The sequence below is a fragment of the Micromonospora sp. DT47 genome (assembly GCF_049844475.1).
GTDB lineage: Bacteria > Actinomycetota > Actinomycetes > Mycobacteriales > Micromonosporaceae > Micromonospora.
Genome location: NZ_JBNCLC010000012.1, coordinates 112,951 through 167,705, shown reverse-complemented (window position 1 = coordinate 167,705; position 54,755 = coordinate 112,951). Strand labels below are relative to the sequence as shown.

Below are 54,755 nucleotides of genomic sequence, written 5' to 3'. Positions count from 1 at the left end.
GGCTGGACCTGATCGACGAGTACAAGCTGCTCGTCCATCCCAGGATCGCCGGCCACGGCCCGACGCTGTACCAGGGCGGGCTGCCCGGCACGCGCCAGCTCGAGCTGCTCTCGGCGAAGCCGCTCCGCAACGGCGCGGTGGCCATGCACTACCGCCGCGCGCGCTGAATCACAGGAGTCCATCGCCGCCAGCTCACCGGCAGCGCGGCGTCGTCATTGATCGGTGGATTAAGACCCTGTTTCGTATGGCGGCTGGTGTCGTCGCGGCTCGCGGCGTGGCGGTGATAGGTAGCTGAAGAGGTTTCCGGTATGTGGTTCAGCGACCAAGCAGAACTTTATAACCGGAGACCTCGTGCCGAGCGTAGCGGCAGCGAGGCGCCACGACCTGACTGACTCGCAGTGGGCGGTACTGCAGCCGTTGCTGCCTGCGCAGGCAGGTCACGGGCGGCCGCGCAGATGGGCCAACAGACAGATCATCGACGGGATCAGGTGGCGGGTACGCACCGGGTCACCATGGCGAGACGTGCCTGAGGTGTATCCGCCCTGGCCGACGTTGTATCGGTGGTTCCGCCGGTGGCAACGCGACGGTGTCTGGGCTCAGATCCTCGCCTCGTTGCAGGCCCGCGCGGACGCCTGCGGGTTGATCGGCTGGACGGTCAGCGTCGACTCCACCATTAGCCGGGCCCATCAACACGCCGCCGGTGCCCGACGCGACGGCGACATGCAGAAGGAACCGCCGGGCGGGATCACGCGGGAACCGGACGATCACGGGCTCGGCCGCTCCCGGGGCGGCTGGACCACCAAGACGCACCTGGCCTGTGAACAAGGCCGCAAGCTGCTGGCCGGGGTGGTGACCGCTGGGCAGCGCGGTGACAGCCCGCAGTTCATCGCGGTCCTACGCAAGATCAGGGTGGCCAGACCCGGCAGCGGTCGGCCGCGGACCCGCCCTGAGATCGTGCTCGCGGACAAGGCCTACACGTCCAAGGCCAACCGCGGCCATCTACGCGCGCGCGGCATCCGGGCCTGCATCCCGAGCAAGGTCGACCAGGACGCCCACCGCAAAGCGAAGGGATCCCAAGGCGGGCGCCCACCCGCATTTGATCCCGGCATCTACCGGCAGCGGCACGCTGTCGAGTGCGGCATCAACCAGCTCAAACAGCACCGCGCCATGGCCACCAGGTACGACAAACTCGCCGTCCGCTACGAAGCCACCCTCACCATCGCCGCCATCAACCAATGGCTGCGCGCCTTACGAAACACGGCCTAGCCGGCCCTCCCACGCGGGCCCTCACCCCCGCCCTGAACGGCGAAGCCCTGGCCCGCATCCCGGTAGCCGTGCGGTGTGGCCGCCCGGGTGACCTGGAGGTTGATCACGCCGGGCTCGACCACGGCTCGCTCGTCCTGCGGGGCGACCTCGCGGATCGCGCGCAGCTGCGAGGTGACGATGAGCACCCCGTCGGCGTGCGGCAGCGCCCCGCCGGACAGGCCAGTGCCGGAGCCACGGGCGACGAACGGCACCCCGGCGTCCGCGCAGGCCCGGACCGTCGCCGCGCACTCGGCGGCGGCCCGTGGCAGCGCGACCAGGGCGGGTACCACCTTGTACTGGGCGAGCCCGTCGCACTCGTAGGTGCGCAGCTCCTGGCGGTCGCTGATCACCTGCCCGTCGCCGAGCACCGCCCGCAGCGTCGCGGCGAGGGTGTTGATGTCCGTCGTGGTCATCGCCGACCTCCCGTCGCGGTCTCGGGGTCAGGGCATCCGCTCGTACGCGGGCAGGGTCAGGAAGTCCACGAAGTCGTCGGCCACGGCGACCGCCATGAACAGCGCGCGGGCCTCGGCGTAGTCGGCCGGGTCGCCCGGAAGTTTCGCCAGTTCCTCGTCGGCGAGCCGCTCGACGAGGTCCCGGTCGACCTTTTCGCCGGTGTCGTCGAGGGTGACGTCGTTGTGCAGCCACTGCCATACCTGCGAGCGGGAGATCTCGGCCGTCGCCGCGTCCTCCATCAGGTTGAAGATGGCCACCGCCCCGGTGCCGCGCAGCCAGCTGGCGAGGTACTGGATGCCGACGCTGATGCCATCTCGCAGCCCCGCCTCGCTGCGCTGTCCCGGGGTGCCGCGCACGTCGAGCAGCTGCGCCGCGGTGACGCGTACGTCGTCGCGGGTGCGGTCGAGCTGGTGGGGCCGGTCGCCGAGCACGCCGTCGAACACCTCGCGGCAGACCGGTACGAGGTCGGGGTGGGCCACCCAGGACCCGTCGAACCCGTCACCCGCCTCGCGGGTCTTGTCGTCGCGGACCTTCGCCAGGGCCGTCTCGTTCACCTGCGGGTCGCGGCGGCTGGGGATGAAGGCGGCCATGCCGCCGATCGCGTGCGCCCCGCGCTTGTGGCAGGTGCGCACCAGCAGTTCGGTGTACGCGCGCATGAACGGCGCGGTCATCGTCACCGCGTTCCGGTCGGGCAGCAGGAAGTCCCGCCCGCGGGTGCGGAAATTCTTGATCACGCTGAACATGAAGTCCCACCGGCCCGCGTTGAGGCCGGCGGAGTGCTCGCGCAGTTCGTAAAGGAACTCCTCCATCTCGAACGCCGCCGGGTAGGTCTCGATGAGCACGGTCGCGCGGATGGTGCCGCGGGGGATGCCGAGCCGTTCCTGGGCGAGCAGGAACACGTCGTTCCAGAGCCGTGCCTCCAGATGGCTCTCCATCTTGGGCAGGTAGAAGTACGGTCCGGACCCGCGTTCGAGCTGCCGGGCGGCGCAGTGGAAGAAGTACAGGCCGAAGTCGACCAGGCTTCCTGAGGTGCGTTCGCCGTCGACCAGGATGTGCTTCTCGGTCAGGTGCCACCCGCGTGGTCGGAACACGATGGTCGCCAGCTCGCCGTCGTGGAGTGCGTACCGCCGGCCATCCGGGGAGGTGAAGGAGAGCTTCCGGTCGATCGCGTCGCGCACGTTGAGCTGGCCGCCGATCACGTTCTCCCACAGTGGCGTGTTGGCGTCCTCGTGGTCGGCGAGCCAGACCTTCGCGCCCGAGTTCAGGGCGTTGATCGTCATCTTTGCGTCGGTCGGTCCGGTGATCTCCACCCGGCGGTCGACGAGCCCAGGTGCGGGCGGGGCCACCCGCCACTCGCCGTCGCGGACGTGCCGGGTCTCGGGCAGGAAGTCCAGCAGGTCGCCGGCGGCCAGCGCCGCCTCGCGTTCGGCGCGCCGGGCGAGCAGCTCACGCCGTCGGGCGTCGAAGGCGCGGTGCAGGTCGGCCAGGAAGCCGAGCGCCTCCGGGGTGAGGATCTCCTGGTAACGGTCGTGCCGGGGTCCGGCTATCTCGACGCCGTCGGGCATACCCAAGACGCGCTCCTCACCGTAGAGGGAAGATGCAGTCGGATCGATCCACGGGATGCTGGCGTCGACTCTAGTTGCACGATCGATGCACCGCGAGAGGTGAAGCCGAGGTCCGCGGATTCGATCTCAGACGGTCGCCCCGGCCGACCTTCTCGGACGGGTCAACGCGGTCATGCGGCTCGCCAGCTACGCCGCGGTCCCGCTCGGCTCGGTCGCCGCCGGCGTGGCCGCCACCGCCCTGGGGGTGCGCGGCGCCCTCTTCGTCGGGGTGGCGGGTCTGCTGCTGCCGACCCTGATCCTGCTGTTCTCGCCCGTTCCGAAGCTGCGGGAGCACTTCGACGCCGGCCAGGAACAGGGGTGACTTCGTCGTACCTGGAGAGTAGGACTGACTGAGACCGATGAGTTTCGGCGCAGCGGACGGTCTTACCTGAGTGCATCGTCGAACAGAACGGAAGGATGAGGGTATGAGCGGCGTACGGGTGCTGGTAGGCACGCGCAAGGGCGCGTTCACGTTGACGTCGGACGGCAGGCGCGGCGACTGGACGGTCGACGGACCTCATTTCGGCGGCTGGGAGATCTTCCACTTCACCGGGTCGCCGGCCGATCCGAGCCGGCTCTACATGTCCCAGTCCGGCGGCTGGTTCGGCCAGCTGATCCAGCGCTCCGACGACGGCGGCAAGAGCTGGACCACGGTCGGCAACGACTTCGCCTACTCCGGCGAGGTCGGCGAGCACCTGTGGTACGACGGCACCCCGCGCCCGTGGGAGTTCAAGCGCATCTGGCACCTTGAGCCGTCCCGCGACGACCCCGACACGGTGTACGCGGGTGCGGAGGACGCCGCCCTCTACGTGTCCACCGATGGCGGCCTGAAGTGGAAAGAGCTCACCGCCCTTCGTACGCACCCGACCGGGCCGACGTGGCAGCCCGGTGCCGGCGGGATGTGCCTGCACACGATCATCCTGGACCCGGTGAACAAGGACCGGATCTACGTCGCCATCTCCGCGGCGGGCGCGTTCCGTAGCGACGACGCCGGCACCAGCTGGCTGCCGATCAACAAGGGCCTGCGCTCGGGAGAGATCCCCGACCAGGACTCCGAGGTCGGCCATTGCGTGCACCACATCACCCAGCACCCGTCCCGGCCGGACACCCTGTTCATGCAGAAGCACTGGGACGTGATGCGCACCGACGACGCGGGTGCGAACTGGCGCGAGATCAGCGGCGACCTGCCGTCGGACTTCGGGTTCCCGATCGCGGTGCACGCGCACGAACCGGAGACCATCTACGTCGTGCCGATCAAGAGCGACTCCGAACACTTCCCGCCGGAGGGCAAGCTGCGCGTCTACCGCAGCCGCACCGGTGGCGACGACTGGGAGCCGTTGACCAAGGGCCTGCCTCAGTCCGACTGCTATGTCAACGTCTTGCGCGATGCGATGGCGGTCGACGCGCTCGACCCGTGCGGGGTCTACTTCGGCACCACCGGTGGCCAGGTCTACCACTCGGCCGACGGAGGCGACAGCTGGGCGCCGATCGTACGGGACCTGCCGGCCGTGCTCTCCGTGGAAGCCCAGGTGCTGCCGTGATCCGGGTCGTCCTCCCGGCCCACCTGAAGAACCTGGCTCACGTCACCGGCGAGGTACGTCTCGAGGTGCCCGGTCCGGGTGCCGGGCCGGTCACCCAGCGCCTGGTACTGGACACCCTCGAGGCGCAGTACCCGATGTTGCTCGGCACGATCCGCGACCGCCGCAGCGCCAAGCGCCGGGCGTTCGTCCGCTTCTACGCGTGTGAGGAGGACCTGTCCAACGAGTCGCCCGACGCGCCACTGCCCGAGCGGGTCATCGCCGGCGAGGAACCGTTCATCATCCTCGGAGCGATGGCCGGGGGATAGGGCGCCGCAGCGTCAGAGACCGGAAACGGTGGCGGGAGTTCCTCCGCGCCTAAACACCTTGCGCCGCTGCTGACGCCGCATCACCTGCGCGAAGAGGGATTCATCGCGCGGCGCACCCGCCGAGCCGTCCAGAGGGCGGCCTGGTGGACCACGACACCGACGCCGGCGTTCAGCAGCGCCAGCCCGGACGCGGCGAACAAGCCCGGCTCGACGTTCATCGACCCCGTGGCGACGAGCAGGATGGGCCAACCAACGGCTGAGATCAGCAGCGGCAGCCACCACCAGCGCCCGAGGAAAAGGCCAAGGAGAATCAGGCTCGGGATAATATCTGGGCCTCCTCCTACGGCGAGATTCGGACCTCTATTGAGCTGATGAACCACCGGAAGTCGGACGTGCTGTGAATGGACACGTCGTTTGTGCCGCTCTTGTCGAACGAACGCGTCCCGGCGCACACGACCACGGACTGACCTGCCGGCACCGGTCCCGCGCTGAACAACTGCGCGAAGTAGTGGGCACCACGAGTCAATTTCTCCTGCAGGAAACTCTCGTCGTCGTCGGTCTGCTCGTCGAATACCGACATCTCGGCATATGACGGCTCGGACACGTTGGGATGCAGGACGTCGAGCATCAGGAAGTTACTCTGGCCTGTGCGGGAGTTCGACCATCCCCATTCGTCCTCTGTTTCCAAGCGGTGCGTTGCCTCGACGCATTGCGCGTCGATGAGGACCTCGACCAGACCTGTCGTTGGCGGTACGAAAGCGAATGCGATTGCGCTGAATGCGTCGCCGGACGCATAGTCGAAGTCGCCTGCGTCGCTGTTGTCCATCGTGATGGAGATGCCCACGTCTCCGACCGACGGGTTCAGGGTGTGAATCCGATCAACGACAAAGTTGTCATTGTGCACCGGGACGAAGCCGAAGTTGAACCCGAAGAACGGCGGCCGGAAGACCTCCCATCGGTGCGGGCCCTGGCTGTCGTCGGGTTCGAAGACTCCCCAGGGCAGCGCATGATCGTGGAACGGAGACAGGCTCAACCATTTGTCGAGGTTGTTCGAGAGGTGGAACCCGGGGCTGATCTTGTCGTCGGCCGTGAAGACGCCGGCTAGCGCCTCGTGGTAGTCCTTCGCTATCTCAACGATCGCGTCACGCCTGATGTCTCGACTCCGCAGGAATGCGTCGGCCTTCTGTTTCCGGGCTTTGTCGAGTTTGCCGTAGCTCGACGTCAACCCTTGAGGTGGCTGAAGCAGGTCACGAAAAGTCAACCGTTCCTGCTGCATCAGTTTCCTCAAGTCCGCCCAGTTGTCGTCTCCTAGCAGACGCCGCAGCCGGTGGTCCGCATTAGCCGACAGTTTCGCGGCTTTGCTGCTGCGTTTTTTGATGATCGTGCGGAGGTGCTGCTCACGCTCCTCTGCTGCGGCATCCGCCGATCGCTGGGCTTCCACTGGGAACTGGCGAAAATTCCGAATAGTTTTACAGGTACTGACCACGTGAACCACCCCATTAAGGCCCTGCCTACATGCTGCTTCACGTCTCTCCGGGTGGCCATACGGGTTGTGCCATGTTTGCAACGCCACATCTAGTGTCAAACGGTACTAATCAGGCTCTCTCTGTCGCCGCACTGGGCGAGCCGGTCGGCACAGGCCTGACCGGGCCTCTTCAGGAGCGTTCGTAGACGACGGTGCCGTTGGCGATCGTGTGGGTGACGCGCGCGTCGGCGGGTAGTCCCGCGCCGGTGGCGAACAGGTTGCGGTCGAGCACGGCCAGGTCCGCCCGCCTGCCGACTGCGATCGTGCCGCCGCCGGCGTCATGGTTGACGTACGCCGAGCCTGCGGTGAACGCGGCGAGCGCGACAGGTAGCGGCAGCGCCAGAACGTACGCCATCGGGTCTTCTGCGACCTGCTGATGCCCGGCGGCCGGCGCTGCCTGCTCCGCGCCGACCACGACGGCGCCTGCTCCCGCCGCCTGCGCCGCTGACCCTCCTCGCGACGCGGCCCAGCAATCTGCGGCCGCCTCACGGTCGACCAGCTCAGCCTCCCGGTCGTCGGAATCTCGAGGAGGTCGCCGTCGGGGGGCATTGCCGGTTCGCCCGATCGGGATGAGGCACGGTCACCTCTTTCGGGGAAGGCTGTCGAGCGAGGCAGGAGTTCGCCCCGGCCCTTGAGGTGAGGTGCCATTGACGGTACGCGTGGGCAAGGTGCCCCGAACCCGACCGGGGCGCATCGAGGTCAGGGGTTCGTAACTCCCGCCCCGGTGTTGGCGCTCGGATGCTCGCTCCAATCCATCCCGGGCATCCGCCCACTCGGCCTCGGCCGCGGAGCGATGGGACACGTCGGCAACGGTTGGACGGCGATCCGGCCGGAGAGGAGAATCAGGTGGAATACCAGGATTTCATCAACGCAGTGGCCACGCGGGCAAAGGTGTCGACCGATCAGGCGGCGACACTCACCCGCGCGACGTTGGAGACATTGGCAGGTCGGATCAGCGCCGGCCAGGCTGAGGACCTTGCCTATCAGCTTCCGGAAGGGCTTGACGACTGCCTGCGCGAACCGCTTAGACGGGAACATGCCACGTCGTCGTTCGGGCTCGAAGAGTTCGTGCAGCGGGTGGGGGACCGCCCGGGCGTCGACCGTGCGCTCGCCGGTGCCGGGGTCCGCGCGGCGCTCACCACGCTACGTGAGGCTGTTTCCCGTGACGAGTTCGACGACGCGGTGGCCCAGCTTCCGACGGAGTTCTGGCAGGTGATCGAACCGGTGGGTGCCGGTGGCGGGCGGCGCCCCGGCTCGTAGCCCGCACAGTTGCGGCAGGAGCAGGTGTGCCCGCGTTGCACGCGGGTACGCCGCTGCCGACTGGGACCGGGGGAGGCGTGGATGGCGAGCGAGGCGCCGGACTACTTCCAGCCCGAGGGTGGGCTGGTGCTCACGCACCTGCTGATCGTGCGGGACGTGGACCGTTCACGGGAGTTCTACCGCCGGGTGCTGGGTGCGACGGTGGTGCGGGAACGCCAGCCGGCGATCCTGCGGTTCCAGAACAGCTACATCGTGATCAACAATGAGGGTGGTCCGACCGACGACAAACCGGGCGTGCAAGCCCAGGCGCCGCCGGATCCGAACACGCTCAGCTCCGCGATGAACGTCCGGGTCACTGACGTCCGAGAGGTCTATGAGCAGTGGCGGTCACGGGGTGGGGAGTTCCTGACCGAGCCGAAGGATCATGGCGTCGAGATCCGGTGCTACCTGCGGGACCCGGACGGCTACCTGATCGAGCTTGGTCAGGGCACCGGGATCCTCGCCGAGATGGGTCGGGCAGCCTCCGCCTGAGCCTGACGATCGGCGCTGCCGGCAGCCCTGGTCATGGCCAGACCAGCCATTCGTGATCGGGCCCATGGTGATCAGGCGGCGGGTACCGTGAACGTCGTGGAGGATCTCGGCACGAAGGTCTCGTACCTCGCGCTCGCCGTCGGCACCCGGGTCTACGACGTCGACTCGGCACCCGTCGGCGTGGTCGAGCATGTGCTCGCCGACGAACGGCTGGACATCTTCCACGGCGTCATCGTGGCACCGCCGGGGCCGGACCGGTCCCACCGCTTCGCCCACCGGGAGCAGATCGCCGACCTGTACGAGCGGGGCGTCGTGCTGTCGGTACCCGGTGCCGAGATGCACGATCCGGGCGACGACCCGCCGGCCGGAGTCGTCGAGAACGCGGATCACAACCCGGTGCAGGTGAACCGGCGCCGCGCCTGGGAGCGGCTGAGTCGACGCCGCTGAACCGTGCATCCGGAGTTCAACCGCCACCTGACGGGCCTGTCGCACGGCCGGGTTTCAGGCTGATCGGGCAGTGTCGGTGATGTGCGCGATTACGGCCGAGTAGTCCCGGTCGCCGAGGCCGGCTTCCTGGGCTGCCACGACCCACTGCCGGGCGGCCGCCGCGACCGGCAGTTCGACACTTGCCGACTCGGCGGCCGACACGACCAGATCGACGTCCTTACGGGCGAGTGACAGCGCGAACCGCAGCGGGAACTGACCGGACTCGATCGCTGGCCGCCGCCGATCCGCTTGCGAGCCGATGGGAGTCCCGGACAGGACCTCGAACGCGATGTCCCGCGGCAGCCCAAGCCCGTCCGCGAGAGCGAGCGCCTCACCGAGAACAGCGAGCACCCCGAACAGGGTCGAATTGGCGACCAGTTTGGCGGCCGCGCCGGCACCGAGCGGCCCGACATGCAGCGGCGAGCCCAGCGCGCCCAACACCGGCATCCACCGTTGGACAAGCGGCTCCGGCCCTCCGACGAATATCCGCAGCGAACCCGACTCGGCCTCCGAGACGCTGCCGAGCACCGGCGCATCGAGCAGGCCAACGCCATCCGGCAGCATCCCTGCCAACCGTCGCACGGCAGCCGGCCCGACCGTGGACATCTCCACGAGGGTCGTCGAGGCGGTGGCACCGGCGAGGATGCCCTGCGGGCCCTCGGCCACATCTTGGAGCGCCGCCGGGTCGGACAGCATGGTGATGACCATGTCGGCGCGGCGGGCAGCGTCTGCCGGACTGTCGGCAGCGACCGCGCCACGCGCCACAAGATCGCTGGCCCGCTGCGGCGTGCGGTTCCAGACGACGAGGTCATGGCCGGCATCGAGCAACCGGCCGGCCATCCGGCTACCCATCCCACCCAGACCGATCACAGCGACCGTGGCCATGGCCCCATCCTGCCAATTTGCCCGCGCAGTCTGTGCATGAACCCAACCATCGTCTCCACGAACCACGCGGGAGCGTCTAGCCAGGGAAAGGCCCGCCGCCCGGCTGCACGGCCAACTCGGCCTGACCGACTATCTGCGGCACCGCTTCCGCCAGGAGAAGATCTACCTCACGGCCCGCCACCGTACCGGAGCGTCTACCGCTACGAGCCGACATGATGTACGCGCCCCAGGCGTACGACTACGACCACACGCCCAGCGCGCGGGGCGCGACGGGCTTGACGGGTACATCCATTGCTCTTCGGGCGGCGACGGCGTGAGCAATGGTCATTTCGCCTACGCTGGGCGGGTGGCGATCAGCACCGGCATGCTGCGGTTTGGCCCGGACAACGGGCGCATGCTGCTGCGCACGGGCCGCAAGGGTGTGGGCTCGACCGTCGGCCACGACTTGACCATCGAGGTGACCGACTGGTCAGTGGAGATCAACGTTCCCGAGACCGGGCCGGTGGATGCCACCGCGACGGCCCGCGTGGAGTTGGGGTCCTTGGCCGTGCGGGAGGGCACGGGCGGCGCAGTACCGCTGACCGACAAGGACCGGGGCGAGATCGAGACCAACGCCCGGCTGACGCTGGCCGTCGACCGCCACCCGACGGCCACCTTCGAGTCCACCCGGGTCGTCACCGGCGACGACTCCGCCACCATCAGTGGAACACTCACTCTGCACGGGGTCGCCGCCCCCATCGACATCGAGGTGCGCGAAGTGACGCCCGACCGGTACCGCGCCGCGACAGTGGTGACGCAGTCGGCGTACGGAATCAAGCCGTACTCGGCCTTCCTCGGCGCGCTCAAGGTCCGTGACGACGTCGAGGTGGAGATCGATGTCCGCCTCGGAGGCGGCGAGGGCGACGGGTAGCGGCAGCGCCTGTTCCGGTAGCAACGGGGTTCACTTCCCACGCTCGGTGGCCGCGACGAGTTGGCGGGCGACGTCGAGCAGGTCGGGGCCGGTGATCGCGGGTGGCTGGCCCACGGGAAGCAAGCGCTGGCCGGGCCGGGCGACGAAGGCGCCCCGGGCCCCGGCCGCCTGGGCTCCGTGGATGTCCCAGCCGTGAGCGGCCACCAGGGTGACCTCCCCGATCGGCAGGCCGAGTACGTCGGCGGCGTGCCGGTAGGGCTGCGGGGCGGGCTTGAGCGCGTGGACCTGGTCGCAGGAGATCGCAGCCTCGAAGTAGTCGCTGATTCCTGCGTTGCGCAGCTGGTTCTGCACGACGGGTGCCGGTGAATTGGTGAGCGTCGCCATGCGGGCGCCGGCTTCGGCGAGCAGGGTGAGCGCGGGCACCACGTCCGGGTGCGGCGGCAGGTCCTGGAGGCGACGCGCCAGTGCCACCGCCTCGTCGACGGGCAGTCCCCGGGCGTCGGCGAGTTGCCGGATCGCGGCGGCGCCGATGTCCGAAAAGGAGACGTAGTCGTCGGCCGCGGTGACCGCCATCGCCGTGTGCAGGACCGACTGGAACCAGGTGCGGCGGGCTTCCGGGTCGCCGAAGAACTCGGTGAACGGTTCGTCGAGTGCGGAGAGATCCAGCAGCGTTTCGTTGACGTCGAACAGCAGGGCAAGCATCGGAGCGAGCCGCCTCTCAGGTTCGTAGGTTGTCGTACCTTCGAGAAGGTACGATAATCATCGAACCTTCACAAGAGGATGGGTGCGATGGGGGACTGGTTGCCGGAGCCGACGCGGGCGCAGATGAGTCTGGACGCCGTGCTGCACGCGCTCAGCGATTCCCACCGGCGCCGGATCGTGGCGATGCTGGCCGCGGACGTCGAACAGCGCCGCACCTGCACCTCGTTCGGGTTGCCGCTGGCGAAGAGCACCCGTACCCATCACTTCCGGGTACTACGCGAGGCCGGCGTGGTGCGGCAGTGGGACGCGGGCAACGCCAAGCTGAACGTGCTGCGCGTCGACGACCTGGACGCCCGCTTCCCAGGGCTGCTCCAAGCGATCCTCGCGGCCGAGCCCCGGGTCGGGTAGCAGCCTCCGTCGACGATAGCTTCACAGCCGACGTATCGACTGTTCATGCCGACTCTTTATCCATCGGCCGCGCGGCGACGTCGCTGTGGGATGGCCGCTGCGGACGTGCGGGACGTTCCCTCCGCCAATGGCCGCGTGATGGGGAACACTCGAGGCGGGAGGTGCCCGTGATGGACGGCCACGACGAAACGCTCATCCTGATCGACCACGGCGCGGATGCGGAGCGCGTCCTCGAGGCGCTGCGCCGGGTCGCCCAGGTGACGCAGGTCCTGCCTCCCCGGTTGGCGCTGGCCGCCGGGGACACGTCGGTCAACGTGCCGGGAACGACCGCCTACGCCGACGACGTGCCGGACACCGTCCTCGACGAGCTGTCTCCGGCCGAGCGCATGTTCGTTTCCGCGTGGCGAACCCGCCGTGCCGGAAAACGCCGCCCTGGTGAAGGGCTGCCGTGGGATGCGCCGGGCCACCTGCCGCCCGATCTGCCGCCCGGTTCGCGTCGTTGACGCCGCGCTGACGCCACCCGCATTCACTGATTCCTGACTGGCGGCGGGCTGCGCCGCCCTGGAAGGGAGTGGGGGCCGGACATGGCTGGAGATCTCAACATCGCAGAGTGGGCGGTCGTCGAGGAGACCGCAGCGGCGCGGCGGGAGGCCGCGCGGCCGGAGCGCGGCCAGCCGATCCACCGCTACGGGCGGGTCGGCATCTACGCCGACACGGCGCGGCGTGCCGGCCGGCCTGCCGCCCCGGAGGCGCTGGACCTGAGCGGGTTGCCCGGCGGCTTGAGCGAGGTCGAGCGGCTCGGGCTGGCCGCACTGGGGCTGCGGGAGACCGCGGAGTTCCAGACGGCCAAGGAGAACCGCCCGCGCCGGGGCGAGGAGTGGGACATGCCGGACTGCACCACCGTCGTGCCCCGGGCCGAGCCGACCGGTGAAGAGGCCGCCGCGCCGGGCAGGGCCGCGGCTCCGGCGCCGACCAGCTCCTACCTGGAGGGCACGGTCGCGGTCGGCATCGTCATCGTCGAGGGCCCGACACCGGAGCTGCAGTTCTCCGACGCGGAGCGGACGAAGGTCATCGCCGAGGTGCAGAACGGGCTCGGGTTCTACGCCGTGACGAACCCGCTCGCCGGTATCAGCTTCGCCTACGACATCCAGGACGTGGTGCTGAACGTGGCGGCGGACCGGAACGCGCCCGATCTCGAGGCGCACTGGCGCAACCCGGCAATGGCGGCCATCGGCTTCAGCGCCGACCCGGCCGGTGTGAGGGACTACGTGGAGAGCCTGCGCGGCAAGTTCGGCACCCGCTGGACGTACTGCGCGTTCTTCACCAAGTATCCGCTGGGGTGGTTCGCGTACGCCTGGCTCGGCGGCCCGTACCTCGTCATGGACTACAACAACGACGGCTGGGGGCCGGACAACATCGACCGGGTGTTCGCCCACGAGACCGGGCACATCTTCAACTGCCCCGACGAGTACGCCAGCAGCGGCTGTGACTGCGGCGGGAGCTGGGGGCGGTTCGGGCTGGTCAACGGCAACTGCCAGAACTGCGCCGCCGACGGCGGCGTCCCCTGCCTGATGAAGGGAAACTCCTTCGAGCTGTGCGGGTACACGCCCGGGCACCTCGGCTGGGCGCCGCAGCTGGCGGTGCGCAACTACGGCTACGTCGCCGGCGGCTGGCGGGTGGAGAAGCACCCGCGCTTCGTGGTGGACACCACCGGCGAGGGCCGCGCCGACATCGTGGGCTTCGGCGACGCGGGCGTGTACCTGTCCCGCTCGCAGCCCGACGGCCGGTTCGAGACGCCGCACCTCGTCGTCAACGACTTCGGGTACGCCGCCGGCGGCTGGCGGGTGGAGAAGCACCCGCGCTTCGTGGTGGACGTCAACGGCGACGGCCGCGCGGACATCGTGGGGTTCGGCGACGCCGGCGTCTACATCTCCCACGCCCAGGCGGACGGGACCTACGGCGCACCCCAGTTCGTCGTCAACAACTTCGGCTACGTCGCCGGCGGCTGGCGGGTGGAGATGCACCCGCGCTTCGTGGCCGACACCACCGGGGACGGTCGGGCGGATCTCATCGGGTTCGGCTACGCGGGCGTCTGGGTGTCCCGGGCGCAGGCCGATGGCACCTACGCCCCGGCCCAGTTCGTCCTCAACAACTTCGGCTACGCCGCCGGCGGTTGGCGGGTCGAGAAGCACCCGCGGTTCGTGGTCGACGTCAACGGCGACGGCCGGGCGGACATCGTGGGGTTCGGCGACGCCGGGGTGTGGGTCTCGTACGGGCAGGCAAACGGCACGTTCGGCCCACCCCAGTTCGTCCTCGCGGACTTCGGCTACAACTCGGGCTGGCGGGTGGAGAAGCACCCGCGGTTCGTGGTGGACGTCAACGGCGACGGCCGGCCCGACATCGTCGGGTTCGGCGATGCCGGCGTGTACGTGTCGTACGGGCAGGCGAACGGGACGTTCAGCGCGCCGCAGCTCGTGGTGGCCAACTTCGGGTACAACGCCGGCGGTTGGCGGGTGGAGCGACACCCGCGGTTCCTGGCGGACACCACGGGTGACGGCCGCCGCGACATCGTCGGGTTCGGCGACGCCGGCGTCTGGGTGTCCCGGGCGCTCGCCGGCGGCGGTTTCGAGAACCCCGGCCGGGTGATCGCCAACTTCGCCTACAGCGCGGGCGGCTGGCGGGTGGAGAAGCACCCGCGCTTCCTGGCGGACATCACCGGCGAGGGCCGCGCCGACGTCGTCGGCTTCGGCGACGCCGGGGTGTGGGTGTCGCGCTCCTGACCGGCACGGCCGGCGGGCGCGCGGTCAGCGACGCGATGTCGTGGAGCGCGCGCCCACCGGCTCAGGCCGCGGCAGGAAGTCGCCGGCTGCGCGCCCGCGACGGGCCGCCCGGCCGAAGACGAGGTCGGCCAGCTCGGCGGACGGTTCGACGCCCAGTTCGTCCAGGAGCAGATGGCGGAACCGGTGGTAGTCGCGCACCGCCTCGACGACGTTGTGCTGAGCGAGGTGAACGGCGATGACGGCCCGGTGGGCGCTCTCCCGCAGCGGCTCGCACCGCACCGCCTCGAACGCGAGCTCGTACGCGACGGCGAACCTCCCGCGCGCGGCGAGCCGGAGCGCGAGGTCCTCCAGCCCCTGCAGGCGCAGGTGTCGCAGCCGTTCGCGTTCGAGGAGCACCCAGTCGTCGTACCACCCGGGCAGCAGTTCGCCGCGCAGCCTCCGCAGCACGTCCGCCGCGTCGTCGCCGGATATCGTCGCGAGGCCGGCCAGCTCGGCGGTGTTGACGCGGACGAAGCCGGCCAGCGCGATGCGGTTCTCGCCGGCGTCAACCAGCCCGCCGACCGCCCGGTTGCACTGCCAGATCGCCGTGCGCAGGCTGGCGAGGGCGCGACGGTCCGGGACGTCCGGCCAGAGCGTCCCCGCCGCCACCACCCGGGCGGCTGGCCCGGTCAGCGCCAGGTACGCCAGGAGTCGCTGGGCGTTGCCGACGACGTCGGCCGTGGCCCCCCCGGCGAGCAGACGGAAACCGCCCATCAGCTCCAGCCGGACGTCCGCCCTCGGGGACGGTCCGTCCACGGTTTCGCGCAACACGTCAGGTAGGAGTGGGCAGGAGCCCGCCTGATACGGCATCAACCTCCAGGTCCACCAGGAGAGGCAGGGGAGGTCGTTGATCCGACAATTCTGTGTCTCGTCGTATCAGATGCACGGCCGTCCGCCTCAATGTGGTGTCAGATCCGACGGGCGGCTGCCCGACCCGCGGAGATGCTGGTCCAGGCGGCGGTGGACTACACCGATTTTGGTCCGCAGAATGGGTGACACGGTCACCTCGGACGATGCCGATGCGATCGAGACATCTCCGCGCCGCCAACAGATCACGAGGGGCTGCGATGGACCCGGTGCGCGATCACGAGATCGAGGAGCTGGTGCAGCGGGTCCGCGCCGGTGACCAGGCAGCCTGGGGCACCCTCACCGACCGGTACACCGGTCTCCTGTGGTCCATCGCGCGCGCCATGCGGCTGGGCGACGAGGACGCGGCGGACGCGGTGCAGACGACGTGGTTGCGCACGGTGGAGCGGCTCGACACCCTCCGGGATCCGCAGCGGCTCGGAAGCTGGCTCGCGACGACGATGCGCCGAGAGTGCCTTGCCGTCCTGCGCCGACGAGCACGACAGGTACCGACGGACAGCTGGGACGATCTGGCCGACGGCTCCGACCCGCTCGACGGCGCGATGCTGCGACGGGAGCGGGACCTGGCGCTGTGGCGGGCGTTCCGCAGCCTCGACCAACCCTGCCAGGCGCTGCTCAGGGTCCTGATGGCCGACCCGCCGCCGAGCTACAAGGAAGCCGCCGAGGCGCTGCACACCCCCGTCGGCAGCATCGGCCCACGACGCCAGCGCTGTCTGGGAAAGCTCCGCACCCTCATGTGGGCCGCCGGCTCATGCGAAACCCCATCCGCCGAGACTTCCCCGGGACGGCCGTGATGCACCACGACGACAACGACGACGACCTCCTGGCCCGGCTGAGAAGCATCGCCACCGAGGTGGACCCCGTACCCGACGCCGTCCGGGAGGCGGCGCGTGCGGCGGTCGGGACGCGAGACCTCGACGGTGAGCTGGCCCGGCTGGTCGCCGACTCCACGGCCACGACCCGAGGTCTGGCCTACGAACCGGTGCGGCGAGCGGCCGACATGGTCGGCGATCGCCTCCTGTCGTTCGACGGCGGCGGCCTCCGAATCGAGTTGGAGGTCACCGGCACCACCGAGGGCCTGACGTTCATTGGACAGGTGATCGGCGTGGGTCCCGCGGAATGCGTGCTCGAACACGGCGACGGTCGCCGCGAAAGTCTGCGCCTCGACGCCCTGGGACGATTTGTCCTCTGCGGGGTGTCACCCGGCCCGGTCCGGCTCAGATGTCGCTCCGGGGCCGGCAAGCCGGTCACCACGTCCTGGGTCAACCTGTGACCGGCTCACCGGCCGAGGGCCACGAACGACAGCGCGGTGGCCATCGCCACGGGATCGCCCGCCACGGACTCGCGGACCGCGTGCAACGCCGCGCCGAACGACCGACCGGCCCTGAGCCGCTCGTGGAAGTCGACCATCAGCGGCGCCGTCACGGCGTCGTTGACCGGCACGACGCTCGCCAGCAGACTCGCCATGCCGAGCGGGACGAGCGCCGTGACCACACCGAGCAGCTCGTCGGCGGCGACGGGGGCCGCGACGCCGGACTCGCAGCTGGACAGGACCAGCCGGCGCGGGGCGTGGCGCAGCCGGCCGAGGTCGTACACGGTCAGCGGACCGTCATCGAGCGACACCGCGGAGAACAGCGGATTGTCGCTGCGGAAACTGCCGTGCGCCGCGATGTGCGCGGTCCACGCGCCGTCCAGCGCGGACAGCGCCGCCTCGGCGGTCGCCTGACCGTCGGCCAGGGTGAGCGCGTCCGGGTAACGGTCGCCTATCTGCCGGATTTCCTCGGCGCTGCCCCGCAGGCCGGGGCCGACAACCAGGACGACCTGGCGCCGCCTCGGCGCCCGCAGGCGCGCGGCCCGCAACCACGTCGCCGCGGACGGTGCCACCACGATCGGCGCCGCGCGCAGCGCAGGCAGCAGCGCCCAGGGCACCGCGTGCAGACGGGCCGGCGGTACGACCACGACGGGCGCGTCGCCGACGACGGCGGCGGCCGGACCGAGCAGCGCCTGTTGCAGGCGGTGCCCGGCGGCGTCGAGGGCGGCGAGCGCCCCGGCCGGCGGCCGCCCACGCGCCAGCCGGCGCAGCATGAACCGCGCGAGTTCCAGCTCGCGTACCGCCGACTCGACCGGTCCGACAGCGCTCATCCGTACCCGGTGCCCCACCACGGTGATGGCGTGCAGTTGTCCGTCGAGGGCGGTGAGCTCGACGAGGCGGTGGTCGCCGAGCCCCGCGGCGAGTTCCGCCACGACGTCGCCGTCGTCGGACGGCCCGGACCGGTGCGCGGCACCGGTCGTCCGGCGCGTCCTCGACCGGATCGCCGCCTCGATGTGGCGCCGTTCCTGGTCCAGGCGGTCGGTGGGCGCGGCCGCCGCACGCGCCGCGTCCAGTCGCTTGACCACGTTACGCAGGGCGGCCAGCTCGCCGGCGAGGTCGCGGTCGTCGGGCGGACGAACGGCGGGCACGGTCAGGGCGCTGGCCCGCCACCGTTCGCTCCACCGCAGCAGCATGCGGGCGTCAGCCCGCCGTACCGCGTGCCGCTGGGCGAGCGCGGCGAGGTCGACGCCGTACGCCGCGGCGTGCGCCCGCAGTTCCGGGGCGGCCATGGCCCGCTGGTGATCGCCGGCCGCCGCCAACCCGCGCCGACACGCGATGAGAGCCGCGGCGGTGGCGCCCCGTGCCTCCGCGCGCAGAGCGTGGGCCAGCCATCCGGCGGCGTGGCCGAAGGTCGGACCCCGGTCGCGGAAGCGGGCCGCGCGGGCCAGGTGCCGGTCGGCCTCCGACGGTCGCCGGTCGGCCGCCAGCCGGCCGGCGAAGAGGTGCGCCGACGGCGCCTCCGGCGCCTTCAGCACGTCCAGCTCGTCGGCGAGCCGGCTGGCCTGTGTGGACAGGTGACCGCCGCGGTGTCCGGCCGCGTACCGCGACTGGAGCACGACGAACGTCGCCCGTGCCTGCCAGCCCTGGCGGCCCTGCCTGCGAAAGAGGTCGCGCGCCGCGGCCGCCCGCTCCGCAGCCAGCGCCGGTTGCCCGGCCGCCTGCGCCGCTTGAGCGACGGCGAACAGCAGCTCGGCGGTGCTGGTTCCGTTGCCACCTCCGCGCGCGTGGCGACGCAGCGCCTCGTCCGTCGCGGTGACGGCCTCGATGGCCAGACCGGCGGCCAGCAGCACGGCGCACCGGTCGATCGCCAGGGCCGGCCAGGACGTCCCCAGCGCCTCGTACCGCGCGGCCGCCTCGTCGAGGAAGCCGAGGGCAGCGGGGATGTCGCCGGCCTGGAATGCCAGGTCGGCACGGTTGTGCACGGCCATTGCGGACTCCAGATCCTGCCCGGCGGCCGCGTGCAGGCGCCCGGCCACCGCCAGGTCGCGGTCGGCGCGCGCGGCCTGCCCCAGCGCGGCGTACGTGAGGAACCGATGCACCCGCGCGCGAGCCTCCCACACGTGGTCGCCGCCCCGCCGCAGCAGCCGGATCGCCTGGCGCAGGTCGGCCAGCGAATCGTCATAGCGACCGAGCACGCGCAACAGGTACCCCCGGCGGGTCAGGACGCGCCCGGCGTGGACGCCGGCGCTGTTCGCGACCGCCCGGTCCAGCATCGCGAGGCCAGGGGCCGTGCTGCCCGCGAGGCCGAGCGTGAGGCCCAGGGTCGCCTGGACGTCGGCCAGGCGCCCGGCCGCCTCCGATCGCTCGGCGAAACGCAGCGCCCGGCGCAGCTCGGCGATCGCCTCGGCGGTGCGGTCGGCGTCGCGCAGCACGATCGCCCGGACCTGGCAGGCGATCGACGCGCTCCGGGCATCGGGCTGCCCGTCGAGCAGCCGGCTCGCCTCCGCGAACGCCTCGGCGGGACGCGACAACGCCAGCGGCAGCAGGCGGTCGGGGAGCCCCTCAGGGGTCGCCCGGACATGGCCGCCGGCAGGTGACACCAGTCAAGTCTAGAAACCTTCGACACCTGACCGAGGAGGCACCGATGGGCAGGACCGGGCAGGAGATCCAGTGGGAGCTGATGAAGGGCCGGTTCAATGCGGGAGCCGGCCGGGTCGTCGAGATCGGCGCCGGCAGGAGCCACGACGCCGACACGGAGTTCCTCTACGAGGTGGGCCGGCTGCTCGTGCGCGAGGAGCACGGCGCGGCCGTCCGCGACATCCTCGCCCGGGTGTACCTGCTGCCGACGCGGCGGGACCGGGAACTCGACCGGACGTCGCCGCAGGGCCGGCCGCGACCGACCGAGGAGCCGGTGGTCGAGCCGGTCATCGCCGGTGTGCGGACGATCCGCCTGGAGCTCACCGACGACCGGAACGACGACCTCCGCGGCTACGACACGATCAGGGCGTTGCGGCTGGTGCTCGACGGCGGATCGGTCGAGGTCGTCGACCCGTCCCGTCCGGACCAGCGCCGGACCGAGGTGATCGAAGGGCTCGGCGCCGGCGCGGTGTCGCTGAACCACGTGGTGCACATCTCGGGCAACGGCGGTGGCTGTCCGGCGGTGGAGCCGGAGCCGGTGCCCGCCGGTAGCCCGCCGGACCCCGGCCACCCGACGGACCGGGGCGCGGGGGAGGGCGTCAAGGTGGTCGTCGTGGACACCGGGTTCGACCCGGAGGCGGCCGCCCGCATCCCGTGGCTCGCCGGGGTGACGGGCCAGCCCGACCCGGGTGTCGACACGGCGAATCACACCATCAACGAGTACGCCGGCCACGGCACCTTCATCGCCGGAGTCGTCCGCGGCGTCGCGCCTCGGGCCGAGATCCACGTGCGCTCGGTGTTCAACTTCGGCGGCGGCGTCCTCGAGTCCGATCTCGTCCAGGCGCTCGACGTGGCCCTCGACTGCCATTACCCGGACGTGATCAGCATGTCGGCCGGGACTTACACGTACGACGCGTCCGGCCTGCTCACGTTTCAGGTGTTCCACGAGCGGCGGCTGAGCCACCACAAGGGAGTCGTCCTGGTCGTCGCGGCCGGTAACGACTCTGACCGCAAGCCGTTCTGGCCGGCGGCCGCGCCGTACACCGTCTCGGTGGGCGCCCTCGCGGCGACGGGGCGTGGCCGGGCGGGCTTCAGCAACTTCGGCGGATGGGTCGATGTCTACGCGCCGGGCCAGGACCTCGTCAACGCCTTCCCCACGGGGACCTACACCTATCGGGAGCCGCCGTACGACAACCCGCCGAGGGTGGAGACGTTCCACGGCATGGCCCGGTGGAGCGGCACCTCGTTCAGCACCCCGGTCGTCGCCGGGTTGATCGCGGCGCGGATGTCGAAGACCGGCGAGAACGGCCGCGCCGCCGCGAAGGCTCTGGTCAAGGAGGCCCGAAAGCAGGCGCAGCCTGGCGTTGGGGCAATTTTGCTGCCCGAGTAGCGAACGCGACACTCCGGCGAGGTATCTGAGCGCCGGCGCGCGCCTCCAGTTCGCAGCGGAACAGTGTCCGCGGAAATGGAGGCACGGCCATGCCGATGCTGGTCATCACCGGGTCCTTCCGCGTCGTCGGCGCGGCGCCGGACGGCGACTCGGTACGGTTCCATCCCACCGACCCCGCGCACTGGGACCGGGTGGAGGGCCCGCACCGGGTGCGACGCAACGCCTCGGGCGGCGCCCAGCTGCGCCTGGACGGCATCGACGCGCTGGAGACCCACTACAGAGCCGGCCGCATCCCGACGCATCAGCCCCTCGACCTCGGCCGCGCCAGCGCGTCCGCCCTGCTGTCCGCGCTGGGCTTCCGCTCGGTGCACCGCGACGAGCGGGAGACCGTGACCGACGCCTCGCCCGTCGAGGTGCCGGGCTACGTGTTCACCCGCGGCGCCGACGTGTACGGCCGCTGCGTCGCGCTGGCCGGCCGCGGTGCCCCGCCGACGGACAAGCCGAGCGGGGAGCGCGTGCACGTCACGGTCCCCATGCTCCGCCGTACCGTCAACTACCGGCAGCTCGCCCGCGGGCACGCGTACCCCACCTTCTACCGGAAGCTGTACGCGGACCTGCGCCAGGCGATGGCCCGGGCCGTCGTGGCCGCCCGGGCCGCGGGCGGGCCGCTGTGGCGGGCGGACCAGACCGCCAGCGGGGCGGCCCTGCCGGCCGGTCTCGCCGACCTGGAACGCGATGTCGTCCTGCTGCCGAAGCTCTTCCGGCGCCTCGCCGACTACTTCGCGCTCAACGACGGCGACCCCTCGTTGGGCGGGTTCGTCGACTACCTGGACGCGCGCGACGACCGGATCACCCTCCTGCCCACCGGGCAGTGGACCAGCCTCGACACGGTCGTCGCGGTCGACGGCAACAAGATCCGCCTCACGCATCCGCCCGAGCAGCTGTTCTTCGACGAGCGTTGAGAAGAAGGAAAGACCATGGAGAACATCGTGCACATCGAGGCCGCGACCGAGCGGTACCGCCGGACGAAGCAGCAGCGGGCGGAGATCGAGCACCGGCAGCGCACCGGTGCCACGCGGGTGGTCGCCACGGGTGACCAGGTCGAGGCGCGGGTCAGGCGGCTGGCCCGGTCCGGCGCCGTCACGCCGGAGGCCATCCTGCGGGCGGTGCCGGAGGGCGACCACGTCGCCCGTTCGACGCTGCTGGAGCGGATCATCGCGGACACCAACGACCTGCAGGCCGTCAACTTCCTCTCTCGGGGCGCGCGAGCCGCCCGCACGGTGGGCCGCATCGCAGCCGACGTGCGGGGGCGCCGCATCCCCACCGGCACCGGCTTCCTCGTCGCGCCGGCGCTGCTGCTGACCAACAACCACGTCCTGCCCGACGAGACGGCGGCCGACGGCGCGGTGCTGGAGCTCAACTGCGAGGACGGCATCGACCACGAGGCCGGGCGGGTCGCCCTGTACCGGCTCGGCCCGGGCACGCTGTTCCTCACCGACGAGGAGCTCGACTACACCCTCGTCGCCGTCTCACCCGGGCCCGGGGGCCTCCCCGGCGACGAGTTCGGCTGGAACAGGCTGGTCCACCAGCAGGGCAAGGCCGTCATCGGTGAGTGGCTGAACATCGTCGGCCATCCGCAGGGTCGGCTGAAGGAGGTGGCCCTGCGCAACAACGGCCTGGTCAACGAGCTTGACCACTTCCTGCACTACAGCACCGACACCGAGCCCGGGAACTCCGGGTCGCCGGTCTTCAACGACCAGTGGGAGGTCGTCGCGCTGCACCACTCAGGGATCCCGAAGACCGACGCGAAGGGCAACTGGCTCAAGCCCGACGGCACGCGGTGGCGGCCGTCGGACGGCGACGGCGCCGTGCACTGGATCGCCAACGAAGGGGTACGCGTCAGCGCCCTGCTGAGCCACCTCTTCGGGCGGCCACTGACGCCTGCTCAGCGCAGTGTGCTGGACGGCCTCGGGCCGCAGGCGGTCCCGGCGGGCGTCCAGCCGGTCGGACCGGCGGTCCCCGCCCCGACCGTCACCGGGCCCTCCGTCACCGGGCCTGCGGAGCGGGCCGGTGTGACGATCGTGGCCGGCCTGCGGGCGCGACGGCCGGCACTTGCCGGGGACACCCACCTGGTCTTCTTGCACGGCCGTGGCCAGCTGGGCCGAGATCCGCTGCGGTTGCGGGCGGGCTGGGCCGCCGGCCTGGCCGCGGGACTCGGCGCCAGGGGACTGAGCCCGGTCGACGCCGCGGACGTCTGGTTCCCCTTCTACGCCGGGGAGCTCCAGCGGGGAGTGGACGGCCGGGAGGCGCTCGCCGACCCGTCGACCGCGTCGCTCTACGAGGACCTGGTGTTCGAGGCTGCGGAGCGGGCCGGCATGCCGGCGGGCCTCGCGGCGCCCGGCATGCCGGCGGGCCTCGCGGCGCCCGGCCTGCCAGGGGGCCTCGCCGTGCCCACCGAGGAGGGTCTCCTGGATTCCGTGGTCAACCGGCTGCACCGGCCGTTGAGCTGGCTGGCGAACCGCAGCGGCCTGGACGAGGCGCTCATCGCCGCCGTCTTCGCCGACGTGGCCGCGTACCTCGATCGGCCGGTCGTGCGCGACCGCGTGCTCGACGCGGTGCTCGGCTGCCTGCCGCCCGACGGTCGCATGGTGCTGGTCAGCCACAGCCTCGGCACGGTCGTCGCCATGGACCTGCTCACCCGACTGCCGGGCACCATCGCCGTCGACACCCTCGTCACGGCGGGCAGCCCGCTCGGCATGGATGCCGTCTACAAGCGACTGCTCGCCGGTGGACCGCACCGCCCCGACCGGGTCGCCACCTGGGTCAACGCGTGGTGCCCCGCCGACGCGGTGGCGATCGGGTGCCCGCTGCAGGGCGCCTGGGGCTCCGACGTGCTCGACGTGGTGACCGACAACGCCAAGGACCGGGCGCACAGCATCGCCGAGTATCTGTCCGATGCACGGGTGGCGCGCGCGGTCGCCGATGGGGCGGCCGTGCGGTGAGGAGGGCGACATGAGCGCGGTGACGCAGGGGTTGACCCGACCCGGGTTCGTCGGCTGGTTGACCGGCGAGCGCACCCGGATCTGGTTGCAGCGCAAGGCCGTCGGCATGTGGTTGAACGGCATCATCCTGCTGGCGGTCGTGGTCGCGGCGCTGACGGCGGGCGTCTACGCGGAGCGGGGTTGGCCGCAGCCGCAGGTGTGGGGCGTCGGCGCGCTGAAGCTGTTCGCACTCTGGTGCCTGTCGTTCCTGCCCGGCTGGCTGTACGTGCGATTCCTCGGCATGCGCGCCAAGGTGCTGTGGAACGAGTACGTCCTCAACCTGCACCGGCTGGGCTGGGACAGCCGGCGGCGCCTTCCGGAGCTGCAGGTCGCCTCCGACGCGTCGGCCGGCGGACCCGACGGGCGGCCACTGCGGACGGACAACATCTACCGGCAGAAGTTCGAGTCCTACTACGGCCGCCAGATACCGCGGGCGGCGATGCGGAACGCCGCCGCCACGACGGTGGAAGACCGGGACGACTATCTGGTCAGCAGCGAGTCCCTGTTCCCGGTGTTCCTCGCGACGGCGATGTTCGCCGTCGGCTGGGCCGCGGTGCTGTGGGACACCCGGTTCGTCGTCGCCCCGGCCGGCGCCTGGGACGTGCTGAAGTACGCGTTCCTCGGTGCGTACGCGTTCGTCACCGGGATGCTGCTGCGCCGCTATTTCCAAAGCGACCTGCGCCCGAGCGCGTACGCCAGCGCGGTGCTCCGTGTCGTACTGGTGCTCCTGGTCGTCACGGTCGTCCACCAGGTCGTCGGTGCCACGGCGGCGGTCGTCGAGGGCGCAGAGATGGCGGTCGCCTTCGTCATCGGCTTCTTTCCGCTGGTCGGGCTGCAGTTCCTGGAGCGGCTGACGTCTCGGGTGCTGCGGCACGCCGTCCCGACCGTCGCCCCGAACTATCCCCTCGACCAGCTCGACGGGCTCAACCTCTGGTACGAGGCTCGGCTGGTCGAGGAAGGCGTCGAGGACATGCAGAACCTGACCACGATGAACCTCGTCGACGTAATACTTCATACCCGGGTACCGACCGGCCGGCTCGTGGACTGGGTCGACCAGGCGTTCCTGCTGATCCACCTCGAGCAGGCGGACCGCCGAGAGGTCCGTCGGGAACGCAGGAAGGGTGGTGGCGCCGCTGACGGCGGCGCCGCGGCCCGGGTGAGGCTCCGCCGCGCCGGCATCCGCACCGGCACCGACCTGCTCAAGGTATTCTCCGCTGAGGACGGCGACGATCCAGGTACGACGACGCCCCGGCGCAGATTCCGAGCACCGGACGGCATCGAACGGTTGCCGCTGCCGGAAGACCAGATGCGGCTGCTCGTCGCCGTGCTCGCCGCGGAGCCCGGGCTTGCGCCCATCTGGAACTGGCAGCGCAACGGCGTCCCACTCCGCCGGGACGAGCGGTGACCGTCGGCTGCTGCGGCGCGACCGGCCTGCGCTTGCCTCACCTCGAGCGGTGGCCGATCAGGCGTTGGGTCAGAGGATCCGCGAGGTTCATCAGATGTCGCCGGCCCGCCGGACGGCGTTGTGGGTCACCGGCATCACCCAGCACCGTCCTGCCAACTACCCCCGCCCAATGCCGCACGTACCGCCGACCTCACCTCAGGTGCGTTCGTAGACGATGGCGCCGCCAGCGATCGTGTGCGGGGTGCCGTCCGCGGCGCCCACCGCGCGGCCCTGCGCCGTCGCGGTGGTGCGACCGACATCCACGGCCGTGCCTTCGTCGGAAGGACGGGGGGCCAGCTGCCGCGGGGTCGGCTCGTTCGGGCGGTGAGGGTTGGTGAACCTGTAGACCTCGCCCGACTCGCGCACCAGGTACCCGAAGAATGCCCGCTTGCCGAAGACGAAACGTTGGGTGCCGGTGGTCGCCGCCAGGTTCGTGCTGCGGCTGTACCCGCCGACGCTGATCAGGCCGGTGAAGCGTGGACTCGGCAAGTCGGGGTTGAGAAGCTGGCGGGTGCGAGAGTGGATGCCGTCGGCACCGATGAGGATGTCGCCGGCAGCCTCGCTACCCCGCCCTACGTCTGTAGGTGCGTAGATCACGTCGGCGTACGCCGGGTCGTCGCGGTGGCCTTTCAGGTTGACGACTGTCGTTGCCTGCATGACTCGCCTCCTCAGTTCTCGCCGGCGAAACGGTAGTCGGGCCGATCCATGCCCAGCCAGCTTGCGGGTGGGCGAGACTGCATGGGTGAGAATCACCGCGCTCACGATCAGGTGGACGCCATGGCGGTTCGTGACCGCGTTCGGGGTTGTCAGCCTGCTGTCAGACGCGGTGTACGAGGGCGCCCGGTCAGTCATCGGCCCCTACCTGGCCACCTTCGGCGCATCCGCAGCCGTAGTTGGGCTCGTCACCGGCGTCGGGGAAGGGTTGGCCCTGGCCGGACGGCTGGCCACCGGGCCCCTCGCCGACCGTACCCGGGCCTACTGGCCGCTCGTCCTGGTCGGCTACGCCGTGACCATGGTCGCCGTGCCCGCTCTCGGGCTGACCACCGCGCTGTGGGTCGCTGCGGCGCTGTTCATCGCGGAGCGTGTCGGCAAGGCGATCCGCGGCCCGGCGCGGGATGTCATGATCTCTCACGCCGCTGCGGCAGTCGGCCGTGGCAAGGGCTTCGCCGTCCATGAGGCGCTCGACCAGGCCGGCGGCGTTGCCGGGCCGTTGCTGGTCGCCGCCGTGCTGGCCGTCACCGCCCACAACTACCGGCCCGCCTTCCTCGCCTTGGCCGTTCCCGCCGTGGCGGGGATGGTCCTGTTGCTGTGGCTACGCGCCGGCGTACCCGAGCCCCGTCGCTTCGAACCGGGCCCTCGACCCGGCACGGCACCCGCCCCGCCGGGCGGCCGGCTGCCCCGCGTGTTCTGGACCTTTTTGGCGTTCACGGTGGTGACCACGGCCGGCTACGCCACCTTCGGAGTGCTCAGCTTCCACCTCGCCACCCGGCACGTCGTACCGGTGGCGGTGGTCCCGGTCGTGTACGCCGCCGCGATGGGCATCGACGCGTTCGCCTCGTTGGCCTCCGGGTGGCTGTATGACCGGGTCGGCGTCCGGGTACTGGCCGTCGTACCCGTGCTGACCGCCCTGATCCCGGTTGCGGCCTTCACCAGGACCCCGGCGACCGCGTTCGCCGGGGTCCTGGCCTGGGGCGCCGTGCTCGGCATCCAGGAATCCACCATGCGTGCGGCCATCGCCGACATCGTCCCCGCCGCTCGGCGGGGCACCGCCTATGGCATCTTTGCCGCCGGGTTGGGCGGGGCAACCCTGGTCGGTGGGCTGCTCATCGGCGCCCTCTACGACCGCTCGATCACCGCCGTGATCGTCACCGTGGCCGGCATCGAGGCCGTCGCCCTGGCCCTGTTCCTCACCACCGTTCGACCGGCAACCAAGGCCCGGGTCCTTCGCCGGTGATCTTCCGGCGCCCGCTTTCTCGGGGCGATGGCCGGGGGATAGGCCACGGCGCTGCGCGTGATGGCCCCCGCCGACAGCGAGTTCTGGGGGGCGAACCGGTGGGTGTGCCGGCGCCGCAAGCGGGTACGCGTCCTGCCGATTGGACGCGGGGAGGCGTGGATGGCGAGCGAGGCGCCGGACTACTTCCAGCCCGAGGGTGGGCTGGTGCTCACGCACCTGCTGATCGTGCGGGACGTGGACCGTTCACGGGAGTTCTACCGCCGGGTGCTGGGAGCGACGGTGGTGCGGGAACGCCAGCCGGCGATCCTGCGGTTCCAGAACAGCTACATCGTGATCAACAGTGAAGGCGGTCCGACCGACGACAAACCGGGCGTACAGGCCCAGGCGCCGCCGGATCCGAACACGCTCAGCTCCGCGATGAACGTCCGGGTCACTGACGTCCGAGAGGTCTATGAGCAGTGGCGGTCACGGGGTGGGGAGTTCCTGACCGAGCCGAAGGATCATGGCGTCGAGATCCGGTGCTACCTGCGGGACCCGGACGGCTACCTGATCGAGCTTGGTCAGGGCACCGGGATCCTCGCCGAGATGGGTCGGGCAGCCTCCGCCTGAGCCTGACGATCGGCGCTGCCGGCAGCCCTGGTCATGGCCAGACCAGCCATCGTGATCGGGTCACGCGTAGGCGAGTGGGCGGCCAACGTCGGCCGGTGGCAAAACCAATGCAGCGATCTAAGTGTCGGCCGACGCTCCGATCGCGCTTGGGGAAACATGGTGGCCATGGTGTTACCCAGACGGTTGGCGCGGTTCAACCGCGTCGTCACCAACCGCGTGACCGGTCCGCTGGCCTGGCGGCTTCCCGGCTTCGGGGTCATCATCCATCGGGGCCGCCGCTCCGGTCGCGAGTACCGGACGCCGATCAATATCTTCCGGACGTCCGACGGTTACGTCGCGGCGCTGACCTACGGGGTCACCGACTGGGCGAGAAACGTGCTGGCGGCCGGCGGCTGTGAGCTGGAGTCCCGCCGCCGGCGAGTGCCCCTCACCCGTCCCCGCCTCGTGCACGACCCCACCCGCCGGGACATGCCGCCGGTCGTCCGCCAGCTCGTCGGGATGATCGGCGTGACCGACTTCCTCCATCTCCGAACCGCGCCCGACGCGGACCACGTCGATTAGGCGTGTCGTCAAAGGGTTACCACCGTTGCAGTAGCGCGGCGACCGTGACCGCCGCCTGGTACGAGGTGGCGGTTACGTCAGCTCCAGCGAATCTGGATCTGTGATCGCCACTGGTCGACGACGTCGGATCGGCCCTCCGTTGTGATCTCGTCGGCCCGGTTCCAGAGGCTCAGGTAGACCTGCACTGCGGTGCCGGAAAACACCACGTCCGCCCGCTCGGCCTCGATTGGTGTCGTCACGATTGGGCCTTCGCTGATCCGTACCGTCCAGGCATGACTGGTGTCGTCGGTCCTCACCATCACGGTGTACGGCTCGGCCGAGTGGAGCCGGCCCTTTCCTCGGGTGATGAAGCCCGTCAGAAGCTCATCGATCCCGTCGGCAGCCAGCACCGGATCGAGGTCTACGTCCGATGCTGTCGGCCACCGTCCATGGACGGCCGAGATCGCGTCTACGCTGTGAATGGTTGTCTCGTGGGCCTGGCGTCGCGCCCAGAATCGGCGTGGCGGCGGGGCGTCCTTGAGGAACACCATCGCCTGGGCGTCCTCCGTCGTCTCGTGCAAGGCATCGACCAGGGCGGCGAGGCCGTCCGAGTACCAGCGGAGCAGATCGGCGGCGGCCTTGCCCTCGGCCTGTGAAGCTGAGGTGTCGTGGTCGGTGTCGCCGCGCAGGTTCGCCGCCGCCCATCTGTGCACCATGCCCTGATGGGTCACCAGCTCGGTGACATCCCAGCCGGGACATGTGGGTACCGTTGCATCGAACCCGGCTGCGGCAGCCGCCTCGCGAAGGGCGGCGCCGCTGCGGACAAGAGCCGCGAGGTGATCTTTCAAGCTCAGGTGTGTCGGCATGGCGGCATGTTAGAGGGCAACGCGATGAAAAGCTTCCGGCATGTTTCACCTCCCCCGGGTCGCGTAGCGCCTCCGTCGACGCCGGCTGCCAACGAATTACTGGTGCGTGCTTGGCTGGCCCGCTGCTGGGAGCCCGTCCCCTTCTCGACGTGACCGCGTGGCGGCTGAGGGTGGTGCAGAGGACCACCGAGGCGCCCACGGCGCAGGCATCAACCATCCCGCCGACTACGGGTCCGCGCGATACCCTCGGCATCGTGGTGTTCAAGGGATGGCCAGCCGAGGCTCTGGAGTTCTACGAGGGACTTGCGGCCGACAACTCAAAGACATACTGGACTGCGCATAAGGCGATCTACGACGACCAGGTGCAGGCCCCGATGACGGAGCTGCTCGCCGAGCTGGAGCCCGAGTTCGGCAAGGGCAAGATCTTTCGGCCAAATCGAGACGTCCGGTTCAGCGCCGACAAATCACCGTACAAGACCGCGATCGGGGCGGTGCTCGAGCACCGCGGGTATGTCCAGCTCTCCGCCGATGGCCTGGGCGCCGGCAACGGGATGTGGATGATGGCCACCGACCAGCTGGAGCGGTACCGCCGGGCGGTGGCCGACGACGCCAGCGGCGGAGAGCTGCAAGAGATCATTGCGGAGATTGAGCGTCACCAGATCGAGGTCGGTGGCCGCGAGACGCTCAAGACCGCGCCGCGGGGATATCCGCGCGATCACCCGCGGGCCGACCTGCTCCGTAACAAGGGCCTGGTTGCCTGGAAACAGTGGCCGGTCGCCGGCTGGCTGGGTACGGCCGCGGCCAAGCCGCGGATCGTGGAGTTCCTGCACACGACGCGGCCGCTCGGCGACTGGCTCGATCGGCACGTGGGACCTGCCACAATGCCAGCGCGGGAGCGCTGAGCCCGCCCCGCAGCTCAACGAACTTCTCTCAGTCATAAGTGTCCGGTCACACGGCGCCTCCGGTGTCGTCCCCGCGCCTACCAGGGCAGCTCGGCATCGTGGATGAGCAGGGCGACCTGGACGCGGTTGTTGAGTTCCAGTTTGGTCAGCAGCCGGGATACGTGCCCTTTTACGGTCGGCACGCTCATGCCCAGCTCGGCGCTGATCTCCGCGTTCGACATGCCGCGCCCGAGCGCGACGGCCACCTCCCGCTCGCGGTCGGTGAGCCTGGCCAGGCTGGCCCGGGCCTGGCGGCGCCGGGGGCCTGCCGCCGGGTCGGCGATGTGGTCGATGAGCTGTCGGATGACGGTCGGCGACAGGGTGGCCGCGCCGGAGGCGACCGTGCGGATCGCTTCGATGATGTCGCGTGGCGGCGTGTCCTTGAGCAGGAAGCCGCTGGCGCCGCCGCGCAGTGCCTCGAGGACGTACTCGTCGGCGTGGAAGGTGGTCAGGACGATCACCTGCGGCGCCGACGGCCGGCACCGGATGCGCTGCGTGGCGGTCAGGCCGTCGACCTTGGGCATGCGGATGTCCATGAGGATCACATCCGGCCAGTGGGCGTCCGCGAGCGACATCGCCTCCGCGCCGTCGCCTCCTTCGGCGACCACCTCGATGTCGGGTGAGCCGCCGAGGAGGATGCGCAGCCCGGCCCGCACCAGCGGGTCATCGTCGACGATGGCCAGCCGGATCGGCCGACTCAGCTCGGCCATGGCAGCCAGGCCTGGAGCCGGAACGCGTCGCGGTCGACGCCGTACTCGATCCGCCCGCCGGCGAGCGCGACCCGCTCGCCGAGGCCGACGAGGCCCATCCCGGCGCCCGGTACGGCCGGTCGTGCCGGGGTACGCGGGCAGGGGTTGGTGATCATGATCCGCAGGTCCTCGCCGGCGGTGCCGTCGAGCAGCACGTCCACCGTCGCGTCCGGGGCGTGCTTGCGGGCGTTCGTCAGGCCCTCCTGTACGAACCGGTATGCCGTGCGGCCGAGGACCGCCGACGGGCCAGCTGGCGGTACCCGGCAGGTGTAGCGGACCGTCATCCCGGTGGCGCGGGCGCTGTCGACGAGCTCCGGCAGGTCGGTGAGGTCCGGCTGGGGCGGCTCCGGCCGCCCGGCCGCCCCGTCGCGGAGCACCCCGATCACGGTACGCAGCTCCTGCAGCGCCTCGTGCGCGCTGTCCCGGATCGCCCCGGCGGCAAGCGCGACTTCCTCGGGCCGCGCGTCGGTGCGCACCTCCAAGGCCCCCGCATGCAGGCTGACCAGCGACATGCGGTGGGCGAGGACGTCGTGCATCTCCCGGGCGATCCGGGCACGTTCGGTCAACCGCGCCTGGTCGACGCGCAGGTGTTGCTCGGCCTCCAGCCGGGCGGCGCGCTCGCGCAGCGAGCGGGTCAGCCGCCGATGCGCCTGCACGAAAAGCCCCCAGCCGATGGCGGCGACGGTGAGCCCCGCACGCACCACCACGTCGACCCAGAGCGGGAACGACGGATGGTCGTGCAGCAGCGAGTACACGGCGCCGAGCAGGATGTGCGCGGCGCCGAGCGGCAGCACGACCCGCGCCCGGCGGCGGATCGCGACGGTGAACAGCGCGACCGTGATGGCACCGGTCGCCATCACGGACACCGCACCGAACGGCAGCAGCGCCAGGGCGAGCGCGAGCGGCCAGCGCCGGCGCACCACCAGGGCGAGCGCGCACGCGGTACCGATGGCAACGTCAACCGGCCACGGCAGGGCAGCTCCGGGCGTGGTCGCGTCGCCGAGGGGCACCATGACCGCCCCGTAGGACAGGGCCAGCCCGATCGCGATCCCGTCGGCGACCCGGTCACGCAGCGCCGACCGGCCGCTGCCCGCCGGCTCGGGCACGAGCAGGGCGAAGAGCAGGGCCGACATGTGCGCAGCCTACGAGGTCCAGGCGCCGGGCGGGACCTACCAAAGTCGTGGCTGGTATGGACCCGGGGTGGGGGTCGCCACCCAACCGCCAGCCGATGTGGGCCGCCGCCGGTCCGGCACATCCTCGGCCCATGACAGTCAAGGATCTCTGGCGCCCGGCCGTCGTGGTGGTCGCGGCCGCGGTGTGGGGCGTGGTGGCGGCCCGCTGGACGCCGCGCGGGCCGTTGACCAATGCCGAGGCGCTGTGGTCGATCGGGATCAGCGCCGTGGTGGGCCTGGCCGCCGGATGGAGCAGCCGCTCGCGGTGGTCCATGCTCACGGCTCCCGCGGCCTTCGTGCTGGCCTTGGAGGTGACCCGGATGGGGGTACGCGGACCGTCGGTGGACGCGCCGCACCTGAGCCCGTTCGGGATCATCGCCCTGGTGACCGGCCGGGGCGTGCATGGCGCCCTGTCCGTGCTGCCACTCGTGCTCGGCACCGCCTACGGCGCGGGTCTGAGCCGCCGTACCCGGCGCGCCCCGGTTCCCGGCGGTCCCGGGGCCGGCCCCGGGACCGGCCAGCGCCGCCGATGGCCGAGCGTGGTTCGGCGGGCGGGCACGGGAGTGCTCACCGCGGCGCTGGCCGCAGTCACGGTGGCGGTGGCAATTCCCGCCCGTACCGCCCCGCTCGGCCCGCGCGGGGTCGCTGAGCTCGCCAAGATCGATGTCGGCGGATATCGGCTCGGCATGATGATCCGCGGCGTCGACGCGGCGGCGCCGGTGCTGCTGTTCGTCCCCGGCTCCCCGGGCGGCACCGAGATCGGCACCGTGCGCCGCTACCTCGGCGCGCTGGAAAGGCGCTTCGTGGTGGCGACCCTGGATCGGCGCGGCGGCGGCTCGTCGTACCCGGCGCTGGGCCCGACAACGACGGTCACGCTGGACAGCGAGGTGGCCGACACGCTCGCGGTCACCGACTACCTCCGGCACCGCTTCCGGCAGGAGAAGATTTACCTGCTCGGGCACTCGGGCGGCTCCATCATCAGTGTGCTCGCCGTGCAGCGCCAACCGGAGAAGTACCGCGCATACATCGGTACCGGCCAAGCGGTCGACCTCGTGACCACTGACCGCATCGCCTATCACGACATTCTGGCCTGGGCCGGGTCCACCGGCCGGAACGGCCTGGCCCGGCAGCTCCTGGACCAGGGCCCGCCACCGTACCGGACCGTCTACCGCTACGAGCCGATCATGATGTACGCGCCCCAGGCGTACGACTACGACCACACCCCCAACGCGAGGGGCGCCACCGGCTTCAACCTCGACATGGCCGAGTACACGGTGCTCCAGAGAGTCCACACGATGAACGCGATTCTCGACACGTGGAGCGCGCTCTACCCCGACATGCAGCACATCGACCTCCGACGCGACGTGCCGCGGCTGGCGGTACCGGTGTACTTCGTGCAGGGCGGATACGAGATGCGCGGCCTCGCCGAGCCCTTCCGGGACTGGTACCAGCAGCTCGACGCACCACTGAAACACCAGTACGTGTTCGAGACCGCCGGGCACCGCGCCATGTTCGAACAACCAGACCGCTTCGCCGCAGTCATGGACCGAGTTCTGGCTGGATAGGAGCGGAAATCATGACGGTTACTCGCATGGGGCCACCATGGGCGTGACCATCCGGCCACACACCAGCCCGCTTCACATCCCATCAGTCTTCTCGCGTGGACCGGGTGGGCAATGGTCATTTCGCCTATGCTGGGCGGGTGGCGATCAGAACCGGCCGCCTGCGGTTCGGCCCGGACAACGGGCGCATGCTGCTGCGCACGGGCCGCAAGGGTGTCGGCTCGACCGTCGGCCACGATTTGACCATCGAGGTGACCGACTGGTCGGTGGAGCTGGACGTGCCCGAGACGGGGCCGGCGGATGCCACCGCGACGGCTCGCGTCGAGTTGGGGCCCTTGGCCGTGCGGGAGGGCACCGGCGGTGTGCGGCCGCTGACCGACAAGGACCGGGGCGAGATCGAGAACAATGCCCGACGGACGCTGGACGTCGACCGCCACCCGGCGGCCACCTTCGAGTCCACCCGGGTCGTCACCGGCGACGACTCCGCCACCATCAGCGGAACTCTCACACTGCACGGGGTCGCCGCCCCCATCGACGTGGAGGTGCGCGAAGTGGGGCCCGACCGGTACCGCGCCACGACGGCGGTGACCCAGTCGGCATACGGCATCAAGCCGTACTCGGCCTTTCTCGGCGCGCTCAAGGTCCGTGACGATGTCGAGGTGGAGATCGAGGTCAGCCTCGGACGTTGACCGGCCTCCGTATCCGCCGATCTCCCCGGCGGTCCATGCCCCAATACATCCGCTCGTGCCGGCCACAAGCCTCCTCAGGAGCGTTCGTAGACGACCGTGCCGTTGGTGATCGTGTGGGTGACGCGCGTCGGCGGGTAGTCCCGGGCCGGCGGCGAACAGGTTGCGGTCGAGCACGGCCAGGTCGGCGCGGGATGGCGCCGAAGTCACGCGTAGGCGAGTGGGCGGCCAACGTCGGCCGGTAGCAAAACCAACGTAGCGATCGAAGTGTCGGCCGAGCCGCGCAGGCGCGGGTCGGCAGCCCGCGCCGACCGGTGCGTCAAGGGTTCACCGTTGTTGGACGGGGCCCACAGGGGTGCCCGGATGGCCACCCGCGTTCGACCGTAGGGTGGGAACGTCGGTGCCGGGGAGTCGTCCGCGTGCGGGCGGCGGTTCGACGAGTCGCCGCCATCGTCCATGACTTCCATGGCGCCGCCGAGTTCGTACCACCGCGCAATGAACAGGAGACAGAGACGATGCCGAAGGCCTACTGGATCAACACCTTTCGGTCCATCAACGACGAGGGGAAGCTAGCCGCCTACATCGAGCTGGCCGGGCCGGCGATGCGCGCCGCGGGCGGCACGTTCCTGGCCCGCGGACTACCGGCTCGCGCGTTCGAGTCCGGGACCGTGGAGCGCACGACGCTGATCGAGTTCGACAGCGTCGACGCCGCTGTCGCCGCCTACAACAGCCCCGCCTATCAGCAGGCGCTGGGGGTGCTCGACGACGGAGCCGAACGCGACCTGCGCATCATCGAAGCGGTGTCCTGACGCACGCCGCCGGCGTTGAAGTCGGCCGGTCCCGACCATGTCAGCGCGACTGAGTGGTGCGGCATGGCCGGCGGTACGTTACGCCATCGGGTCTTCTGCGACCTGCGGATGCCCGGCGGCCGGCGCTGCCTGCTCCGCGCCGACCACGACGGCGAGTGCTCCCGCCGGCTGCGCCGTTGAAGGCACCGCGTCCGTACCAGCCCCGAACAGCGCACAGATGTGGTAGCGGAAGGCCCGTTGTTGCACCCTTCCAAGCAGGGGGCGCGTCCGAACGGGCACGCCGGTTACGAGAAGGAGCAGATGATGACGACCCGTCCCGGGTTCCACCTCGCGATTCCGGTTGACGACCTGGCGCGGGCCCGCGCCTTCTACGGCGGCGTACTCGGGCTCGCCGAGGGGCGCTCGGCCGACGCCTGGGTCGACTGGAACTTCTACGGCCACCAGGTGGTGACCCACGTCGTACCGGCGGCGCGGCAGGCCGACGCGGGCCGCAACCCGGTCGACGGGCACGACGTACCGGTGCCGCACTTCGGGCTCATCCTGTCGATCGAGGACTTCCACGCCCTGGCGGACCGGATCCGCGCCGCCGGCGCCGAGTTCGTCATCGAGCCGTACCTGCGGTTCGCCGGCGAGCCGGGGGAGCAGTGGACGATGTTCTTCCGCGACCCGGCCGGCAACGCCATGGAGTTCAAGGCGTTCCGGGACGAGTCGCAGATCTTCGCCAAGTAGTGGCGGGCCTGCGGAGCCGCCGGCCGGCGCGCGCCGGCCGCGGTCGGCTCGTACTCGCCCGCACGGCGCTGCAGCCCGCGGCCGAGAGCGTGTTGCTCATGGCGGAGAAGCCGCGTCGTCCTACCGCGACTGCCGCCAGCGCCCTGCCAGGATCGCGAGGTCGTCGGTGTCGACCACCCCGTGCAGGCGCAACCGTGCCATCCCGCCGTCGGGGAACACGTCCAGCCGCACGTGCGTCGCCACCGCGACGTCGTCGAGCGGGAACCGGTGCCGGGTGTCCGGTTGCAGCCGGGTACGCGGCAGCAGGTCGAACCACGCCGACGGGTCGTCCCGGTCCGCCGTCCGCGCGTCGACCCCGCGCAGCGTCGCCGCGTCCGGTGCGTTGCCCTTGAAGTGCGTGGTGTCCAGCTCGGCGAGGCGGATCCGGCCGGGCGCGGCGAGCTGCACCACGACCCAGTCGTTGCCGCCGTCACGCCGCCGGGCCGTCTCCCAACCGTCGCCCATCACCCGGGCCAGGCCCGGCGCGATGAGCTGGTGCGGTGCGCCGTAGAACCCGTTGCTGCAACCCGCCACCCGCCCGCCGTGCTCCAGCGCCGCGAGGTCCAGCCGGCCGTCGGGCCACAGGCGCGGATCGGGTACGACCACCCCGTGCACCCGTAGCCGCGCCACGCCGCCGTCGGGGTGGATGGACAGCCGTACGTGGGTGACGCGGCGTTCGTGGCTGACCGGGAAGGCGTTGCGGGTATCCCCGGCGAGCGGCGCGCGGGGCAGCAGCGTCGACCAGTCGGCGCGGGCCAGTTCGGCGGGGCTCGGGTAGCCCTCCAGGTGACACCCCTCGACGGAGGCGTACGGCGGGTAGTTGCCGGTGAAGTACGCGGTGTCCACCACGATCCCGTGCACGACACCCGCGGCGCCCAGCCGGACGACCGCCCAGTCGTGGCCGGGCTCCCGCCGGCGGCGGGTCTCCCAGCCGTCGTACACCTGGCCCTTGGGGCCGAAGGTGCCGGCGGCGAAGACCGGCGGTTCGGTGGTGACCAGGTTGTCGCGCGCCGCGAAGAACTCGTCGTTGGCGTCGACCACGCCGCCGCCGAGCAGGCGGGAGGCGAGGTCCGGCAGCGCGGTGAAGTCGTTCACTCGTCACTCCTGTCCAGCAGCCGCCCCCGCGGTGGTCCGCCGGGCGTGACGGGCATGCCGCGAAGCCAGGTGGCACGGACGACGCCGGTGAGCACCTGACCGGCGTACGGCGTGGTCGGGTGCCGGTGGTGCAGCGCCGCCGGGTCGACGGTGACCGGCGCGTCCGGGTCGAACGCGACCAGGTCGGCGTCGCAGCCGACGGCGATGCGTCCCTTGCGTCGCAACCCGACCAGCGCGGCCGGGCTCGTCGCCATCCACCGCACCACGTCGGCGAGCGGGTGGCCGCGCCGCCGGGCCGCCGTCCATACCACGGGCAGGCCGAGCTGTACCGACGCGATGCCGCCCCACGCCGCCGCGAAGTCACCAGTGTCGCCACACTTCAGCGCGGGGGTGCAGGGGGAGTGGTCGGAGACCACACAGTCGACGAGGCCCGCCGCGAGCGCCGCCCACAGCCGCTCCCGGTTGCCGGACCCGCGGATCGGCGGACAGCACTTGAACTCGGTCGCCCCGTCCGGTACGTCGTCGGCGGCCAGCGTCAGGTAGTGCGGGCACGTCTCGGCGCTCACCCGTGCGCCGGCCGCCCTCGCCTGGGCCAGCAGCGGCAGCGCGTCGGCGGCGGACAGGTGCAGGATGTGCACCCGAGCGCCGGTACGTCGCGCCACGTCGAGCACCGTGCCGACCGCCCGCCGTTCGGCGGTCGGTGGCCGGGAGGAGAGGAAGTGGGCGTAGCGCCGCGAGGACGGCGGGTCGGTCACCTCGGTCGGGTCCTCGGCGTGGACGACGAACAGGGCGTCCACCGCGTCCAGCGCCGCCGCCAGCCCGGCCGGGTCCAACGGCGGGAACTCGGGAACCCCCGAGTCGATCAGGAACGCCTTGAACCCGAACACCCCGGCGGCGTGCAGCCGCGGCAGGTCACCGGTGTTGCCGGGCACCGCGCCGCCCCAGAAGCCCACGTCGACGTGGATCTGCCCGGTGGCCGCCGCCCGCTTGACCGCCAGCGCGTCGACGCTGACCGTCGGCGGCAGCGAGTTCAGCGGCATGTCGACGATCGTGGTGACCCCACCGGCCAACGCCGCCCGGGTGGCGCTGGCGAACCCCTCCCACTCGGTGCGGCCGGGCTCGTTGACGTGCACGTGCGTGTCGACCAGGCCGGGCAGCAGCGCCACCTCACCCAGGTCGTGGCCGCCGACCGCGTCGTACTCCTCGAGCGCCACGATCCGCCCGTCGCGGACGCACACCGCGGCCGGCCGCGGCCCGTCCGGCAGCACCACCCGCCGCGACCGCACCACCAGGTCGTAGCTGTTCACAGCGCTTCCAGGTGTTCGCGGGCGAAACCGACCTCGGCCGGGTCGAGGGCGCCGCAGTCCAGCCCGCGCAGCAGAAAGCCGGCCAGCGCCCGGGCGGTCGCCGGCTCGTCGAGCACCCCGCCCGCGCGGCGTTGCAGGTACCGGGCGAGGCGGTCACCCGCGGCGGCGGCGCCGTCGCGGAAGAACGCGTACGTCGCCGCGAACCGGGTCGGCAACTGGGCCGGGTGAAGGTCCCAACCCTGGTAGAAGCCGGCCGCCAGGGAGCGGCGGACCAGCCCGGCGTGCAGCCGCCAGGCCGCCTGGACCGCCTCGGTGCCGCCCACCGGCAGCACGTTGGTCGAACCGTCGGAGAGCAGGACGCCGGTGCCGGCCGCCGCCACCTGCATCACCGCCTTCGCGTGGTCGGCCACCGGATGCGCCAGGCTCTGCTGCGCCGCCGCCACGCCACAGGCGGCGCTGTAGTCGTACGTGCCGTAGTGCAGGGCGGACAGCCGGTTCCCGCCGGCGGTGATCAGCCGCGCCACTGTCGCGGTGCCGTTGGCGCTGAGCACCGCGGCCGGGGTCTCCACCTGCACCTCGAAGCGCAGCGCACCGGCCGGCAGCCCGTACGCCCGCTCCAGCCGCGCGCACAGCAGCACCATCGCGTCCACCTGCTCGGGGGCGCTGACCTTCGGCAGGGTGACCACGAAGGTGTCCGGCACGGTGGCGAACGCGTCCAGGTACGCCTCCAGGAACGTGTCCAGGGTGCGTACCGCCCGGTGCCGGGTCGCCGCCTCCAGGCTCTTGATCCGCAACCCGACAAACGGCGGCACCGTGCCCTCGCGCAGCGCCGCGACGGACGACCGCGCGGCGGCGTCCTCGGTGTCGTCGTCGCGTACGCCGTACCCGTCCTCGAAGTCGATCCGCAGATCCTCGATCGGCTCCCGCCGCAGCTTGGCGATCACCCGGTCGGACAGCTCGGCGGCAAACGGTAGCGGCGGGTGCTCGGCCAGTGTCCCCAGCGCCGCCGCGCCCCACTCGTCGACCAGACCTGGCCGGACCCGGTCGGCCGGCACGTACACCGTGTGCACCGGCTGGCGGCGGCCCCGCCCGCCCGGGTAGCGGGCCCGCAGCGCCGCGTCGACCGGCCCGAGCCGTTCGTCGAGTTCGGCGTAGACGCCCTCGGGCAGCCGGCTCATCAGTCGATCAGTTCGTAGGCCGGCAGGGCGCAGATGTGTTCCGGGCGCACCGGCACCCGGGTCAGCGCCAGTCCGGTCGCCGCCCGGATCGCGGCGACCACCGCCGGGGTGGACGAGATGGTCGGCGGCTCACCGACCCCGCGCAGACCGTACGGGGCCCCGGGGTCGGCCAGCTCCAGCACGTCGACCGTCATCGGCGGCATGTCGAGGATCGTTGGGATCAGGTAGTCGGTGAACGACGGGTTGCGGACGATCCCGTCGACCACCTGGATCTCCTCCATCAGGGCGAGCCCCAGGCCCTGCGCGGTGCCGCCGTGGATCTGGCCGAGCACCGCCTGCGGGTTGACCGCCTTTCCGACGTCCTGGGCGGTGGCGATCTCGACCACCCGCACCAGGCCCAGTTCGGTGTCGACGTCGACGGTGGCCCGGTGCGCGGCGAAGGCGTACTGGACGTGCGCGTCACCCTGGCCGGTCCGGGGGTCCAGCGGGTACGTCGGCCGGTGCCGCCACACCACCGTCTCCTCGACCGGCTCGTCGCCGATCACCTCGGCCAGGTCGGCGACCACCGCCCCGGACGCCGTGACCACCTTGCCGCCGGCCAGCCGGAGGTCGCCGGTGGGCAGGCGGGCGAGCAGCCGGTCCCGTACCGCACGGCACGCGGCCCGCACCGCCCCACCGGTCATGTACGTCTGCCGCGACGCCGACGACGATCCGGCGCTGCCGACGGCGGTGTCGGCGGTGGCCACGGTGACCCGCTGCACGCCCAGCTCGGTACGGGCGATCTGCGCCTGCACGGTCACCACGCCCTGGCCGACCTCGGCGGCGGCGGTGTGCACCAGCACCGCCGGCTGCCCGCCGATCACCTCCAGCCGGACCCGGGCGGTGGCGTAGTCGTCGTACCCCTCGGAGAAGCACACGTTCTTGATGCCGATGGCGTACCCGACCCCGCGGACCACGCCCTCGCCGTGGGTGGTGTTGGCGACCCCGCCCGGCCACTCCCGCGGATCGCCGGTGGCCGGCGGCGGGGCCGGCCGGTCGCGGACCAGCTCCAGCAGGTGGGCCGCCGGCGCCGGGCCGTCGACGACCTGTCCGGTCGGCATCACCGAGCCGGTCGTCATGGCGTTGCGTATCCGCAGTTCCACCGGGTCGAGCCCGAGCGCGGCAGCGAGCTTGTCCATCTGCGACTCGTAGGCGAAGCACGCCTGCACCGCCCCGAACCCGCGCATCGCCCCGCACGGCGGGTTGTTGGTGTGGAGGCCGTAGGCGTCCAGCACCACGTTCGGCACCTCGTACGGACCGATGCCGAGGGTGGCGGCGTTGGCCGTTACCGCCGGGGTGGTGGACGTGTACGCCCCGCCGTCGAGCAGGATGCGCGCCCGCACCGACACCAGCCGTCCGTCGGGGGTGGCGCTGTGTTCGTACCGGAGCCGGGCCGGGTGGCGGTGCACGTGCCCGAAGAAGGACTCCTCGCGGGAGTAGACCATCTTCACCGGGCGTCGGGTGTGCAGGGCCAGCATGCTGGCATGCACCTGCATCGACAGGTCCTCGCGGGCGCCGAACGCCCCGCCCACCCCGGACAGCGTGATCCGTACCTTGTCGATGGGCAGCCCGAGGCAGGCGGCCACCTGCTTCTGGTCGACGTGCAGCCACTGGGTGGCGACGAACAGGTCGACCCCGCCGTCCTCCGCCGGCACGGCCAGACCCGACTCCGGCCCGAGGAACGCCTGGTCCTGCATGCCGACCTCGTAGTCGCCGTGGACCACGACCGGGCCGACGGCGTCCGGGTCACCGCGCCGGATCGGCAGGTGGCGGACGAGCTGGCCGGCGGCCAGCGCCGCCTCGGCGTCGGTGACCGGGGTCAGCACCGCGTAGTCGACGACGATGCGGGCAGCCGCCCGGCGGGCGGTCTCCGGGTGGTCGGCGGCCACGATCGCCACCGGCTCGCCCTGGTAGCGCACCTCGTCGGCGGCGAGCACCGGCTGGTCGGCGACATCCAGCCCGTAACACGGCGCGCCCGGCACGTCGGCGGCGGTGAGCACGGCGTGGACCCCGGGCAATGCCAGCGCGGCGGTCAGGTCGATGCCGGTGATCCGGGCCCGTGGATGCGGGCTGCGCAGTGTGGTGCCCCACAGCATGTCGTCGGCCCACAGGTCGGAGGAGAAGGCGAACTCGCCGGTGACCTTCAGCGTGCCGTCCGGCCGGTGTGGACTGTGCCCCACCCCGCCGCCGACCGGCACGCTCACCCCGGGCTGCACCGTCGTCATGGCCCTACCTTCCTGATCAGCGTGCGATGGGCCTGCCGGGTACGCCGTACCAGGTCCCGCTCGTCGGCCGTGCGCAGCTCGCCGCGCTCCACGACCGGCCGCCCGCCGACCAGCAGCAGCTCCACCGGAGCGGGTGGGCCGAGGACGAGCGCGGCCACCGGATCGTCGATGCCGGCATGACCCAGCCCGTCGAGCCGCCAGACGGCGAGGTCGGCGAGCTTGCCCACCTCCAGCGAGCCGATCTCACCGGCGCGGCCGAGGCAGCGGGCCCCGCCCATGGTGCCCAGGGCGAGCGCCTCGCGGGCGGTCAGCGCCGCCGGACCGCCCCGCAGACGCGCGGCGTACACCGCCTGGCGCAGTTCGGCGCCGAGCTGGTTGGTCTCCTGCGACGCGGCCCCGTCCACCCCCAGGCCCACCGGTACGCCCGCGTCGAGCAGGTCGCGGACCCGGGCGATCCCGGTGCCGAGGCGCGCGTTGGAGCTGGGGCAGTGGGCGACAGCGGTGCCGGTGGCGGCGAAGCGGGCGATCGTGGCGTCGTCGAGGTGTACGCCGTGCGCCAGCCACACGTCGTCGCCGAGCCAGCCGAGGCGTTCGGCGTACTCGCCCGGGGTGCAGCCGTGCGTCTGGAGGCAGTACGCCTGCTCCTCCACCGTCTCCGCGAGGTGGGTGTGCAGCCGGACGCCCGTGCTGCGGGCCAGCGCGGCGGCCTCGCTCATCAGCGTCGAGGTGACGGAGAACGGCGAGCAGGGGGCGACGGCGACCCGGACCATGGCGTCGGGTGCGGGATCGTGGAAGCGCTCGACGGCCTCGGCGGTCGCGGCGAGCGCGGCGTCGGTCTTCTCCACGATGTGGTCGGGCGGCAGCCCACCGGCGGAGGCGCCCAGATCCATCGAGCCGCGGCACGGGTGGAAGCGCAGGCCGATCTCGCCGGCCGCCGCGACCTGCGCGGCCATCAGGTCGCCGCCGCCGGACGGGTGGACGTAGTGGTGGTCGGTGCTCGTCGTGCAGCCGGACAGGGCGAGCCAGCCCAGGCCGGCGCTGGTGGTGGCGGCGACCACGCCGGCGTCCAGACCGGCCCACACCGGGTAGAGCGCGGTCAGCCAGCCGAAGAGGTCCTCCTGCTGGGCCAAGCCGCGGGTGGCCCACTGGTACAGGTGGTGGTGGGTGTTGACCAGGCCGGGGGTGACCAGGCAGCCGGTGGCATCGACCCGACGCACCGACTCGGCTGGCTGGCGTTCGCCGCCGTCGAGGACGTCGGCGTGGCCCGCGCCGACGGCCACGATCCGCCCGTCGTCGCCGATCACCACGTGACCGTCGGCGTGCTCGGTGCCGTCGGCGTCGACGGTGGCGACCGCGCCCCCCTCAATGATGATCATCCCGCGTCTCCCGCGGGCGCGGCTCGCGCCGTCCTGGCGGCCAGCCGTACCGCATCCATGATCTTCTCGTAGCCGGTGCACCGGCACAGGTTGCCGGCGAGCGCCTCGCGGATGTCCGGGTCGGCGGGCCGCGGGTTGCGGGCCAGCAGGTCGTGGACCGCGACCACCAGGCCGGGGGTGCAGAATCCACACTGGACGGCGCCGGCCTCGACGAAGGCTCGCTGTACCGGGTCGAGCTCGCCGTCCTGTGCGGGCAGCCCCTCGCCCGCCTCGGCGGGTAGCCCTTCGCCGACCCCGGCGGGCAGCCCCTCGACGGTGACCACCGTCCGGCCCTGCGCCTGGCCGGCGGCGACCAGGCAGGCGCAGACCGGCAGGCCGTCGAGGTAGACCGTGCAGGAGCCGCACTCGCCCTGCTCGCAGGCGTTCTTGGCACCGGGCAGGGCGAGCCGCTCCCGCAACACGTAGAGCAGGCTCTCGCCGGGCCACACGTCGTCGGCCTCGCGGCGCTCGCCGTTGACCGTGCAGGTGATTCTCACGAGCGGACCCCCGGTTCCCGTTGCCTGGGCATCGCCGACAACTGCGCCCAGGCCCAGCCGAGCGTGCGCCGGGCGAGCACGGCCAGCGCCTGCCGGCGATAGGCGGCGGTGCCACGTACGTCGTCGATCGGCGCCGCGGCGGCGGCCACCAGTTCGCCGAAGCGCCGGGCGAGTGGAACGGGCAGCGGGCCGCGCGAGCGCCACGGCAGTTCGGCGGCGAGCAACTCCTCGGCCTGGTGGGCGCGCAGCGGCGTGGGCGCGGCGGACCCGATCCCGGTGCCGACCCGGCGCGTGTCGGGGTGCAGCGCCAGCGCGAAGGAGCAGACCGCGATCACCATGGCGTTGCGGGTGCCGATCTTGGCGAACTGCTGCGGCCCGGCGGCCGGTGCGACCAGGAGAGCCGAGATCAGCTCGTCGGGGGCCAGCACGGACCGCTTGGGCCCGGTGAAGAACTCGTTCACCGGCACGGTCCGGGTGCCCCGCACCGACGCCACCTCGACCCGCGCGTCGGTGGCCAGCAGCGGCGGGTGCGCATCGCCGGCCGGCGATGCCGAGCCGAGGTTGCCGCCGACGGTGCCCCGGTTGCGGATCTGCGGGGAGCCCACCGTGCGCGCCGCCATCGCCAGGCCGGGGAGCACGTCACCGAGTTCGTCGATGATCCGCCGGTAGGTCACGCCCGCCCCGACGCGCAGCAGGTCACCGTCGTACCCCCACTCGGTCAGCGCGCCCACCCGGGTCAGGTCGAGCAGCGCGGGCGGGCGACGGCGGTCGAAGTTCAGCTCGACCATGACGTCGGTGCCCCCGGCGATCGGCACCGCGTCGGGGTGGGCCGCCTTCGCCGCCAGCGCTTCGGACCAGGTGCCCGGTTGCAGGAAGTCCATCACCAGGCCCCGTCCGCCGCCGGCGCGTCGTCGCGGCGCACCGTGCCCTCGATCAGCCCGTACGGGCGGTCCGTCGCGACGAAGACCTCGCCGGGGTTGTCCAGCCCGAACGGCGCCAGGTCGACCGGCAGGTGGTGCTTGTTGGGCAGGGACAGCCGCACCTCGACGATCCCGGGGCACTCACGCAGCACCCGCTCACCCATCGCGTAGAGGGTCTGCTGCAGTGCGAGGCTGTACGTCTCGACGAAGCCGGCGACCAGGGCGGCGCGCACCCCGGCGTAGGAGTCGGCCCAGCCGCCGGTCCCGTCTGCCGCCCGGTCGCCGGCGTGCCGCCAGCGCGCGTTCACCGCCGTGGCGAGGATCCGGTCCTTGGTGGGCGGCAACGTGGTGTACGGGTCCTGCACGAAGCCGGCGAACTCCGAGTCGGTCGAGTTGAGCAGCACCAGGCCGGTCAGCCCGGACACCACCTGGGTCCCGTCGCCGTCGACGGTCACCGACGCGGTACGCACCTCCCCGCCCGCCCGTTGGAACGAGTGCGGGCCGAGCCGTTGCCACGCGTACTCCTCGATGTCGACCCGGGCCCTGGTGATCGCCGGCTGCGACGTGACGAAGTGCCGCGCGAGGAGCAGCCCGAAGTCCTCGATCTGGTCGACGCCGTGTCGCCTGGCGAAGGCGTACACCGTGTTCTTCTGCGAGTCAGTGGGCAGTACGTTGGCGTTGTCGCCGGTCAGGTGGGTGGCCGCGAGGTCACCGGCGAGACAGGTGCTGACGTTCAGGTCGCGCAGTTCGTGCCGCGGCCCGTCACGGACCACCCGCACGACCCGCGTCTCCGCCTTGCCGTACTGGTTGGCGCCGAGCACGATGCCCATGGGTCAACTCCCTCGGTAGGTCGTGTAGCCGTACGGGCTGAGCAGCAGCGGCACGTGGTGGTGGCGGGCCGGATCGTGGACCTGGAACGCCACCGTGATCTCGGCGAAGAAGGCATCCGGCCCGAGGTGGGCGCCGACGGCGAACACCAGCCGGTACCCGCCGGCGCCCCAGTGCGGCTCCGGCACCCAGTCGCGCAGCCGGCCGTCGGCGTCGGTGTGTCCGTCCGCGACGGCGGTCCAGCCCTCGGCCCCGGCGCGCTCCAACCGGACCGGCACCCCGCGCGCCGGCTCACCGCGCACCGTGTCCAGCACGTGCGTCGAGATCGCCGCGTACCTCATCCGATCAACCTCTCCAGCCGCTGCAGGGCGATCTTGCGCAGTTCCCCGTGCACCACCGGCCGCTCGGTGGCCGCGTCGTTGGTCAACCGGCCACGCGCCGCCGCCAGCAGTTCGGCGTCCGTACGTCCACTGGCGAAGATCAGGAAGAGGTGGCCGAAGCGTCGCTCGTACGCCCGATTGGCCTCGACCAGCGCGGCCCTCGTCGCCGCGTCAGCGCCGTCCATGCCGGCCTGCTCACGCCGCGACCAGGCCGACTCACGGTCCCTGCCGCCCACGTGCTCGCCGATCCGCGGGTGCGCCGCGAGCGCCTGCGCGACCTGCTCCCAGGAGAGCCGGAGCAGGCCGGCAGCGGCCGACTCCACCAGGGCGTGCAGATCCCGGTACGGCCGCCCGGCGGCCACCTCGCGGGCCCAATCGGGCACCGCGCAGCAGGCGAGCAGGTCACGTTCGGCCTGCGCGGCCGGTGCGTCGTTGAAGTCGGCGAGAGTGCCGCCACCTGAGGTGATGCCGATCACCTCCATCCTTGTTGAGGAGCAGTACAGCAGTCGTGGCGCCCGGCCGACATCGGCCCGAACACCGAATCCGAGACCCGCCCGACGTAAGGTTTTCGTGCGTTCCTACAAGCCGGGCGATCGCCTCGGCGCGAACGGGAAGGTCAGCGATGCTGCTGCGCGAGGCGTTGGGCATTCCACAGCTGCGGCTGTCGGTGCTGGCCGGCGCCGACGACCTGGACCGGCCGCTCACCCGCGTCTACGTCACCGACCTGCTCGACCCCCGCCGGTACCTGTCCGGCGGCGAGGTCGTGCTGACGGGGTTGATGTGGCGGCGGGCGCCGGCCGACTCGGAGACCTTCGTCGCGGCCTGCGCGGCGGCCGGCGTGGCCGCGATCGGCGCCGGCGACGCGGCGTACGGCTCGGTGCCGGCGGACCTGGTCGAGGCGTGCCGGACCCACCAGGTGCCGTTGTTCGAGGTCCCGGTCGAGGTTTCCTTCCGGGACATCCTCGACGAGGTCAACCCGTCGCTGTGGGCGCGGCGAGCCACCGGACTGGCGACCGTGCTGGTCCGGCACCGCGGCCTGGCTGCGGCCATGGCGGCCGGAGCGCGGCTGGGTGACCTGCTCTCGCCGGTCGCCGCCGACCTGGGCGTGGACTGCTGGGTGCTGACCCCGACCGGCCGGATCGTCGCGGGCACCGCGGGCCTGGACTCCACCGGCCGGGCCGACCTGGCGGCGGCGTTCGTCGCGGCCGACCGGCTGCCCGTAGCGGTCATTGTGGACGGGCGACCGCTGACCGTGCTCGCCGTGCCGGGCCGGCCCGAGCACCGGTTGGCGTCCTGGCTGCTCGCGGTGACCGCCGGTACCGCCCGCGCGCCGCTGCCCGATGCCGCCGACGAACTGGTCAGCCTGGTCGCGCTGGCGCGGGGCCAGGCCGACGAGGCGACCCGGGTGGAGCGGCGGCTCGCCGACCGGGTCGGCTCGCTGCTCGACTCCGGCGGCGATCTCGGTGAGCTGCGCGCGGCGCTGTCGTCGTGCGGGCTGTCCCCGGATTCGACGTTCCTCGCCCTGACCGCGAGCCTGACCGGGCTGCCGGCGCCCTCGGAGTTGGCCGTGGCCGTGGCCGTGGTGGAGGAGATCCTCCGGCCGTACGCGTCGCAGACCGTGGTCGCTCGGCTGACCGCCGACCGACCGGACGGCGTACTGGCCGTCGTCTCCGCGCCGGCTCAGCCGGCGTCAACCGTGCTCGACACCGTACGGGCCGGGATGGCGGCGCTGGTGCCGGCGCTGGGGGCCGGCCGGCTGGCCATCGGGATCAGCGGGCCGGCTGCGGGCGCCGTCGCGCTGGCCGGGGCGGTGGAGGAGGCCCGGCACGCGTGGCGCGCGGCGAGCGACCGGCCGGGCCCGGCGACTGTCGTGTCGGCCGGCGAACTCGCCTCGCACCTGCTGCTGCTGGCCGGCGTGCCGACCGACACCCGGCGGGCGTTCCGTGACCGGCTGCTCGGCCCGCTCGTCGAGTACGACAGGGTCCACGACGCTCGCCTGGTGCAGACCCTGGAGACGTTCCTGGCATGTTCCGGCTCCTGGAGCCGCTGCGCCGAACTGCTCCACGTGCACGTGAACACGCTGCGCTACCGGATCGGCCGGGTCGAGCAGCTCACCGGCCGCGACCTGAGCCGCTTCGAGGACCGCGTCGATTTCTTCCTCGCGCTGCGCCTGCCCGGCTGAAAACCTGACGGCTCGACGTGACGCAGCGTGTTAGCCTCCGTCGATGAGGGTGGCCGGGCTTGTTCTCGCCGCCGGCGGCGGACGCCGCTTCGGCATGCCGAAGGCCCTCGTCCGCCATGACGGGCAGCTACTGGTCGATCGGTCGATCGTCGTTCTTCGCGCGGCGCGGTGCGCCCCCGTGGTCGTGGTCCTCGGCGCGGCGGCCGATGACGTCCGGGCTCGGGCCGCCCTCGACGGGGTCGCGGCCGTCGACAATCCTGACTGGACCACCGGCATGGGCTCGTCCCTGCGGGCCGGGCTGGCCGCGCTCGCGGACACCGGCGCCGCCGCCACCGTGGTGATCCTGGTCGACATGCCCGGCGTGACGGCCGCGGCGGTGCGGCGGGTCGCCGCCGGTGCCGGCCGCGCGGAGCTGGTCATGGCCGGCTATGACAACGGTCGGTCCGGCCATCCGGTGCTGATCGGACGCGACCACTGGGCGGGCGTGGCCGCTCTGGCCGTGGGTGACGTCGGCGCCCGGCCGTACCTGCGGGCGCACGCCGGCGCGGTGCGGGTGGTGCCCTGCGCCGACGTGGCCGACGACGAGGACCTGGATCTGGCCTCCCGTGCGTGACGTGCTGGACGAGTTGCTGCGCTGGTGGCGCGCCGGGCAGCCGGGCAAGACGCCATCGCATTGACGTGGTAGGTGCGCCGGGCTTCCCCCTCACATGCGTGCTCGGTCGGGCCGAGGCCCGACCGATGTCCCTACCGGCTGCTCTTGAGCGTCCGACAGAGCTGCTCGGGATCACGGACGAAGTCCATCCGCTTGTCCCGCGCCCGGGAGAAGTCGTCAATCATGTGCTGTACCTCGCCGGGGGTGAACCGTCGGTCCGCGTCGCCCTCCTTCTTCAGCCAGTTGATCACTTGGTTGTAGTCCTTCCAGTCCCGCTTGCCCATCAGACGCTCGATGTCGGTGACGTCGTAGTCCTTCTGCATTGCCTGGCTGGCCGGGTCGTGGATCTTCATAACCTGCTCCTCCCCGCGTGACAGTGCTTCGTCGCGCGAATGCCCGAGGCGTACGCGAGCAAACGCGCGCGGGGCCTGGAGCCAGGAGTACGGGGTGCTCGGACGGGTGTCCCTCCAGAGACGCGTGAGCTGCAGCGTTGGCCGCTGGCCGTTTCGGGTACGCGGGGCGAATGGCCGAGCTGCTTGAGGACGGGGACATCTACTTCCTCTACCGTCCCCGGGTCGAGGAGGAGCACGTCGACTCCCTGGAAGAGGTGCAGCGGCTGCTGGTGGTGATGCACCCGTGGCACGGGCGGCATCTGCGGCTACTCGTGGTCGGGCGTAAGCGTCTGCCCGGGATCGAGGAGCATGACCGTTTCTGGGCGTTCGTCGATGCGGTGGTGGACCGGCCCGAGCAGCTACACAAGACCCTGCAGGCACGTGAGTACCGGACGAGGACCCGCGGCGGGCGGGAGCAGCCGCCGGCCCGGCCGGCGGCGGAGGGGGCGTACGTGATCGCCCGGCACGATGACCACACCCATCTCGCGTACGAGCTCGAGCTGCCCTCGCGTCTCGGCGAGGCGCAGCATGAGCTCGGCATCGAGCTGGAGGCGAGCTACATCGTCACGGTGAAGAACCCGCAGGCGCCCTCTCCACCCGGAGTCGGCCTGCGTGGTTCCCAAAAGGTCAAGCTGCCCGCTGCGCTGCAGGGAAAGTTCCACGGTCGTCGCTTCGCCCCGCTCGACCCGCCCGATTTTCTCGATCACCCGGGGACCGAGATCGTGCTCATCGGCGCGGCCCACGACGCCTCCGAGGAGTTGCGGATCGACCTGGACGCGGAGGTCGAGCGAGCGGAGCGGAGCACGATCTTCGGGGATCTGCGGATTGGGCGCCGGGAGCGCCCCGTCGCTCCGCTCTTCACGGGTGAGTGGGCCTGAGTCCTCCATCTGCGCCACGAGACCTGGCGATCAGAACGTGGTGAGTGTTTCAGGAAAAGTGTGTTCTCGGTCGGCTCAGGCGCTCCCCGTCGACGATCAGGTCGACCTTCTCGTTGTAGAAGGCGACCGGGCCGGCGATCGGCAGGAGCGCGCCGGTGGGGAAGTCGTACGACCAGGCCAGGTCCGGGTGGACCGTGCCGCCGACCCGAACCGACCAGTAGTCGCTGGTCCGGCCCTTGTACGGGCACGCGGTCGTCGTCGCCGACGGTACGAGGTGCCGGAAGTTCACGTCGGTGCGGTTGAGGTAGTAGCGGGTCGGCAGGCCGGTCTCGAAGACCAGCACGGGCGACGTGGACTCGGCCAGGACCGCCCCGTCCAGTTCCACCCGTACGCTGCGGGTGGACCGCAGCGCGTCCACCCGGGCGTACGGGTTCCGGGGGTGCACGAACACCTCCTCGTCCTCCTCGAACCAACCGTCGAGCGCCGCCCAGTCGAACCGGATCGTGTCCGCCAGCCCAGGTAGCGCGTCGTCTCCGTACCATCGCGCGCACGAATCACGGGAGGTCTCGCCCACCAGCAGTCCGTGCACCCGCGCGGTGCCGCGCCGCGTCTGCTCGGTGCGCTGATCGTCGATCAGCAGGTCACGGTCCACGTCGGCGATCGGGATGTAGTACTGGGGGTAGAACGACCACTCCCACACGTACCGGGCACGGGTGGTGTCGAGCACCTGCTCACCGGCAACGAAGGCGCGGATCCGGCGGGGCACCGGCTCAATGTGGTCCACCGGGGCGATCGCCTTCGGATGGTCCGTCACCTTGTCCTCCAACCGCAGCAACGACCTGACTCGAACGGGCACTGGCTCAACGATCAGGAAGGTCGGTGCGTCGTCCCACGCGTTAGTCGTACGCGCGGAACGCCGCCCCACCACGAACCTTCCGCGCCTTGCCCCCGCGTAGGGCCACGAGGCCCACCTGTTGACCCGGGCGCTCAGCCAGGACACGTACCAGTTCGACCTGCGCGACAACGCTCGAAGGGCGGCAGGGTCGGCTGGCGAAGCTCGTCGAGCTCCCGCCGCGCGTCTCGGGACCGGGCGTGCGGCGACCCCGCGACGTCATCCGGCGAGCACGAACTGGTGCTTCGCGTTCACGACTGCGAGGTGCAGCAGTCGGTTGCCGAGGGCGATGCCCCGAGCCGAGAGCAGCTTGTCGTCGTCGGCGTCAACCGCGACGGCTCTGCCGCCCATGCTGCTCGACCGGATCGGCACCGCAGCGAGCCGCTGGATGAACGCGCGCGCTCGACGCCCGGAAGTGGGCTGCGGCGGGGCGAGACGCGCGTCCAGGGCCACCGCCGACAGCAGGGCTTCCCACTGCTCGGCCAGGGTCTGCGGGTCGTCGTAGACCTCCAGCAGCACCGGGTGACCGGCCGCGCCGATGAGCACGCCGCGCTGCCCGTACAGCGGTCGGGTCTTGGTGAGGATCGTCTTCAACTCTGTCGCCTGGCGGTTCTGGAGGTCGACGAGGGACGAGGTAGGGGAGTTGCCCAGATCGCGCTCATAGCGACTCACCCTCCGCCACACGTCGCCCTGGTCAACGTTGGTCCCACGGACGCCGGGGGTCTCCGCGCGCAGGCCGCGCAGCGCACCGCGTACGGCCAGCGGCGCGCGGTGTCGCGCCAGGCGCTGGACCTTGCCGCCCGCCCAGCGGTTCTGCTCGACGCAGGCGACCTGCACGTCCTGCCGTCCCTGGGGGTCGACCAGCATGCTGCGGGTCACCACCCGGTGCTGCCATCCGCCGTCGAGCAGCGCGCCTTCCAGCAGCAGCAGGGGAGTGCCGCCCGGGTTAGTGACCCGCAGCTTCCCCACCACGGGGGTTGGCAGCTCGTCGATCCGGACGTCGGCGGGCAGGGATGTGCGACAGGCGGTCGGAGCGATCGGGGCATCCGTCCAGACCGGAAAGACGGTGAGGGGTCCGGCCTGGGTCGGGGCGCCCAGGTGCAGGGCGGGCAGAGCGTTCACGGAAACCTCCGGGCTGGTACTTATATCGCTGGCCGCGCTAAAGCTAACAGGAGTTTTCGTGGTAAGCAAGATAAGGTTGGTGGCGTGAAAGCCGATGCTCACTCCGCATGGCGCGACGGCCAGGGCCGACGGCTCGTCGACTACCCTCGTCCGTCGCTCGCCGTGGATGTCGCACTGATGACGGTGACACCGCACACCGGCCAGCTCGCGGCCCTGCTGGTGCGTCGTGACGAGCCCCTGGACGGCCGGCGCTGGGCGCTGCCCGGCACCTTCGTCCACGAACGGGAGCGGCTGGCCGAAGCCGTGCTACGGCTGCTGCGCGACAAGTGCGACATCTCCGGGCTCGCCCCTCGTCAGCTGCACGTCTTCGACGACCCCGACCGTGACCCCCGGGGTTGGGTCGTCTCGGTCGCGCACGCCGACACCGTTCCGTACGACCGGATCAGCCGGCAGGTCGACGAGCGGCGAGATCTCCACCTCGCGCCCGTGGCCCCACCGGGCAAGGCCCGCCCGCCGCTGCCCGACCGGCAGGCCACACTGCCCGCGGACCACGAGGAGATCCTCGCCCGTGCCGTCAGCGACCTGCGAACCCGCTACCGCAACGCTGCCGATCCGGACCGGTTGCTGAACGATCACTTCACCATCCGCCAACTGCAGCAGATCCACGATGCCGTCGACGGCCGGGTCAGTCACAAGGACGCCTTCCGCCGCTTCGCCGACGACAAGATCGAGGGCACCGAACACGTGGACCGGAGCGGGTCGGGACGACCGGCGCAGCTCTACCGCCGGAGGGACACAAATGCCGCTTCCCTGGCCCCGGTTCGGGCCGGGGAGGCGGCGTACTCGGCTGACGAGCTGCTGGCTTCCGTCGCCGAGTACGCCAGGAGCGTCGATCGGGTCACCATCCAGGGCTATGCCTCGTGGGCGCGCTCCACCGGTCGTCCCAGCGAGGCGCTGATCCGTCGACGACTCTCCGCCGAGCTGGGGGGCTGGTCCGGCATCGTCCGGGCGGCGACCGGCGGCGCTGGCTCACGTCCGCATTGATGACACGGTCCGTTGAAATCTCGGACACGATTAGGGTCCGCTGGGTGACTGCGGGCCTTGAGCTTTCCCGGTAGAGAGGCACTGAGAGGTGCGGTAGCGCCGGAGGTGGAGCATGGGCGGCTACGTGAACCAGGACGGCGGGGGCTGGACCGAGCTGCGGGTTCACGGCGTGTCCGGAACTCCGCCGGAGCGCATGCTGGCGCATCCGCACGCGGTGCGGGTGGCGGGGGATGCCGAGGCGGGCTTCTACCGCCGACAGTGGGAAGCGAAGCAGACCTCCGCCGATACGGCGGATGAGCGGCTCGAGGCGCACTCGTGGCGCCGACGAGCGGGCTGCCGATGGCCGCGTTGGCGACAACCAGGACATCGACCGGCGAATGATCGACCCGGTGTTCGCCAGGACGGCAGGGGACAGCTCGTATCCGGCCACGCGCGGACACTCCGGTTACGCCGACGACCCTGCCTACCGAGCGTCGGTCGAGGTCCTCCGCGAGCTTCGCGGGTGATCGGCGAGGGCCACCCCCGGTCGCGGAGGCAGCGGATCAGAGCGGCGGATTTCACCAGCGTTCGCTATTGAAATTCCGGACCCGAGGGTCCAGGATGACGATTAACGGCGACGATCATTGGCGAAAATGGAGGATACGGCGTGGGACCTGCACTTCGCGCTCGAGGGCGGCTGACGTGAGCATCGCACCCGCCCCACGTCGCGTCGACCGGCAACCAGCGCGCGACCTGGTCGCCGCCGAACAGGCCGCCGCGCGGTTTCTGACCGCACTCGGCATCGGCCTGGACTCCGAAAGCCTTCGTGACACGCCGCGCCGGATGGCCAGGGCGTACGCCGAACTGCTCACCGCGCGTCCGTTCGACATGACCACCTTCCCCAACGACGAGGGCTACGACGAACTGGTGCTGGCCCGGTCCATCCCGATCAGGTCGGTCTGCGAACACCACCTGTTGCCGTTCGTCGGTGTCGCGCATGTCGGCTACCTGCCGGGCGATCGGATCCTCGGACTGTCCAAACTCGCCCGCGTCGTGGAGCTTTTCGCCCACCGTCCCCAGGTGCAGGAGCGGCTGACCAAGCAGGTGGCGGACTGGCTGGCCCTCGAACTGGCTCCCAAGGGCGTCGGTGTCGTCATCGAGGCGGAGCATCTCTGCATGACGTTGCGCGGCGTGCGGGCCGCCGGTGCCACCACCGTGACATCCACCCTGCTCGGTACCCTGCGTGACGACGCCCGCTCCAGGGCCGAATTCTTCTCCCTCACCGGAGCCCACTGAAACGATTCGGAGACGCGGCATGGAAAACGGCGCCACATTCGTCATCGTCGGAGCCGGCCTCGCCGGCGCCAAAGCCGCCCAGACACTCCGCGAGGAGGGCTTCGGCGGCCAAGTGATCCTGCTCGGTGAGGAACCCGACCGGCCCTACGAGCGGCCACCGCTGTCCAAGGGCCTGCTGCTGGGGACCACACCGCGGCGCGACGTGTACGTGCACGACGCCGGCTGGTACGAGGCGAACAACGTCGACCTGCGTACCGCGACCCGGGTCACCGGCATCGACCGCGCCGCCCGCCACGTCGTCCTGGACGATGGCGAACGGCTCGGATACGACAAGCTGCTGCTGACCGCCGGCT

At 71.5% G+C, this 54,755-nt stretch carries 58 protein-coding genes (2 of these 58 only partly in view); 32 read left to right on the top strand and 26 right to left on the bottom strand.

Features of this window, described 5'->3' with window-relative positions; genetic code table 11:
• Positions 1 to 167 carry the 3' end of a dihydrofolate reductase family protein gene (locus ACLQ2U_RS20025; protein WP_425752218.1) on the top strand. Its footprint begins 391 nt before the window's first position, so the window shows 167 of its 558 coding nt (coding positions 392–558); its start codon lies off the left edge, out of view; its stop codon occupies positions 165 to 167.
• A 184-nt stretch (positions 168 to 351) separates the two neighbouring features.
• On the top strand, positions 352 to 1,266 hold the full coding sequence (locus ACLQ2U_RS20020; protein WP_425752217.1) for an IS5 family transposase: 915 nt from the start codon (positions 352 to 354) through the stop codon (positions 1,264 to 1,266).
• Here the strand turns inward: ACLQ2U_RS20020 and ACLQ2U_RS20015 are convergent.
• Positions 1,263 to 1,718, bottom strand: coding sequence for an FAD-binding protein (locus tag ACLQ2U_RS20015; protein ID WP_425752216.1), 456 nt, complete (start codon positions 1,716 to 1,718; stop codon positions 1,263 to 1,265). The two genes, ACLQ2U_RS20020 and ACLQ2U_RS20015, sit on opposite strands and share 4 nt — an antisense overlap.
• A gap of 27 nt (positions 1,719 to 1,745) precedes the next feature.
• On the bottom strand, positions 1,746 to 3,323 hold the full coding sequence (gene aceB / locus ACLQ2U_RS20010) for a malate synthase A (RefSeq protein WP_425752229.1): 1,578 nt from the start codon (positions 3,321 to 3,323) through the stop codon (positions 1,746 to 1,748).
• 118 nt (positions 3,324 to 3,441) lie between these two features.
• On the opposite strand from aceB, the gene ACLQ2U_RS20005 reads away from it, so the two are divergent.
• The 3 genes from ACLQ2U_RS20005 to ACLQ2U_RS19995 all read left to right on the top strand — a co-directional run bounded on the left by ACLQ2U_RS20005 (position 3,442) and on the right by ACLQ2U_RS19995 (position 5,208).
• On the top strand, positions 3,442 to 3,684 hold the full coding sequence (locus ACLQ2U_RS20005) for an MFS transporter (RefSeq protein WP_425752228.1): 243 nt from the start codon (positions 3,442 to 3,444) through the stop codon (positions 3,682 to 3,684).
• Positions 3,685 to 3,787: 103 nt separating this feature from the next.
• Positions 3,788 to 4,903 carry a WD40/YVTN/BNR-like repeat-containing protein gene (locus tag ACLQ2U_RS20000; RefSeq protein ID WP_425752214.1) on the top strand — a complete coding sequence of 372 codons (1,116 nt, stop codon included), beginning with the start codon at positions 3,788 to 3,790 and terminating at the stop codon, positions 4,901 to 4,903.
• Entirely contained in the window at positions 4,900 to 5,208 is a 309-nt protein-coding gene (locus tag ACLQ2U_RS19995) for a MoaD/ThiS family protein (RefSeq protein WP_425752213.1), read from the top strand. Before ACLQ2U_RS20000 ends, ACLQ2U_RS19995 begins: the two co-directional genes overlap by 4 nt.
• A gap of 80 nt (positions 5,209 to 5,288) precedes the next feature.
• Here the strand turns inward: ACLQ2U_RS19995 and ACLQ2U_RS19990 are convergent, their stop codons facing one another.
• The 3 genes from ACLQ2U_RS19990 to ACLQ2U_RS19980 form a co-directional block, all read right to left on the bottom strand.
• A complete protein-coding gene (locus ACLQ2U_RS19990; protein ID WP_425752212.1) occupies positions 5,289 to 5,426 on the bottom strand; it encodes a hypothetical protein in 138 nt (45 codons plus the stop codon).
• A 122-nt stretch (positions 5,427 to 5,548) separates the two neighbouring features.
• On the bottom strand, positions 5,549 to 6,694 hold the full coding sequence (locus tag ACLQ2U_RS19985; RefSeq protein ID WP_425752210.1) for a hypothetical protein: 1,146 nt from the start codon (positions 6,692 to 6,694) through the stop codon (positions 5,549 to 5,551).
• A 169-nt stretch (positions 6,695 to 6,863) separates the two neighbouring features.
• A complete protein-coding gene (locus ACLQ2U_RS19980; RefSeq protein WP_425752227.1) occupies positions 6,864 to 7,088 on the bottom strand; it encodes an amidohydrolase family protein in 225 nt (74 codons plus the stop codon).
• A 491-nt stretch (positions 7,089 to 7,579) separates the two neighbouring features.
• Here ACLQ2U_RS19980 and ACLQ2U_RS19975 point away from each other — a divergent pair, with 491 nt between their 5' ends.
• The 3 genes from ACLQ2U_RS19975 to ACLQ2U_RS19965 all read left to right on the top strand — a co-directional run bounded on the left by ACLQ2U_RS19975 (position 7,580) and on the right by ACLQ2U_RS19965 (position 8,971).
• Positions 7,580 to 7,993, top strand: a complete 414-nt coding sequence (locus tag ACLQ2U_RS19975) for a DUF2267 domain-containing protein (RefSeq protein WP_425752209.1) — start codon at positions 7,580 to 7,582, stop codon at positions 7,991 to 7,993.
• 81 nt (positions 7,994 to 8,074) lie between these two features.
• On the top strand, positions 8,075 to 8,524 hold the full coding sequence (locus ACLQ2U_RS19970) for a VOC family protein (RefSeq protein WP_425752208.1): 450 nt from the start codon (positions 8,075 to 8,077) through the stop codon (positions 8,522 to 8,524).
• A gap of 96 nt (positions 8,525 to 8,620) precedes the next feature.
• Entirely contained in the window at positions 8,621 to 8,971 is a 351-nt protein-coding gene (locus tag ACLQ2U_RS19965) for a hypothetical protein (RefSeq protein ID WP_425752207.1), read from the top strand.
• 54 nt (positions 8,972 to 9,025) lie between these two features.
• On the opposite strand, the gene ACLQ2U_RS19960 is transcribed toward ACLQ2U_RS19965, so the two are convergent.
• On the bottom strand, positions 9,026 to 9,961 hold the full coding sequence (locus ACLQ2U_RS19960; RefSeq protein WP_425752206.1) for an NAD(P)-dependent oxidoreductase: 936 nt from the start codon (positions 9,959 to 9,961) through the stop codon (positions 9,026 to 9,028).
• A 280-nt stretch (positions 9,962 to 10,241) separates the two neighbouring features.
• Here ACLQ2U_RS19960 and ACLQ2U_RS19955 point away from each other — a divergent pair, with 280 nt between their 5' ends.
• A complete protein-coding gene (locus ACLQ2U_RS19955; RefSeq protein WP_425752205.1) occupies positions 10,242 to 10,805 on the top strand; it encodes a YceI family protein in 564 nt (187 codons plus the stop codon).
• 30 nt (positions 10,806 to 10,835) lie between these two features.
• Here ACLQ2U_RS19955 and ACLQ2U_RS19950 read toward each other — a convergent pair whose 3' ends face one another.
• Positions 10,836 to 11,507 (bottom strand): haloacid dehalogenase type II, encoded by a 672-nt coding sequence (locus tag ACLQ2U_RS19950; RefSeq protein WP_425752204.1) that lies wholly within the window; start codon positions 11,505 to 11,507, stop codon positions 10,836 to 10,838.
• 87 nt (positions 11,508 to 11,594) lie between these two features.
• Here ACLQ2U_RS19950 and ACLQ2U_RS19945 point away from each other — a divergent pair, with 87 nt between their 5' ends.
• From ACLQ2U_RS19945 to ACLQ2U_RS19935, 3 genes are all read left to right on the top strand, one after another.
• The gene (locus tag ACLQ2U_RS19945; protein ID WP_425752203.1) at positions 11,595 to 11,915 is read left to right on the top strand and encodes an ArsR/SmtB family transcription factor; all 321 of its coding nucleotides are present in this window, start codon (positions 11,595 to 11,597) and stop codon (positions 11,913 to 11,915) included.
• Positions 11,916 to 12,085: 170 nt separating this feature from the next.
• Positions 12,086 to 12,418: a hypothetical protein gene (locus tag ACLQ2U_RS19940; protein ID WP_425752202.1), complete on the top strand. Its 333-nt coding sequence runs from the start codon at positions 12,086 to 12,088 to the stop codon at positions 12,416 to 12,418.
• Positions 12,419 to 12,499: 81 nt separating this feature from the next.
• Positions 12,500 to 14,695 (top strand): FG-GAP repeat domain-containing protein, encoded by a 2,196-nt coding sequence (locus tag ACLQ2U_RS19935; protein WP_425752201.1) that lies wholly within the window; start codon positions 12,500 to 12,502, stop codon positions 14,693 to 14,695.
• 24 nt (positions 14,696 to 14,719) lie between these two features.
• On the opposite strand, the gene ACLQ2U_RS19930 is transcribed toward ACLQ2U_RS19935, so the two are convergent.
• The gene (locus ACLQ2U_RS19930; RefSeq protein WP_425752200.1) at positions 14,720 to 15,505 is read right to left on the bottom strand and encodes an AfsR/SARP family transcriptional regulator; all 786 of its coding nucleotides are present in this window, start codon (positions 15,503 to 15,505) and stop codon (positions 14,720 to 14,722) included.
• Positions 15,506 to 15,810: 305 nt separating this feature from the next.
• Here ACLQ2U_RS19930 and ACLQ2U_RS19925 point away from each other — a divergent pair, with 305 nt between their 5' ends.
• Positions 15,811 to 16,395 carry an RNA polymerase sigma factor gene (locus tag ACLQ2U_RS19925; protein WP_425752199.1) on the top strand — a complete coding sequence of 195 codons (585 nt, stop codon included), beginning with the start codon at positions 15,811 to 15,813 and terminating at the stop codon, positions 16,393 to 16,395.
• Entirely contained in the window at positions 16,395 to 16,874 is a 480-nt protein-coding gene (locus ACLQ2U_RS19920; protein ID WP_425752198.1) for a hypothetical protein, read from the top strand. The genes ACLQ2U_RS19925 and ACLQ2U_RS19920 overlap by 1 nt, the downstream gene beginning before the upstream one ends.
• A 5-nt stretch (positions 16,875 to 16,879) precedes the next feature.
• Here the strand turns inward: ACLQ2U_RS19920 and ACLQ2U_RS19915 are convergent, their stop codons facing one another.
• Positions 16,880 to 19,513, bottom strand: a complete 2,634-nt coding sequence (locus ACLQ2U_RS19915) for a CHAT domain-containing protein (protein ID WP_425752197.1) — start codon at positions 19,511 to 19,513, stop codon at positions 16,880 to 16,882.
• A 44-nt stretch (positions 19,514 to 19,557) separates the two neighbouring features.
• On the opposite strand from ACLQ2U_RS19915, the gene ACLQ2U_RS19910 reads away from it, so the two are divergent.
• The 4 genes from ACLQ2U_RS19910 (at position 19,558) to ACLQ2U_RS19895 (ending at position 25,386) form a co-directional block, all read left to right on the top strand.
• Positions 19,558 to 20,940 carry a S8 family peptidase gene (locus ACLQ2U_RS19910; RefSeq protein WP_425752195.1) on the top strand — a complete coding sequence of 461 codons (1,383 nt, stop codon included), beginning with the start codon at positions 19,558 to 19,560 and terminating at the stop codon, positions 20,938 to 20,940.
• 89 nt (positions 20,941 to 21,029) lie between these two features.
• Positions 21,030 to 21,902: a hypothetical protein gene (locus tag ACLQ2U_RS19905; RefSeq protein ID WP_425752194.1), complete on the top strand. Its 873-nt coding sequence runs from the start codon at positions 21,030 to 21,032 to the stop codon at positions 21,900 to 21,902.
• A 15-nt stretch (positions 21,903 to 21,917) separates the two neighbouring features.
• On the top strand, positions 21,918 to 23,942 hold the full coding sequence (locus ACLQ2U_RS19900) for a trypsin-like serine peptidase (protein ID WP_425752193.1): 2,025 nt from the start codon (positions 21,918 to 21,920) through the stop codon (positions 23,940 to 23,942).
• 10 nt (positions 23,943 to 23,952) lie between these two features.
• Positions 23,953 to 25,386 carry a hypothetical protein gene (locus ACLQ2U_RS19895; protein ID WP_425752192.1) on the top strand — a complete coding sequence of 478 codons (1,434 nt, stop codon included), beginning with the start codon at positions 23,953 to 23,955 and terminating at the stop codon, positions 25,384 to 25,386.
• 195 nt (positions 25,387 to 25,581) lie between these two features.
• Here ACLQ2U_RS19895 and ACLQ2U_RS19890 read toward each other — a convergent pair whose 3' ends face one another.
• A complete protein-coding gene (locus tag ACLQ2U_RS19890; RefSeq protein WP_425752191.1) occupies positions 25,582 to 26,178 on the bottom strand; it encodes a hypothetical protein in 597 nt (198 codons plus the stop codon).
• Here ACLQ2U_RS19890 and ACLQ2U_RS19885 point away from each other — a divergent pair.
• The 3 genes from ACLQ2U_RS19885 to ACLQ2U_RS19875 all read left to right on the top strand — a co-directional run bounded on the left by ACLQ2U_RS19885 (position 26,168) and on the right by ACLQ2U_RS19875 (position 28,549).
• On the top strand, positions 26,168 to 27,379 hold the full coding sequence (locus ACLQ2U_RS19885; RefSeq protein ID WP_425752190.1) for an MFS transporter: 1,212 nt from the start codon (positions 26,168 to 26,170) through the stop codon (positions 27,377 to 27,379). The genes ACLQ2U_RS19890 and ACLQ2U_RS19885 overlap by 11 nt on opposite strands.
• A gap of 60 nt (positions 27,380 to 27,439) precedes the next feature.
• A complete protein-coding gene (locus tag ACLQ2U_RS19880) occupies positions 27,440 to 27,988 on the top strand; it encodes a VOC family protein (protein WP_425752189.1) in 549 nt (182 codons plus the stop codon).
• 165 nt (positions 27,989 to 28,153) lie between these two features.
• Entirely contained in the window at positions 28,154 to 28,549 is a 396-nt protein-coding gene (locus tag ACLQ2U_RS19875; protein ID WP_425752188.1) for a nitroreductase family deazaflavin-dependent oxidoreductase, read from the top strand.
• A gap of 77 nt (positions 28,550 to 28,626) precedes the next feature.
• Here ACLQ2U_RS19875 and ACLQ2U_RS19870 read toward each other — a convergent pair whose 3' ends face one another.
• Entirely contained in the window at positions 28,627 to 29,394 is a 768-nt protein-coding gene (locus tag ACLQ2U_RS19870) for a maleylpyruvate isomerase family mycothiol-dependent enzyme (protein WP_425752187.1), read from the bottom strand.
• Positions 29,395 to 29,648: 254 nt separating this feature from the next.
• Between ACLQ2U_RS19870 and ACLQ2U_RS19865 the strand changes: the two genes are divergently transcribed.
• A complete protein-coding gene (locus ACLQ2U_RS19865) occupies positions 29,649 to 30,296 on the top strand; it encodes a DUF2461 domain-containing protein (RefSeq protein WP_425752186.1) in 648 nt (215 codons plus the stop codon).
• 77 nt (positions 30,297 to 30,373) lie between these two features.
• Here the strand turns inward: ACLQ2U_RS19865 and ACLQ2U_RS19860 are convergent, their stop codons facing one another.
• Together ACLQ2U_RS19860 and ACLQ2U_RS19855 are read right to left on the bottom strand one after the other, a co-directional pair.
• Entirely contained in the window at positions 30,374 to 31,045 is a 672-nt protein-coding gene (locus tag ACLQ2U_RS19860; protein ID WP_425752185.1) for a response regulator, read from the bottom strand.
• Positions 31,033 to 32,217: a sensor histidine kinase gene (locus ACLQ2U_RS19855; RefSeq protein ID WP_425752184.1), complete on the bottom strand. Its 1,185-nt coding sequence runs from the start codon at positions 32,215 to 32,217 to the stop codon at positions 31,033 to 31,035. The genes ACLQ2U_RS19860 and ACLQ2U_RS19855 overlap by 13 nt, the downstream gene beginning before the upstream one ends.
• A gap of 131 nt (positions 32,218 to 32,348) precedes the next feature.
• On the opposite strand from ACLQ2U_RS19855, the gene ACLQ2U_RS19850 reads away from it, so the two are divergent.
• The 4 genes from ACLQ2U_RS19850 to ACLQ2U_RS19835 all read left to right on the top strand — a co-directional run bounded on the left by ACLQ2U_RS19850 (position 32,349) and on the right by ACLQ2U_RS19835 (position 36,042).
• Positions 32,349 to 33,821, top strand: coding sequence for an alpha/beta fold hydrolase (locus ACLQ2U_RS19850; protein ID WP_425752183.1), 1,473 nt, complete (start codon positions 32,349 to 32,351; stop codon positions 33,819 to 33,821).
• Between the two features lie 95 nt (positions 33,822 to 33,916).
• Complete coding sequence (locus tag ACLQ2U_RS19845; protein WP_425752182.1) at positions 33,917 to 34,507, top strand: YceI family protein; 591 nt, start codon at positions 33,917 to 33,919, stop codon at positions 34,505 to 34,507.
• A gap of 416 nt (positions 34,508 to 34,923) precedes the next feature.
• A complete protein-coding gene (locus tag ACLQ2U_RS19840) occupies positions 34,924 to 35,313 on the top strand; it encodes a DUF1330 domain-containing protein (protein WP_425752181.1) in 390 nt (129 codons plus the stop codon).
• A 303-nt stretch (positions 35,314 to 35,616) separates the two neighbouring features.
• Positions 35,617 to 36,042, top strand: a complete 426-nt coding sequence (locus tag ACLQ2U_RS19835; RefSeq protein WP_425752180.1) for a VOC family protein — start codon at positions 35,617 to 35,619, stop codon at positions 36,040 to 36,042.
• Between the two features lie 120 nt (positions 36,043 to 36,162).
• Here ACLQ2U_RS19835 and alc read toward each other — a convergent pair whose 3' ends face one another.
• Genes alc through uraD form a run of 10 tightly spaced genes read right to left on the bottom strand, consistent with a single transcriptional unit; the run spans position 36,163 to position 46,441 of the window.
• On the bottom strand, positions 36,163 to 37,176 hold the full coding sequence (alc, locus tag ACLQ2U_RS19830) for an allantoicase (RefSeq protein WP_425752179.1): 1,014 nt from the start codon (positions 37,174 to 37,176) through the stop codon (positions 36,163 to 36,165).
• Positions 37,173 to 38,483, bottom strand: a complete 1,311-nt coding sequence (allB, locus tag ACLQ2U_RS19825; RefSeq protein ID WP_425752178.1) for an allantoinase AllB — start codon at positions 38,481 to 38,483, stop codon at positions 37,173 to 37,175. Before allB ends, alc begins: the two co-directional genes overlap by 4 nt.
• Positions 38,480 to 39,661 (bottom strand): DUF6986 family protein, encoded by a 1,182-nt coding sequence (locus ACLQ2U_RS19820; protein WP_425752177.1) that lies wholly within the window; start codon positions 39,659 to 39,661, stop codon positions 38,480 to 38,482. Before ACLQ2U_RS19820 ends, allB begins: the two co-directional genes overlap by 4 nt.
• Positions 39,661 to 41,925 (bottom strand): xanthine dehydrogenase subunit D, encoded by a 2,265-nt coding sequence (gene pucD / locus ACLQ2U_RS19815; protein WP_425752176.1) that lies wholly within the window; start codon positions 41,923 to 41,925, stop codon positions 39,661 to 39,663. Before pucD ends, ACLQ2U_RS19820 begins: the two co-directional genes overlap by 1 nt.
• Complete coding sequence (locus ACLQ2U_RS19810) at positions 41,922 to 43,301, bottom strand: 8-oxoguanine deaminase (protein ID WP_425752175.1); 1,380 nt, start codon at positions 43,299 to 43,301, stop codon at positions 41,922 to 41,924. Before ACLQ2U_RS19810 ends, pucD begins: the two co-directional genes overlap by 4 nt.
• Positions 43,298 to 43,837: a (2Fe-2S)-binding protein gene (locus ACLQ2U_RS19805; RefSeq protein ID WP_425752174.1), complete on the bottom strand. Its 540-nt coding sequence runs from the start codon at positions 43,835 to 43,837 to the stop codon at positions 43,298 to 43,300. The genes ACLQ2U_RS19810 and ACLQ2U_RS19805 overlap by 4 nt, the downstream gene beginning before the upstream one ends.
• A complete protein-coding gene (locus ACLQ2U_RS19800) occupies positions 43,834 to 44,718 on the bottom strand; it encodes an FAD binding domain-containing protein (protein ID WP_425752173.1) in 885 nt (294 codons plus the stop codon). The genes ACLQ2U_RS19805 and ACLQ2U_RS19800 overlap by 4 nt, the downstream gene beginning before the upstream one ends.
• Positions 44,718 to 45,587: a factor-independent urate hydroxylase gene (pucL, locus tag ACLQ2U_RS19795; RefSeq protein ID WP_425752172.1), complete on the bottom strand. Its 870-nt coding sequence runs from the start codon at positions 45,585 to 45,587 to the stop codon at positions 44,718 to 44,720. The genes ACLQ2U_RS19800 and pucL overlap by 1 nt, the downstream gene beginning before the upstream one ends.
• A gap of 3 nt (positions 45,588 to 45,590) precedes the next feature.
• A complete protein-coding gene (gene uraH, locus ACLQ2U_RS19790; RefSeq protein ID WP_091345090.1) occupies positions 45,591 to 45,926 on the bottom strand; it encodes a hydroxyisourate hydrolase in 336 nt (111 codons plus the stop codon).
• Positions 45,923 to 46,441: a 2-oxo-4-hydroxy-4-carboxy-5-ureidoimidazoline decarboxylase gene (gene uraD, locus ACLQ2U_RS19785; RefSeq protein WP_425752171.1), complete on the bottom strand. Its 519-nt coding sequence runs from the start codon at positions 46,439 to 46,441 to the stop codon at positions 45,923 to 45,925. The genes uraH and uraD overlap by 4 nt, the downstream gene beginning before the upstream one ends.
• 146 nt (positions 46,442 to 46,587) lie before the next feature.
• Here uraD and ACLQ2U_RS19780 point away from each other — a divergent pair, with 146 nt between their 5' ends.
• Positions 46,588 to 48,147: a PucR family transcriptional regulator gene (locus ACLQ2U_RS19780; protein ID WP_425752170.1), complete on the top strand. Its 1,560-nt coding sequence runs from the start codon at positions 46,588 to 46,590 to the stop codon at positions 48,145 to 48,147.
• Between the two features lie 43 nt (positions 48,148 to 48,190).
• Positions 48,191 to 48,760, top strand: a complete 570-nt coding sequence (locus tag ACLQ2U_RS19775) for a nucleotidyltransferase family protein (protein ID WP_425752169.1) — start codon at positions 48,191 to 48,193, stop codon at positions 48,758 to 48,760.
• Between the two features lie 131 nt (positions 48,761 to 48,891).
• Here ACLQ2U_RS19775 and ACLQ2U_RS19770 read toward each other — a convergent pair whose 3' ends face one another.
• A complete protein-coding gene (locus ACLQ2U_RS19770) occupies positions 48,892 to 49,152 on the bottom strand; it encodes a hypothetical protein (RefSeq protein ID WP_425752168.1) in 261 nt (86 codons plus the stop codon).
• Positions 49,153 to 49,322: 170 nt separating this feature from the next.
• On the opposite strand from ACLQ2U_RS19770, the gene ACLQ2U_RS19765 reads away from it, so the two are divergent.
• Complete coding sequence (locus ACLQ2U_RS19765) at positions 49,323 to 50,069, top strand: hypothetical protein (RefSeq protein ID WP_425752167.1); 747 nt, start codon at positions 49,323 to 49,325, stop codon at positions 50,067 to 50,069.
• Between the two features lie 49 nt (positions 50,070 to 50,118).
• Here ACLQ2U_RS19765 and ACLQ2U_RS19760 read toward each other — a convergent pair whose 3' ends face one another.
• Together ACLQ2U_RS19760 and ACLQ2U_RS19755 are read right to left on the bottom strand one after the other, a co-directional pair.
• On the bottom strand, positions 50,119 to 50,883 hold the full coding sequence (locus ACLQ2U_RS19760; protein WP_425752166.1) for a DUF427 domain-containing protein: 765 nt from the start codon (positions 50,881 to 50,883) through the stop codon (positions 50,119 to 50,121).
• Between the two features lie 297 nt (positions 50,884 to 51,180).
• Positions 51,181 to 52,083, bottom strand: a complete 903-nt coding sequence (locus tag ACLQ2U_RS19755; RefSeq protein WP_425752165.1) for an ARPP-1 family domain-containing protein — start codon at positions 52,081 to 52,083, stop codon at positions 51,181 to 51,183.
• A 177-nt stretch (positions 52,084 to 52,260) separates the two neighbouring features.
• On the opposite strand from ACLQ2U_RS19755, the gene ACLQ2U_RS19750 reads away from it, so the two are divergent.
• The 3 genes from ACLQ2U_RS19750 to ACLQ2U_RS19740 all read left to right on the top strand — a co-directional run.
• Positions 52,261 to 53,127, top strand: coding sequence for an NUDIX hydrolase (locus tag ACLQ2U_RS19750; RefSeq protein WP_425752164.1), 867 nt, complete (start codon positions 52,261 to 52,263; stop codon positions 53,125 to 53,127).
• Positions 53,128 to 53,808: 681 nt separating this feature from the next.
• A complete protein-coding gene (folE, locus tag ACLQ2U_RS19745) occupies positions 53,809 to 54,402 on the top strand; it encodes a GTP cyclohydrolase I FolE (protein WP_425752163.1) in 594 nt (197 codons plus the stop codon).
• 19 nt (positions 54,403 to 54,421) lie between these two features.
• Positions 54,422 to 54,755: the 5' end (the start) of an NAD(P)/FAD-dependent oxidoreductase gene (locus tag ACLQ2U_RS19740; RefSeq protein WP_425752162.1), read on the top strand. The gene runs 914 nt beyond the window's last position; the window shows 334 of its 1,248 coding nt (coding positions 1–334); the start codon lies at positions 54,422 to 54,424; its stop codon lies off the right edge, out of view.

What these genes read in the sequence shown, in the direction of transcription:
- ACLQ2U_RS20015 (WP_425752216.1), bottom strand. Translation starts at nt 1,718, where the DNA reads ATGACCACGACGGACATCAACACCCTCGCCGCGACGCTGCGGGCGGTG.
- aceB (WP_425752229.1), bottom strand. Translation starts at nt 3,323, where the DNA reads ATGCCCGACGGCGTCGAGATAGCCGGACCCCGGCACGACCGTTACCAG.
- ACLQ2U_RS20000 (WP_425752214.1), top strand. Translation starts at nt 3,788, where the DNA reads ATGAGCGGCGTACGGGTGCTGGTAGGCACGCGCAAGGGCGCGTTCACG.
- ACLQ2U_RS19990 (WP_425752212.1), bottom strand. Translation starts at nt 5,426, where the DNA reads ATGAACGTCGAGCCGGGCTTGTTCGCCGCGTCCGGGCTGGCGCTGCTG.
- ACLQ2U_RS19980 (WP_425752227.1), bottom strand. Translation starts at nt 7,088, where the DNA reads ATGGCGTACGTTCTGGCGCTGCCGCTACCTGTCGCGCTCGCCGCGTTC.
- ACLQ2U_RS19970 (WP_425752208.1), top strand. Translation starts at nt 8,075, where the DNA reads ATGGCGAGCGAGGCGCCGGACTACTTCCAGCCCGAGGGTGGGCTGGTG.
- ACLQ2U_RS19950 (WP_425752204.1), bottom strand. Translation starts at nt 11,507, where the DNA reads ATGCTTGCCCTGCTGTTCGACGTCAACGAAACGCTGCTGGATCTCTCC.
- ACLQ2U_RS19945 (WP_425752203.1), top strand. Translation starts at nt 11,595, where the DNA reads ATGGGGGACTGGTTGCCGGAGCCGACGCGGGCGCAGATGAGTCTGGAC.
- ACLQ2U_RS19940 (WP_425752202.1), top strand. Translation starts at nt 12,086, where the DNA reads ATGGACGGCCACGACGAAACGCTCATCCTGATCGACCACGGCGCGGAT.
- ACLQ2U_RS19935 (WP_425752201.1), top strand. Translation starts at nt 12,500, where the DNA reads ATGGCTGGAGATCTCAACATCGCAGAGTGGGCGGTCGTCGAGGAGACC.
- ACLQ2U_RS19920 (WP_425752198.1), top strand. Translation starts at nt 16,395, where the DNA reads ATGCACCACGACGACAACGACGACGACCTCCTGGCCCGGCTGAGAAGC.
- ACLQ2U_RS19910 (WP_425752195.1), top strand. Translation starts at nt 19,558, where the DNA reads ATGGGCAGGACCGGGCAGGAGATCCAGTGGGAGCTGATGAAGGGCCGG.
- ACLQ2U_RS19905 (WP_425752194.1), top strand. Translation starts at nt 21,030, where the DNA reads ATGCCGATGCTGGTCATCACCGGGTCCTTCCGCGTCGTCGGCGCGGCG.
- ACLQ2U_RS19900 (WP_425752193.1), top strand. Translation starts at nt 21,918, where the DNA reads ATGGAGAACATCGTGCACATCGAGGCCGCGACCGAGCGGTACCGCCGG.
- ACLQ2U_RS19895 (WP_425752192.1), top strand. Translation starts at nt 23,953, where the DNA reads ATGAGCGCGGTGACGCAGGGGTTGACCCGACCCGGGTTCGTCGGCTGG.
- ACLQ2U_RS19880 (WP_425752189.1), top strand. Translation starts at nt 27,440, where the DNA reads ATGGCCCCCGCCGACAGCGAGTTCTGGGGGGCGAACCGGTGGGTGTGC.
- ACLQ2U_RS19875 (WP_425752188.1), top strand. Translation starts at nt 28,154, where the DNA reads ATGGTGTTACCCAGACGGTTGGCGCGGTTCAACCGCGTCGTCACCAAC.
- ACLQ2U_RS19870 (WP_425752187.1), bottom strand. Translation starts at nt 29,394, where the DNA reads ATGCCGACACACCTGAGCTTGAAAGATCACCTCGCGGCTCTTGTCCGC.
- ACLQ2U_RS19860 (WP_425752185.1), bottom strand. Translation starts at nt 31,045, where the DNA reads ATGGCCGAGCTGAGTCGGCCGATCCGGCTGGCCATCGTCGACGATGAC.
- ACLQ2U_RS19855 (WP_425752184.1), bottom strand. Translation starts at nt 32,217, where the DNA reads ATGTCGGCCCTGCTCTTCGCCCTGCTCGTGCCCGAGCCGGCGGGCAGC.
- ACLQ2U_RS19850 (WP_425752183.1), top strand. Translation starts at nt 32,349, where the DNA reads ATGACAGTCAAGGATCTCTGGCGCCCGGCCGTCGTGGTGGTCGCGGCC.
- ACLQ2U_RS19835 (WP_425752180.1), top strand. Translation starts at nt 35,617, where the DNA reads ATGACGACCCGTCCCGGGTTCCACCTCGCGATTCCGGTTGACGACCTG.
- ACLQ2U_RS19820 (WP_425752177.1), bottom strand. Translation starts at nt 39,661, where the DNA reads ATGAGCCGGCTGCCCGAGGGCGTCTACGCCGAACTCGACGAACGGCTC.
- pucD (WP_425752176.1), bottom strand. Translation starts at nt 41,925, where the DNA reads ATGACGACGGTGCAGCCCGGGGTGAGCGTGCCGGTCGGCGGCGGGGTG.
- ACLQ2U_RS19810 (WP_425752175.1), bottom strand. Translation starts at nt 43,301, where the DNA reads ATGATCATCATTGAGGGGGGCGCGGTCGCCACCGTCGACGCCGACGGC.
- ACLQ2U_RS19800 (WP_425752173.1), bottom strand. Translation starts at nt 44,718, where the DNA reads ATGGACTTCCTGCAACCGGGCACCTGGTCCGAAGCGCTGGCGGCGAAG.
- pucL (WP_425752172.1), bottom strand. Translation starts at nt 45,587, where the DNA reads ATGGGCATCGTGCTCGGCGCCAACCAGTACGGCAAGGCGGAGACGCGG.
- uraH (WP_091345090.1), bottom strand. Translation starts at nt 45,926, where the DNA reads ATGAGGTACGCGGCGATCTCGACGCACGTGCTGGACACGGTGCGCGGT.
- ACLQ2U_RS19780 (WP_425752170.1), top strand. Translation starts at nt 46,588, where the DNA reads ATGCTGCTGCGCGAGGCGTTGGGCATTCCACAGCTGCGGCTGTCGGTG.
- ACLQ2U_RS19775 (WP_425752169.1), top strand. Translation starts at nt 48,191, where the DNA reads ATGAGGGTGGCCGGGCTTGTTCTCGCCGCCGGCGGCGGACGCCGCTTC.
- ACLQ2U_RS19770 (WP_425752168.1), bottom strand. Translation starts at nt 49,152, where the DNA reads ATGAAGATCCACGACCCGGCCAGCCAGGCAATGCAGAAGGACTACGAC.
- ACLQ2U_RS19765 (WP_425752167.1), top strand. Translation starts at nt 49,323, where the DNA reads ATGGCCGAGCTGCTTGAGGACGGGGACATCTACTTCCTCTACCGTCCC.
- ACLQ2U_RS19750 (WP_425752164.1), top strand. Translation starts at nt 52,261, where the DNA reads ATGACGGTGACACCGCACACCGGCCAGCTCGCGGCCCTGCTGGTGCGT.